The following is a 57,069-nucleotide window of genomic DNA, read 5'->3' on the forward strand; positions in this document are numbered from 1 at the left end:
GAGCGCGGCTCCTTCACCACGGTCGGCAACCCCCTCAAACTCTCCGACTCACCCACCCGCATCACCACCCCACCCCTCCTCGGCCAACACAACGAGGACATCTACGTCCACGAACTCGGCCTCTCCGCGGCCGAGTTGCCGCAGCTCAAGGAGCAGGGCGTCATCTGACCGACTCGACCGGAGTGAGGTAGCCCCACATGTCGACTTCCGTACCCCGAACCGCGACGGTCACCGACCGCCTCGTGGAAGCCAACCGCGCCTACGCCGCCGGATTCACCGACCCCGGCATGGGCGCCCGGCCCGTCCTGCGGGTGGCCGTCGTGGCCTGCATGGACGCCCGCCTCGATCTGCACGCCGCACTCGGCCTGCAACTCGGCGACTGCCACACCATCCGCAACGCCGGAGGCGTCGTCACCGACGACACGATCCGCTCCCTGACGATCAGTCAGCGCGCCCTCGGCACCCGCAGCGTGGCGCTCATCCACCACACCGGCTGCGGTCTTCAGACCCTGACCGAGGACTTCCGGCACGAACTGGAACTGGAGGTCGGCCAGCGCCCCGCCTGGGCGGTGGAGGCCTTCCGCGACGTCGACCAGGACGTACGGCAGTCCATCCAGCGGGTGCGCACCTCGCCGTTCCTGCCGCACACCGACGACGTGCGCGGCTTCGTCTTCGACGTCACGACGGGGCTGTTGCGGGAGATCGCTCCGAACTCCTGAGCCGCCCGCCCCGGTTGGGGGGCGGTCGGCCGGGGTCAGTCGCCCCGGCCGGCCACGGCGGTGATCTGCCGGCAGTAGAAGTCGGTGGTGTTGCGGGTGTGCCGGCGCATCAGTTCCTCGGCGCGGTCGGGGGCGCCCTCGCCGATGGCCTCGATGATCCTCGCGTGTTCGTTCCAGGCGTCCTTGCCGCGGGGCTTGGCGATGGGCATGTAGTACCAGCGCACCCGGCGGTCGACCTGCGGGATGAGCTCGGCGAGGACCGCGTTGCGGGACAGCAGCGTGATGTGGCCGTGCAGGGCGGCGTTCGCCTCCACGATGGCCCGGGCGTCCCCGCTGGCGAGGGCGCTCAGACCGGTCTGCTGGAGCTCCCACAGGCGGGCGACGTCCCGGGGAGTGGCGTGCTGGGCGGCGCCGCGCGCGGAGTGCGTCTCCAGGAGGGCCCGGACGCTGAGCAGCTGGGCGCACTCGTCGGTGGTGGGGGAGTGCACGAACGCCCCCTGGGAGGGGCGCAGGTCGACCCAGCCGGCGGTCTGGAGCCGCTGGAGCGCCTCACGGATCGGCTGCCGGCTCACCCCGAGGCTCTCGGCCAGCTCGGCCTCGACGAGGTGCTGGCCGGGGGTGAGCGAGCCGTTGATGATCAGTTCGGTGAGGGCCTCGTAGACCGCCTGGCGCAGCGGGGTGGGCCTGCTGATCGGGCCGTGAGCGGTCACGGTGGGTGTGTCGGGCATGGGCCCCGTCTCCCTCGTTCGGCTGGTGGGTCGAGCCGTCCGGCGATCGCCTGGCCTTGCGCGGTCACCTTCACATGCAGAATACTGTATGCAATCATCGTTCGACAGTGGACGAACAGCCACGCCCGAGGGGGTCGCCCCGTGTCGTACCGCACCGCTCTCTCCGAAATCCTGACCGGCGTCGTCGGACCCGTCGCCGAAGCGGCGGCCGTCCAGGGCCGGTTCCCCCGCGGCGCCGTGACGGCCCTCGGTGACGCGGGACTCCTCGGACTCACCGTCTCCACCGAATTCGGCGGCGGCGGACGGGGGTTGCCCGAAGCCGTCGACGTCGTCGCGCGGACCGCGCGCGTCTGCCCCGCCACCGCGGCCGTGCTCCAGTCCCACTACGCGGCCGTCGCCGTGATCGAGGCGCACGGCGGCCCCTGGCTGCGCGCGGAGATCGCCGCCGGACGCCATCTCGCCGCCCTCGCCCTCGCGGAGACCGAGGAGGAGGCGGCACTGGACGGACCCGGGGCGGAGACCCAGCTCCTCGTGCCGCGCTCCGCGGCCACCCGTTCCGGTGACGTGGTGGCGCTGCGGGGCCGCAAGCAGCGGGTGGTCGCGGCGGGCGAGGCCGACCTCTACGTCTGGTCCTCCCGGCCCCTCGCCGCCGCCGACGGGCTGACCCTGTGGGCGGTCCCGGCGCACGCCCCGGACCTGTTCGTCCCCGCCCGGCCCGGCGCCGCCGGACCCCGCGGCAGCGGGACATCCACGGTGTTCGCCGACCCGGTGCTGGTGCCCGCGGAGGCGATGCTCGGCACCGACGGCGGCGGGCTCGACACCGTGCTGCGCACGGTCCTGCCGTGGCTGCTCGAACTGCGCGCCGCCGCCGGGACCCGCCGTCCACCGGCCCTCGATCCGGCCCTCGGCCTCACGGGCACCCGCAGTCCCGCCGGCTCCCTCGCCGCGTCCTGAACCGTGCCCGGTCCGACGTCAGTCCTGGTGCGCCCTGGCCGCGATCTGCCTGCGGTAGAAGTCGGCCGTGCGCTCGGTGTGCTTGCGCATGACCTCGCCCGCCAGCTCCGCGTCGCCCTTGGCGATGGCCCTGATGAGCTGGGTGTGCTCGTTCCACGCCTCCTTGCCGCGGGGCTTGGCGATGGGCGTGTAGTACCAGCGGACCTTCTGGCCGACCTGGGCGATCAGTTCGGCCAGCACGGCGTTGTCGGCGACGGCGGTGATGAAGTCGTGCAGCGCGGTGTTGGCGGCGACCAGCCGCTCGACGTCGCCGTCGGCGAGAGCGGCGATGCCCTCCAGCTGGAGCTCGTCGAGGCGTGTGATGTCCTCGGGCTTCGCGTTCTGCGCGGCGAGCTGGGCCGAGTAGGTCTCCAGAACGGCCCGGACGCCGAGGAGTTGGGCGGCCTCCTCCTCGGTGGGGGAGTGGACGAAGGCGCCCTGGGCGGGCCGCAGATCGACCCAGCCGGCGGTCTGGAGCCGCTGGAGGGCCTCGCGCACCGGCTGGCGGCTGACGCCGAGGTGTTCGGCGAGCTCGGCCTCGACGAGATGCTGGCCGGGCTTGAGGGAGCCGTTGATGATCAGCTCGGTCAGGGCGTCGTACACGGCCTGACGCAGCGGTGCCGGGCGGGTGACGCGCCGGGACGCTGCGGCCGTGAGTGCCTCGCGCATGGTTGTCCCGTTCTGCCGCCGGTGTCGCCGGGCGGCGGCTCTGCCAAGTGGAGGCCGTCCGGAGGGTTGCCGACGGCCGCGTCAGCATACAGGTTTTGGTATGCAACATGGCGGGGAGCGCGACCGGGACGACCCGGGTCGGCGCGCGCGGCGCCATCGTCAGAATGCTCGCCCTCCACTGCGGCAGGGTTGTGTATACAGAAGTCTGTATGGAGTATTGTCCGAGTCTCCTGCATCCCTCGCCGGGGGACCCGCGTGACGGAAGGCGAAGCGATCATGACGACCAGCGGGAGCGATGTGACGGTCGAGAGCGTGGTCCGGAGGGTGGTGGCCCGTCACCGGGAGGAGCGCGGCGCCCTGCTTCCCGTACTGCACGCCCTCCAGGCCGAGTTGGGGCATGTACCGCAGGAGGCCGTGCCGGTCCTCGCCGAGGAGCTCAACCTCTCCCGGGCGGACGTGCACGGAGTGGTGACCTTCTACCACGACTTCCGCCGCGAGCCCGCCGGCCGTACCACCGTGCGCATCTGCCGCGCCGAGGCCTGCCAGGCCCTGGGCGCGGACCGGCTGGTGAGCTACGCACGCGAGGCCGGACTGCCCCTGGGGGAGACCTCGGCGGACGGCTCGGTCACCGTCGAGCAGGTCTTCTGCCTCGGCAACTGCGCGCTGGGGCCCGCCGTCGAGGTGAACGGACGGCTCCACGGGCGAGTCGGCCCCGCCCGGCTGGGCTCCCTTCTCAACGGGACGGTCTCCTCATGAACAACGCATCCCACTCCACGGCCACCGTCTACGTCCCCCGCGACTCGGCGGCCCGGTCCGTCGGCGCCGACGAGGTCGCGCACGCCCTCCAACGTGCCGCGGACCGCGGCGACTTCGCCATCGACGTCGTACGCAACGGCTCGCGCGGCATGCTGTGGCTGGAGCCTCTGGTCGAGGTCGTGACATCACAAGGACGCGTCGGCTACGGCCCGGTGGCCCCCGAGGACATCGACGGACTGCTGGCCGCGGGCATGCTCGACGGCGCGGACCATCCGCTGCGCCTCGGCGTCGTCGACGAACTGCCCTGGCTGGCGAGCCAGAACCGCGTCACCTTCGCCCGGGTCGGCGTGACCGACCCGCTGTCCGCCGAGGACTACGAGGCGCACGGCGGCCTCGCCGGACTGCGCGCCGCCCTGGAGCTCGCGCCCGCGGACGTGGTCGCCGAGGTCACCGCGTCCGGACTGCGCGGCCGCGGCGGCGCCGGATTCCCGGCCGGCATCAAGTGGAAGACCGTCCTCGACTGCACGGACGAGCTGAAGTTCGTCTGCTGCAACGCGGACGAGGGCGACAGCGGGACCTTCGCCGACCGCATGGTCATGGAGGGCGACCCGTTCATGCTCATCGAGGGCATGACCATCGCCGCGCACGCGGTCGGAGCGAGCGAGGGCTACATCTACATCCGCTCGGAGTACCCGGACGCGGTGGCCACGATGCGCCGGGCCATCGGGATCGCCCGCGAGCACGGCTGGCTCGGCAGGAACGTCCTCGGCTCCGCCCTCCACTTCGACCTGCACGTCCGCGTCGGCGCCGGCGCGTACATCTGCGGCGAGGAGACCTCCATGCTGGAGAGCCTGGAGGGCAAGCGCGGCATGGTCCGCGCGAAACCGCCGATCCCCGCGATCGAGGGCCTGTTCGGCAAGCCGACCGTGGTGAACAACGTCCTCACCCTGGCCACCGTGCCCGTCGTCCTGGCCGAGGGCGCGAAGGCGTACGAGCAGCTCGGCGTCGAACGCTCCCGCGGCACCCAGGTGTTCCAGCTCGGCGGCAACATCGCCCGCGGCGGCATCGTGGAGACCGCCTTCGGCATCACCCTGCGCGAGCTCATCGAGGGGTACGGCGGCGGCACGCACTCCGGGCGCCCGGTGCGCACCGCACAGGTCGGCGGCCCCCTCGGCGCGTACCTGCCGGAGTCGATGTTCGACCTCCCCATGGACTACGAGGCGTTCGCGGCCGCCGGAGCGATGGTCGGCCACGGCGGCGTGGTCGTGTTCGACGACAGCGTGGACATGGCCGCCCAGGCCCGCTTCGCGATGGAGTTCTGCGCCGAGGAGTCCTGCGGCAAGTGCACCCCGTGCCGGGTCGGCGCGGTGCGCGGAGTCGAGGTGATCGACAAGATCGTCGCCGGCACCCACCGGGACGAGAACCTCGCCCTGCTGGAGGACCTCTGCGACCTGATGACCGAGGGCTCGCTGTGCGCGATGGGCGGGCTGACCCCGCTGCCCGTGCGCAGCGCCCTGACCCACTTCCCCGACGACTTCCTCGGCGGCCGTCGACTCCTGGACATCCAGCCCGTACAGGCGACTGGCCCCAAGACGGAGGGCACGGCATGACACTCCTCAAGGAACCCGACTTCGGCACCCCGGAACGGCCGGGCCCGGCCACGGTGTCCGTGGAGGTGGACGGTCTGCCGGTGACCGTCCCCGAGGGCACCTCGGTGATGCGCGCGGCGGCCCAAGCAGGCGTCGACATACCCAAGTTGTGCGCCACCGACAGCCTGGAGGCGTTCGGCTCCTGCCGGTTGTGCGTGGTCGAGATCGACGGCCGCCGCGGCACACCCGCGTCCTGCACCACCCCCTGCGCCGACGGCATGAAGGTCAGCACCCAGACCCCGAAGGTGGAGAAGCTCCGCCAGGGCGTCATGGAGCTCTACATCTCCGACCACCCGTTGGACTGCCTGACCTGCCCGGCCAACGGCGACTGCGAACTCCAGGACATGGCAGGGGTGGTGGGCCTGAGGCAGGTCCGCTACGGCTACGAGGGCGAGAACCACCTCGACGCCGAGAAGGACACCTCCAACCCCTACTTCGACTTCGACCCGTCCAAGTGCATCGCCTGCTCCCGCTGCGTCCGCGCCTGCGGGGAGGTCCAGGGCACCTTCGCCCTCACCATCGAAGGGCGCGGCTTCGACTCCAAGGTCGCGGCGGGCGCGGGCGAGTCCTTCATGGACTCCGAGTGCGTCTCCTGCGGGGCCTGCGTCCAGGCCTGCCCCACGTCCACGCTCCAGGAGCGCTCGGTCGTCGAACTGGGCATGCCCACCAGGTCCGTGGTGACCACCTGCGCCTACTGCGGGGTCGGCTGCTCCTTCAAGGCCGAACTGCGCGGCGACGAACTCGTGCGCATGGTCCCGTACAAGGACGGCGGCGCCAACGAGGGCCACTCCTGCGTCAAGGGCCGCTTCGCCTTCGGCTACGCCACCCACCCCGACCGGCAGCTCAGGCCGATGGTCCGCGACCGGATCACCGACCCCTGGCGCGAGGTCGACTGGGACGAGGCGATCGGCACGGTCGCCCGCCGGATGCGCGAGATCCAGGAGCGGCACGGGGCCGGCGCGATCGGCGCCATCACCTCCTCGCGCTGCACCAACGAAGAGGTCTACGTCGTCCAGAAGATGGTCCGCGCGGCCTTCGGCAACAACAACGTCGACACCTGCGCCCGCGTCTGCCACTCCCCGACGGGATACGGTCTCAAGCAGACCTTCGGCGAGTCCGCCGGCACCCAGGACTTCCGCTCGGTCGCCGAGGCCGACGTCATCATGGTGATCGGCGCCAACCCCACCGACGGGCACCCGGTGTTCGCCTCACGGATGAAGCGACGGCTGCGCGAGGGCGCCAAGTTGATCGTGGTCGACCCGCGTCGCATCGACCTCGTGCGCTCGCCGCACATCGAGGCCCAGCACCACCTCCAGCTGCGGCCCAGCACCAACGTCGCCGTCGTCAACGCCATGGCCCACGTGGTCGTCACCGAGGGACTCGTCGACCGGTCCTTCGTGGACCAGCGGTGCGAAGGCTTCGACGAGTGGGCCGAGTTCATCGCCCGCCCGGAGAACAGCCCGGAGGCCGTCGAGGAGATCACCGGCGTCCCCGCCGCCGAACTCCGCGCCGCAGCAAGGCTGTACGCCGAGGCACCCAACGGCGCCATCTACTACGGCCTCGGGGTCACCGAGCACAGCCAGGGCTCCACCATGGTCATGGGAATGGCCAACCTCGCGATGGCGTGCGGCAACATCGGCCGCGACGGCGTCGGCGTGAACCCGCTGCGCGGCCAGAACAACGTGCAGGGCTCCTGCGACATGGGCTCCTTCCCGCACGAACTCCCCGGCTACCGGCACGTCTCCGACGACGCCGTCCGGACCGTCTTCGAGAACCTGTGGGGCGGAACGCTCCTGGCCGAACCGGGACTCCGCATCCCCAACATGTTCGACGCGGCCATCGACGGCACCTTCCGCGGACTGTTCGTGCACGGCGAGGACATCGCCCAGTCCGACCCCAACCTGAAGCACGTCACCGCCGCCCTCGAAGCGATGGAACTCGTCGTCGTGCAGGACCTGTTCCTCAACGAGACGGCCAAGTTCGCGCACGTCTTCCTGCCCGGCGCGTCCTTCCTGGAGAAGGACGGCACCTTCACCAACGCCGAACGCCGCATCAACCGGGTGCGCGCGGTGATGAAACCGAAGACCGGCAAGCACGAGTGGCAGATCGTCAGCGAGATCGCCACCGCCATGGGCTACGCGATGTCGTACGACCACCCCGGCCAGATCATGGACGAGATCGCCTCCGTCACCCCGACGTTCACCGGCGTCTCCTTCGAGCTCCTCGACAAGCTCGGCAGCGTCCAGTGGCCGTGCAACGAGTCGGCGCCCGAGGGCACGCCCGTCATGCACGTGGACGAATTCGTGCGCGGCAAGGGCAAGTTCGTCGTCACCTCCTACGTGCCGACCAACGAACGCAGCACCAGGCGCTTCCCGCTGGTCCTCACCACCGGCCGCATCCTCAGCCAGTACAACGTCGGCGCGCAGACCCGCCGCACCGGCAACGTCGCCTGGCACCCCGAGGACGTCCTGGAGCTGCACCCGCACGACGCCGAGGTCCGCGGCATCAACCACGGAGACATGGTCACCCTGGCCAGCCGCGTCGGACAGACCACCCTGCGCGCCGAGATCTCCGACCGGATGCCGACGGGGGTCGTGTACACCACGTTCCACCATCCCGTCACCGGAGCCAACGTGGTGACCACCGAGAACTCCGACTGGGCGACCAACTGCCCGGAGTACAAGGTGACCGCCGTCCAGGTGGCCCTGGCCCGCCCCGACCGGTCGAGCGACACCGCGGCCGCCGGGAACGACCTCGTGACGGTGGTGGACTGAGATGGCGGCGACCGTGCCGGCCGAGTGCCGGATGGCCAACGACATCGCGAGGAACCTCGGACACCTGCCGGGGGAGGAGGCCGCGGAGGCGATCGCGGGGCACATCGGCAGGTTCTGGGACCCGCGCATGCGCACACGCCTCCACGAGCACGTGGACGCCGGAGCGGACTGCCTCGACCCCCTGGTGGTGGCCGCGGTGGAACTCCTGCGCTGAGCTGTGCGGTCTCCTCCCTGTACATCACTGCGAACTGCATACAGTATGGAGTCAGTGATCCCAGGGCAGGGAGGAGCCGCTCATGCTGTTCCGGCAGCTCGAGTACTTCGTTGCGGTGGCGAGGGAACGGCACTTCGCCCGGGCGGCGGAGTCCTGCTACGTCTCCCAGCCGGCCCTCTCGGCGGCGATCGCCAAACTGGAACGCGAGCTGAACGTCACGCTGATCAACCGCGGCCACAACTACCAGGGCCTCACGCCCGAGGGCGAGCGGCTCGTGGTGTGGGCCAAGCGGATCCTCGCCGAACAGGACGCCTTCAAGGCGGAGGTGGCCGCCGTGCAGTCGGGCATCACCGGCACCCTCCGCCTCGGCACCGACCCCACCGCGTCCACGACCCTCGCCCTGCCCGTGGCCGCCTTCTGCGCGGCGCACCCGCTGGCCAAGGTCCAGGTCCGGTCGAGGCTGTCCACCAAGGAACTCCACCGCCAGCTCCGCGACTACGAACTCGACGTGGCCATCGCCCACTTCGACCCGGACGACCAGGAGGGGCTCCAGGTCGTCCCCCTCTACCAGGAGAGGTACATGCTGCTGGTCTCCGACGAGCAGCTCGTCGCCCAGTCCGCCACGGTGTCCTGGGCGGACGCGGCCCAGCTGCCGCTCGCCCTCCTGACACCGGACATGCGGATCCGGCAGATCGTCGACACCGTGTTCGCGGAGAAGGGGTACGTCGTCACCCCGCAGGTCGAGACGGACTCCATCGCCTCCCTCTACGCGCACGTGGGCGGCGGTGGCTGGGCGAGCATCGTCCCGCACACCTGGCTGCGCGCCATGCCGGTGGTCGGCCGCACCCGCGCGCTCCCCCTGGTCGACCCCGAGGCCGGCGCCCAGGTCTCGGTCGCCATCCACGCGGCGACCCCCGGCTCGGTGGCGGCCCGCGCCTTCGTCAACGCGGCGACCGGCCTGTCCCTGGACGACTTCTTCGCCCGCCCCCTGCCCCCGGACCACCGAGTGCGCTGAGCGGACCCACGTCGGCGGTCGGACCGGCACCTGGCCCCTGCGCCCGCGAACGCCAAGCCGCCGCTCTGCCCGCCGACGTCGGTGCAGACGCGTTCCGGCCTCGTACATCTGCCGGTTCGCCCGACGGCCTGGCCGGGTCGCGCTGGCAGGAGCGCCGCTGGGCCGCGCAGGGTGGCCTGGGCGGGTAACGGTCCGGGGCCCGTGGCTACTCCGGGTTGGGCACGAGCAAATGGGTAAGGGGCTGGGGCCCGTGGCCGCTCCAAGCCGGGTGCAAGCAAGTGCCGAGCCCGTCGGGCTGTCCCGGTTGTGTCGGCGCGGGCGGAATCCGGCCTCGTACGCCTGCCGGTCCGGGCGACCGCCTGGCCGGGACCTGCACGCGCGGGTGCCGGTGCGCAGAGCCGGAGCCGCTCGGTGCGGCCACCGCGGCCGCTCGCCGATCTCCTCCGCCCGAGACGATGGTCCGCCGATCCCGACGGCAACAGCGGCACGCCTGTGCAACCGGGCCCTCGCTTCCGTGCTTCCGGCCGCCCGCCCGCCCAGCCCGCGGCGCAGGCCCGTCCGCGCGCGCGGCACATCAGTACCGGTGGCCCGGCTCCCATGCACCGCGCAGACCATCCGCCCCCGTCAGGGCGCGTACCGTGCCTGGACCGCCTTCCGGTCCAGGCCGCCCTTCGCCGTGTACGGCAGGGCGGCGACCAGTTCGACGCGGTCCGGTACCTCGAAGGCGGCCAGATGGTCGTGGCAGTAGCGGAGGATCTCCTCGCGGTCGACGGTGTCGCCCTCGCGGAGCACCACGGCGGCACCGACCCGCTGCCCGTACACGGCGTCGGGGACCGCGAACACGGCCGCCTCCGCGACCCCCGGGCAGCCGGCGAGGATGTCCTCGACATGCTCGGGTGAGATCTTCTCCCCGCCCCGGTTGATGAGGTTCTTGATCCGTCCGGTCAGCGACAGGTACCCGTCCTCGTCCAGCGTGCCCAGGTCACCGGTGTGCAGCCACCCGTCGACGAAGGTCCGGGCCGACTCGTCGCCGTCGCCCAGGTAGCCCCGGGCGACGGTGGGCCCCTGCACCCACACCTCGCCCTCCACCCCCGCCGGGCAGGTGCGCCCGCCGCGGTCCACGACCCGCACCGCGACCCCGGTGGGCCGGCCCACCGATCCCTGCCGGAGCGCTCCCCGCTGCGGCAGCGGTTCGCTGGTGGCCTGGTGCGAGGACTCGGTCATCCCGTACGCCGACAACAGCGGCGCGCCGAAGGTCCGCTCCAGCGCCCGCTGTGTCGCGGTGTTGAGGGGCGCGCTGCAACTGCGGACGAACTTCAGCCGCGGCGCCCGCGGACCCGGGTACTCCCGCTCCGCGCGGTCCAGAAGGATCTCGTGGATGGCCGGCACCGCCGTGAACCACGTGGCGTCCACGGCCCGCATGTCGTCCCAGAAGGTGCCCGCCGAGAACCGTCCCCGCTCCGGCAGCAGCACACACCCCCCGCTCGCCAGGGAGGACAGCAGCGCCGCGAACAGTCCGTGCCCGTGGAAGAGCGGCATCACCGCGACCGTGGCGTCACCGGGCCCCAACTCGTAGGTGGCGCAGATGTTCCGGACGGAGGCGGCCACGTTGGCATGGCTCAGCGGAACCATCTTCGCCCGGTCGGTGGTGCCGGCGGTGAACAGCACGAGGGCGTCCCGGTCCGACAACTCGGCCGAGGCGGCGGTCATTCGGGGTGCCCCGCACGCGCCGGGTTCGAGCGACACCACGGCCGCCCCCGCACGCGAGACGTCCACGCGCAGCGGCCAGGCGGGCACCGGGAGCGCGCCGGCACCGGAGGCCGAGGCGTCGAGGAGGACCGCCCGCGCTCCCAACGCCGTAAGACGGCACGCGAGTTGGGTCGGGGGCAGTGCGGGGTCCAGCGGGGCCGTGACCAGTCCGGCGCGCGCCGCACCGAGCAGTGCGACGACGAACTCCGCGGAGTTGGCACAGATGAGACCGACCGCGTCACCACGCCCCAGCCCCGCCTCGCGGAGCCGGGCGGCCACGTCGTCGGCGAGGGCCGCGAGGTCCCGGTACGACAGCGGCACCCGCTCACCGGTCACCACCAGGGCCCGGCTGTACGGCCGTTCACGTACCTGCCGGTCGAGGAGGCCGGCGAGGTCCGAGACCTCCGGGGGCCGGTACCGGTTCGCGTCACGCACGGATGCCGCGGCCGGAACGGCCATGACCCCACCCCCTCGCACAGATCCGACGAAACGTCCTCTGCGAGCGTGCGGTGGCACCCGGTGGACGTCCAATACCCGCTGGCGAACGGCCGATAGCAAGCGTCTATCAAGTCAGTTGCCGGGCCCCTGACCAGCCCTCGATAGACGCCGTTTATCGGCTGGTCGCCGATGGGTCTTGGACGCGGGCGAGCGCGCTGCGGATGGTGAGAGAAGTAGCCGCTCCGGCAGGACCTGCCCAAGGAGGACCTCGGACCATGACCGCTCCCTCGACCCTGGAGACCGCGGCAGCAGCCGACGTTCCGACCGAGCTCACCGACGGGTACCACCTGGTCGTCGACGCGCTCAGGATGAACGACGTCGACACCATCTACGGGGTGGTCGGCATCCCGATCACCGACCTGGCCCGGCTCGCCCAGGCGCAGGGCATCCGCTACATCGGCTTCCGCCACGAGAGCAACGCCGGGCACGCGGCCGCCATCGCCGGCTACCTCAACAAGAAGCCCGGCGTGGCCCTCACGGTCTCGGCCCCCGGCTTCCTCAACGGCCTGGTCGCGCTGGCGAACGCGACCACCAACTGCTTCCCCATGGTCCAGATCTCCGGCTCCAGCGAGCGCCACCTCGTCGACCTGAGGCAGGGCGACTACGAGGAGATGGACCAACTCGCCGCCGCGCAGCCCTTCGTGAAGGCCGCCTACCGGGTCAGCCGGGTGGAGGACATCGGCCGCGGCATCGCCCGCGCCCTGCGCACCGCGATCTCCGGGCGCCCCGGCGGTGTCTATCTCGACATCCCCGCCGCGGTGCTCGGTGCCATCATGCCCAAGGCGGAGGGCGACAAGACGCTGAGCCGGCTGGTCGACCCCGCACCGCGCCAGCTCCCGGCGCCGGAGGCCGTGGACCGGGCGATCGAGCTGCTGGCCTCCGCCGAGCGCCCGCTGATCGTGCTCGGCAAGGGCGCCGCGTACGCCCAGGCCGACGACAAGGTACGGCAGTTCGTCGAGTCCACCGGCATCCCCTACGTACCGATGTCGATGGCGAAGGGCCTGCTCCCCGACAACCACCCGCAGTCGGCCGCCACCGCCCGGTCCCTGGCGCTGAAGAAGGCCGACGTCGTGATGCTGATCGGCGCCCGCCTCAACTGGCTGCTGGGCCACGGCCAGACGGGCTGGAACCCCGACGCGAAGTTCGTCCAGATCGACATCGACCCCAAGGAGATGGACAGCAACCAGCCCATCTCCGCCCCCCTCGTCGGTGACATCGAGTCGGTGCTCGACGCGCTCGCCGAGCGCACCAAGCCGGGCCAGATCACGGCCCCCACGGCCTGGCGCGAGGAACTCGGGGCGCGCTCGGCGCAGAACGTCGCCAAGATGGCCGAGCGGCTGAAGGCCGACCCGCACCCCATGCAGTTCATGGGCGCCCTGAAGGCCGTACGGGACGTCGTGCACCAGCACCCGGAGACGTACCTCGTCAACGAGGGCGCCAACGCCCTGGACATCGCGCGCAACGTCATCGACATGCACGTCCCGCGCCACCGCCTCGACAGCGGCACCTGGGGCGTGATGGGCATCGGCATGGGCTACGCCATCGCCGCCGCCGTGGAGAGCGGCGCCCCGGTCGTGGCTGTCGAGGGCGACAGCGCCTTCGGGTTCAGCGGCATCGAGATCGAGACGATCTGCCGCTACAAGCTGCCCGTCGTCACCGTGATCATGAACAACGGCGGTGTCTACCGCGGCGACGACACCAACCCCTACGACGACGCCCCCTCGCCCACGACCCTGATGTCGGCCGCCCGCCACGACCTGCTCATCGAGGCGTTCGGCGGCAAGGGCTACCGGGCCACCACGCCCGCCGAGGTCACCGCCGCCCTCACGGAGGCCCTCGCCTCCGGCGGCCCGGCGCTCATCGACTGCGTGATCGACCCGTCGGCCGGCACCGAGAGCGGCCACATCTCGCACCTGAACCCCAAGGGCATCACCGTCGGCAACATCACGCCGGCGAAGAAGTGACCGCCCGCAACCCCGAGCCCCCGCACCCTCCAGCCCCGCACCCCGAGTTCCCCCCTCACGTCCCGAACTCCCGCTGCGTACGCGCACGTTCACGAAAAGGAAGCACACATGAGTGAAAAGCCGCTCGCCGGAATCAAGGTGATCGACTTCACCGGGGTCCAGGCCGGTCCCGCCTGCACGCAGATGCTCGCCTGGTTCGGCGCCGACGTCCTGAAGGTGGAGCGCCCCAACGGCGGTGACGTGACGCGCCGTCAGCTCAGGGACATCGAGGACCTGGACGCGCTCTACTTCACGATGCTCAACAGCAACAAGCGCTCCCTCGCCATCAACACCAAGACCGCCGAGGGCAAGGAGGTCCTGGAGAAGCTCATCCAGGACGCCGACGTCCTGGTGGAGAACTTCGCGCCGGGCGCCCTGGACCGCATGGGCTTCACCTGGGAGCGCATCCAGGAGCTCAACCCGCGCCTCATCTTCGGCTCGGTCAAGGGGTTCAACGACCAGTCGTCCTGGAACGACCTCAAGGTCTACGAGAACGTCGCCCAGTGCGCGGGCGGCGCCGCCTCCACCACCGGCTTCTGGGACGGCCCGCCCACCATCTCCGGTGCCGCCATCGGCGACACCAACACCGGGATGCACCTGGCGATCGGCATCCTCACCGCGATCATCGACCGGGGGAAGACCGGCCGGGGCCAGAAGGTCTCCGTCTCCATGCAGGACGCCGTGCTCAACCTGTGCCGGGTCAAGCTGCGCGACCAGCAGCGGCTGGAGCGGGTCGGCCACCTGGAGGAGTACCCGCAGTACCCGAACGGGGAGTTCACCGATGTCGTACCGCGCGGCGGCAACGCGGGCGGCGGCGGCCAGCCCGGCTGGGTCCTCAAGTGCAAGGGCTGGGAGACCGACCCGAACGCGTACATCTACTTCACCGTCCAGGAGCAGAACTGGAAGCGCACCGCCGAGGTGATCGGCCACCCCGAGTGGGCCGAGGACCCGGAGTACGCCACCGCGCGCGCCCGCCAGTCGCACATCTTCGAGATCTTCGAGGAGATCGAGAAGTGGCTCGCGGACAAGACCAAGTACGAGGCGGTGGACATCCTGCGGGAGTGGGAGGTGCCCTGCGCCCCCGTGATGAGCATGAAGGAGATCGCCTACGACGAGGACCTGCGCAAGAGCGGCACGGTCGTCGAGGTCGAGCAGAAGGGCCGCGGCACGTACCTGACCGTCGGCAGCCCGGTGAAGTTCTCCTCCTTCAAGCCGGAGATCGTCGGCGCCCCGCTGCTGGGTGAGCACAGCTCCGAGGTCCTGGTGGAGCTGGGCTACGACGAGGAGACCATCGGCCGGCTCAAGGAGAGCGGCGTCATCGTCTGACGCCGAGCCGACGTGGAAGCGGCCGTGACCCGGAGGTCACGGCCGCTTTCGCACGGTCCGGCGGGGTTCAGACCGTCGTCGTCTCGGCCCGGCGCCGCATCAGCTCACGTTCCCGCTCGCGCCGCGCGGTGACGTCCCGGATGACCGCGCCGCAGAAGGGGCTGCCGTCCGGGCCGGACAGCAGCACCACGCTGAACTCGATGGACAGCTTGCGGCCGTCGGCCGCCAGCGCGGGCACGTTCAGCAGGTCGGCGTCGCCGTACTTGCTGGACCCCCGCTCCATGGCCGCGTCGAAGCCTTCCTGGTGCCGCTTGCGGTGCCTCTCGGGAATGATGACGTCCAGGCTCCGCCCCGCCACGTCGGCCGCCGAGAACCCGAAGATGCGCTCGGCCCCCCGGTTCCAGTAGCGGATCAGCCCGTCCCTGTCGATGATCACTATGCCGTCGGGTGCCTGGTCCGACATGCCCAGCACCACCGCGGAATCCAGATCTTCCATGTCGCCTCCGAGCAGGGGCCGTTTGGTGGTCAACAGTATACAGAATACTGTCGTCATGACCTCTCTCTGGAGGGATATGCAGGTGAAGGGCACTCCGAAAGCTTGGTATTGTTGTCCATGTCGCCGCGGGGAACACCCCCGCCAAGGCGGCAGACACCTGGTCCGGGTGGCGGAATGGCAGACGCGCTAGCTTGAGGTGCTAGTGCCCTTTATCGGGCGTGGGGGTTCAAGTCCCCCCTCGGACACAGCACGCAACACAGAATGGTGCCGACCGGCTTCCGGTCGGCACCATTCGCGTTCGGCGCGGGCGAGCCGAGGCCGTCGCTTCAGTGGTCTACCGTCCGGTCGCCCGGCGCCCTCCTCGCATCGAATGGCGCGGTGTCCGGTCTATTCAACCCTCCGCCGCCTCCTTACCTTGGCTTCTGCGGGGCAACAGAACACCGGCGCAGGGGGGGGGCGGCAGTGGAGGCTGAGCTTGCGGCACTGGCGACGTCCGGGGCCACGACGCTGATCGGGCTCATGGTGTCGGACACCTGGACGCAGGCGCGGGACCGACTGGTGCGGATCTTCGCGCGGGGTGGTGACGAGGAGTCGGCCGAGGAGGAGCTGCGGGTGTCCCGGCAGGAGTTGACGGCGGCCCGGGACGCGGCGGACGGCGACGTCATGGCCGACATCGAGGCCGGGTGGCGCGTCAGGCTGCGACGGGTACTGGAGGCCGATCCGGGCGCCGCCGACGAGCTGCGGTCGTTGCTGGCGGAGCTCGACCCGCCTGCGGACGAGGAAGTGTCGCGGGCGGTTCGCAACAGCATCAGCGGGGGCGTGCAGCACGGGCCGGTCCTGCAAGGGCAGAGCTTCTCCGGCCTGACCTTCAACACCTCCTGCGGTGAACCGAGTTGTCGCAGGTCAGGCCGACATGACGGTCACGTGTCCTAATGCCGAATGTGTTCGCATTTCGCAAATGCGTCCTCGTCTCCTCGTGGATCTAGTAGCTTTCGGCCTGCCGGAGTGATCACTCGCGGCAGATATGTCCGATCGATCTTCGAGGAGCACGTTGAAAGCGCGTTTGTTGCGGATGTACCTCGCCGCACTGCCAGTCCTGGGAGCGACCTACGTGACCGTGGTGGTCTTCCGCTGGATGTGGTGACACGGCCGAGGGCCGTCACCGGCCGAACGGCCGGCTGATCCAGGTCCGCGAGGCGGAGAGTGCCGGCTCCTGGGAGGGGGCTCAGGAGCCGGTCGACTCGGGCGTCGCCAGAAGCCGGAGCAGTTTCTCCACTTCCCCGTCGGCGCCGAGGCGTCGGTACAGGGCGATGGCCTGCTCGCCGTACCGGTGGGCCTCCTGGGCGCCGCGGGGACGCAGCAGGGCGGTGCGCGCGAGCCCCGCGAGCGCCTGGGCCGAACCCAGAGGGAATTCGGCTCTCCGGGCCACCTCAAGAGCCTCCTCATAGCCTTTGAGCGCGATGTCGAGCCGCCCCGCTTCACGTTGGACGTCGGCCGCCCCGATCTTCGCGCGCAGTGTCTCGTACGGGTTGTCGATGCCAGTGGCGATCTGTTCCGCCATGGCGAAGTGCAGCAGTGCCTCGCCCCGGCGTCCGGACTGTGCGTGGGCGGCTCCCATACTGATCAGCACATCCGCTTCGCCCAGCGCGTCGCCGATGCTCCGGTGGCCGGCGAGTGCTCTGCGGTAGAAGGCGAGGGCGCGGTCGGTCCGGCCCGTGGCCTGATGCACGGTGCCCAGATTGGTGTCCAGGATCGCCAGTTCGGGCCGGCCGCCGTGTTCCCGCATCAGCACCAGGGACTTCTCGTAGCAGTCGCGGGCCTCCTCATGATGCCCCTGGAGATAGTGCAGCTCGCCCCGGTTGTTCAGAGCCTGGGCCAGACCGTACGGATCGGGCAGCGCCTCGTAGATGCGCGCCATGAGCTGGACCCGGTGCAGAGCGTCGTCGTACCGCCCCGCGTAGTACAGCGCGATTCCCTGCACGTTGAGGCAGTCGGCCTCTCCGGACCGGTCTCCGGTCTCGCCGTACAGGGCGAGTGACTCCTCGAGGACGGACATGGCCGCGGCACTGTGGCCGGCCGCGAGGTGGGCGCGGCCCGACTGCAGGAGCGCGTCGGCGCGGCCGTTGGCGTCGTGCAGTTCCCGGTAGATCGACAGGGCCTCGGTCGCGCACTGCAGCGCCTGAACGTGGTCGCGTTGCGCCAGCAGATCCGCACGGTCCGTCAGGACACGGGCGAGCGCGCTGCGGTCTGCGCGGGCGCGGACGGCGGGCAGCGCCGCCTCGAAGAGCTCGGCCGCGATGTCCCAGGCCCCCCACCGCTTGAGGGATCTCGCCAGAACGCTGGGGAACAGAGCCGCGTACTCCGGATGGTGCAGTGCGGCCGTACGCGCGATCGCCAGGAGGTTGGCACGTTCCACCGAGAGCCAGACCGAGGCGTCGTCCGCGTCCTCGAACTTGTGTGGGGCGAGGGGTTCCTGCTCCACGCTCAGCGGAACGGGCCGACGGTGGGGGTGGACCAGGCGGTCGGCCTGCCGGGCGCCGGCGAGGTGGCTGGAGACGAGACGGCCGACCGCTGCGTGCCGCTCCGCTGCCGGATCCGTGCGGGCGCCCATCTGGAGGGCGAAGGCCCGGGTCAGATCGTGCAGGCGGTAGCGTCCGTGCACCGGCTCTTCGAGGAGACTGGAGTCCAGCAGGTCCTCGACGCATCGCTGGAGCGGTCCGCCCTCGTCCTCGAAGTCCGGCCCGGCCAGTGCCGCTGCCGCGTCGAGGGTGATGTCCGGGCCGGGGTGCAGGGCGAGGCGGCGGAACAACCGCTGTGCGGGAGCGCCGAGTTCGGCGTACGAGAACCTGAAGACCGCCTCGATCAGGGAGTCGAACTCCTCCAGCGGATTGGCCGCGTGGGTCAGCCGGTCGAGGAGGTCCTGGAGCGCCCAGGAGTCACGGTGGCGAAAACGGCTCGCCAGGAGGTGCACGGCCAGGGGGTGGCACGCGCACGCCTCCACGACCTCGGCCAGGGCCTTGGGCTCGGCGGACGCTCTCGTGGAGCCGACGATCCGGGTGAAGAGAGCCGCCGCTTCCGTCCGGGACAGGGCGTCCACGAACAGGGACGTGGCGCTGTCGAGCCCGGCCAGCCGGCTCCGGGTCGTCACGATGACACGACAGGTGGGCGCCCCGGGCAGCAGAGCAGTGACCTGCGCGGCGTCCCTGGCATTGTCGAGTACGACGAGCGCACGGCGCCGCGCGGTCCACTCCCGCCACCTGGCCGCTCTCTCGTCCGACGTGGCGGGCAGCTCACCGGACCAGCCGGCCGAGTGCAGCAGGATCGCCAGGGCCTCCGCCGGGTCGAGGGGCTGCCGGCTGCCGAAGCCCCGCAGGTCCACGAAGAACAGACCGTCCGGGTAGGAGGCCCTCATTCGGTGGGCCGCGTGTACGGCGAGTGTCGTCTTTCCGATTCCGGGCATTCCGTGCACGACGGTGACGGGCAGGGCGTCCGGTTTGTCGCTCTCCGCCGCGGAGGCGGCCAGCAGGATGCGCAGCTCACCGGCCCTGCCGGTGAAGTCGCGGGTGTCCCGCGGCAGGCAGTCGCGCGGTTCCGGCGCGATCGCCGCGGCATTCGGACCGGTCTCCGCGCCCAGGAGCGTGTGGTCCTGTTCGAGCATACGGAGATGGAGTTCCTGGAGTTCCGAGCCGGGTTCGATGCCCTGGGTCTCGTGCAGCCTTCCACGGGTGTCCCGGTAGACGGCGAGAGCCTCGTCGTGACGTCCGGAGCGGTACAGGGCCAGCATCAGTGAGCCGATCACCTTCTGGGCGAAGGGGTTGTGCGACGCCAACTCCTGGAGCTCGCCGATGAGGTCGGCGTGGCGCCCCAGCTCCATCTCCAGGCCGATGCGTTCCTCCCGGACCCGGCGATGCTCCTCGATCAGCCGGGCCCGTACGGACAGCGCCCAGGAGTTGTCGCCGAACTCGGTCAAGGGATCGCCCCGCCACAGTGCTTCGGCGGTGCGCAGCAGCCCGATCGCGAGCTCGCGTTCCCCCCGTGCCCCAGCGGCCGCGGCATCGGTCCGCAGGCGCTGGAAACGCAGCAGGTCGATGTCCTCGGGATCGACGCGCAGTTGGTACAGCCGGCGGGAGGGCCGCTCGACCCGCGCCAGGTCGTCGCCCACCGCCCCGCGTAATCGTCTTCGCAGCCGCGAGAGGTAACTGTGCAGGGTGTCCTGGGCGGTGAGCGGCGGATCACCGTTCCAGACGCGGTCCATCAACGCGTCCACGGAGACCGGCTCGCCCCGAGAATGCACGAGGACGGCCAGCACGCAGCGCTCTTTCAGCGATCCGAGTTCGTGCTGTTGCCGCCCGTGCCACAGCTCAAGCGGTCCCAGAGCAAGAAGTTCCACGATCACCCCCGGTGGGTGTAACCCTTCTTGCAACTTCGGCAGTGCTCGCACATTTGTCCAGCAGCCCGGCCGCTGTTCTGTGGAATCCGGGGGTGAACACAGAGGCGCACCGGAGCGTGAGGGGGGCGCACGTAGCGGGCGATCCCCGGTTGCACAGGCGTGCAGGAATCCTGCAAGCCCGCCGTCCGGACCCCCGGGCACGCTTCTGTCATCGGCCGAGCGTTTCCATGGCCGCGAAGGCATGAAGGAGAACCGGGGGAGTTCAACGATGAGCGTGACAGTGCCCGAGCCGCACTGGCGTCATGTGCCGGTGCGTCTCGACGTCGAGCGCTGGGCCACCCGTGCGCCCCGCAGGCGTGTCCTGGTGGTGGTGCACACGGTGATCGCGGGTCAGCGCCTGCTCGACGCGATACGCCTGCTGGAAGGCGACGTCCGCGTGCAGGTCTTCTTCACCCAGGCACCGGACGTGTTCAGCAACGGAGTGGCGGAGTTCCTGGGGCGGTTGAGGGGCCTGGTGCTGCCGTGGAGCCAGGCGGTGCAGACGGTCTTCGACCTCGCTCTGGCCGCCGGCCACGGCAGCCTCCACGAACTCCAGACGCCCGTGATCGTGCTTCCGCACGGTGCTGGACACAACAAGATCGCGTCGGCCGCCCGCAGCGGCCGCCCGGTGGCCCGGCGCGGTGTCTACGGTCTCAGCAGGCAGCGACTGGTACGGGACGGCGCGGTGGTGCCCGAGGTGGTCGTACTGGCCCATCAGGAAGAGCTGACCAGGCTCGGCCGTGAATGCCCTGAGGCCGTGCCGGTGGCCGAAGTGGTGGGCGACCCCTGTTTCGATCGCATCGCCGTCAGTCTTCCCCTGCGGGCCCTGTACCGCGATGCACTGGGCGTGCGAGCCGGGCAGCGGCTGGTGCTCATCTGCTCCACCTGGGGGCCCGATTCGCTCCTGGGGCAGGGGTGGGAGCTCCTGGAGAGGCTGGTGGGCGAACTGCCCCGGGACGAGTTCCGGGTCGCCGCCCTCCTGCATCCGCACGTCTGGAACGCGCACGGCGACTGGCAGGTCCGTTCCTGGCTCGCCGGGCTTGCCCGCGCGGGGCTGACCCTGGTCAGCCCGCACAGTGACTGGACCGGGGCCTTGGTGGCCGCTGACTACATCGTGGGCGATCACGGCTCGGTCTCCCTCTACGGTGCGATGACCGGCGTACCCATCTTCATGGCGGGTCGGCCCGACCCCGACGTGGATCCGGGTTCACCGCTCGCCGAACTCATGTCCTTCGCGCCCCGACTGCGCGCGGACCGCCCGCTGCGGCCACAGCTCAAGCGGAGCTCCGCGTCCTGGCGTTCGCACCGGAGCGAGCGGGTGGCCGCCCGCATCTCCTCGGAGCCCGGCCGGTTCGAACGCAGGATGCGCGCGCTGCTGTACCGCAAACTGCGATTACGGGCCCCCACGGCACGGGCCACGCCACAGCCGGCCCGCCTCCCGCTCACGGTGCCCTACGACGAACCGGGCAGCGTGGCGGCGCCATGACGAGGCTTGTCGCGGTCACGTTCCGGACGGCGCTGTCCCCGGGAACGAGGTCGTACGGTCCGGTGGACCGGATCCGCAGCGTGCTCCTGAATCCCGACACCGGCGCCCCGACCGTGGACGAGCACGTCAGGGTTCGGCTCCCCGCACCGAAGCGTTGGTCTCTGCTGGGCGACGTGCTGATCAGGCACGACACAGGAGTGCGCGGGGTTGCCGAGACGGCTGCCGCGCATCCGGGCGCTCTCGTGGTGGCGGGGCACCTGGGTCCCCGCTGCTGGATCCGGTTCGGTCCGGACGGAACCGTGATCGGGTTCGAGGCCCGCGGGCCGGAGCAACCGGCGGACATGTGGGGGACCTTGGCCTCGCTGGCTCATTCCTGGCTGGTGGCCGGGCTGTCCGCCGGAGGATTCGGCTCGTCGTTCCGCGGGTGCGCTCCATCGTTCCGCGGGTGCGGCTCGTTGCTCTGTGCTTGCGGCTCCGACTCGCCGTTCTCCAGCCGCCGCAGCCGCTCCCGCGCGGACTCCGCCTCCGCGGTTCGTGACCGGCCCACGGAGGTGTAGAGCTCCAGTGCCTCCCGGTAGTGCTCGCGGGCCAGGTGCGCGTGCCCACGTCGTTCCGCGACCTCGGCCAGGCCCGCCGCGGCGCGGGCCGTCTCGTAGTTCGCGGTCAGGCCGCGCAGCGCCGCCAACGCGGCGGAGAGATGCTCCTCGGCCTGATCGAACTGGTTCAGGGCGAGATGCGTACGACCCAGCAGGGTGTCCGCGCGCGCCGCGTTGTACGTGTCGCCCGCCTCCTGAAGCGCCGTGCGGGCGGCACGGGCGTGGCGGGCGGCCTCCTGCGCAGGTCCGGTGACGAGAGCGACGTCGCCGAGGTTCAGCCGGGCCAGTGCCGCGGCCCGCCTGTCACCGCACGCCGGCAGCTCCGCCGCTGCCCGCCGGAAGAGGCCGGCGGCTTCGTCGAGGCGGCCGAGGCGCTGCAGAGCGAGCCCGCGGTAGTTGAGTGTGCGGGCCTGACCGAGTCGGTCGCCGGCCGCCAGGAAGAGCCGGGCCGTGTGTTCGAACATCTCCAGGGCCCGGCCGTGGTTCCCGGAACCGAGCTGCCCCACGCCACCGGAGGTGAGCATCCGGCACGCGGCGGCGGTGTTCCCCGACTCCTCGGCCGCCGCGAGCCCTTCCTCGTGCGCGGCGAGCCAGTCGTCGTAGAACTTGCGGCGCAAAAACAGGGGCCACAGTGCGTCGGCGAGCTGCCAGCCGACGCTCGGGAAGCCGGCGGGGCGGGACTGGCGGATCACGGCCATCAGATTGGGCAGCTCCCGTTCCAGCCAGTCGAGGGCGACCTCGGGTTCGCGGCCGGTCTCCGCCGCGACCACCGGCCCGGGGCCGTAGTCGCGGGCCATGGTGCGGTGCTGTGGATCGATGACCTCCTCGGCCCGGGTGGCACTCGCCAGATAGTGGTCGGCGATACGGCGGAGGGCCCTCGCGCGCTCCTCCCCGGGTTCGTCCTCCCGCGCCTTCGTGGCGGCGTGCAGGCGGACGAGGTCGTGGAACCGGTGGCGCTCCTCCCCGGCGTCCAGGAGCAGGCTCGCGTCGTGCAGGGTGTCCAGCAGTTCCGCCGCATCGCCCTCGGCGGCGAGCACCGCCGCCGCCACCGGACTCGCGAAGTCCGGACCGGGATGCAGCCCGAGGAGCCGGTAGAGCCGGGCGGCAGGAGGGGGCAGCGTCCGGTACGACAGGTCGAGCGCGGCACGCACATTGTGGTCGCCGTCGATCGCCAGCACCTCCAGCCGGTCGCGCTCCTCGGCGAGCGCGCGGACCATCGTCGTGATACGCCGTTCCGGCCGTGCCGCGAGCCGGGCCCCGGCGACCCGCACGGCCAGCGGCAGCCCGGCGCACAACTCGACCAGGGTGCGCGCGTCGTCGGGCTGCGCGGCCACCCTGCCGTCGGAGAGAGTGTCCGCCAGCAGCTCGACCGCCGCCTCGGGGTCGAGTGGTTCCACGTGGACGGGATAGCAGCCGTCGACGGTCAGGCCCGGCAACCGGCTGCGGCTGGTCACCGCCGTCACGTTTCTGCCGGCCGGCAGCAGGGGCCGCACCTGGGCCGCGGTCGAGGCGTCGTCGAGCAGCACGACGAGGCGCCGCTCGGCGGTCAGGGATCTGTACAGGGCCATCCGCTCGGCGAGTGTCCCCGGCACCTGCTGCGGGGGGATCCCCAGAGCCCGCAGGAACCGCCCGAGCACCTCTTCCGGGAGCGCCGGGCCGTCAGGGGCCTGCGCGCCCAGGTCCGCGTAGAGCTGTCCGGCCGGGAAGTCGGGCCGCAGGGTGTGCAGCCATTTCAGTGCGAGGGTGGTCTTCCCGACCCCGCCCAGGCCGCTCACCGCTGCCAGCGCTGGGCGTTGCTCCCGCACGGCGCGGGCCCGGTGCCGCTCCAGTGCCTCGAATTCCCGCGAACGGTCGATCACATGCATGGACGGTGGAAGCTGCCAGGGCGGCTGAGTCACGTCACGCGGTTCCGAACCGATGCGAATACCGCCGTACACCGCACCTGCCTGGATGGCCGGGCCGTGCACCGTTCCGCTCAACTCGTTGTCCGACCTGAGCTCGTGGCTTCGCACGTGTGCCCCCCACCGCGTGTGAGTACCAGCTCCCAGAGCAGATCCTTTCCGCACGTGCGATCGATATCCTTGGGTCGGCGCGCAAATTCGGTTGACCGTGCCGCGTCCGGATGGGCCCAATACCCCTTATGGCCGACATCCAGGGCACGTACGACGATCTCTTCTCCGCGGTCCCCGACAAACTGGCGGCGCTGCTGGACGAAGGGGACGCGGGGGGCTCGGTGGCCGTCCTCGTGGACGGTGAACCGGTCGTGGACGTCTGGGGCGGTTTCACCCACGCCGGCCGGACGGCCCCGTGGCAACGGGACACGATCACCAACGTCTTCTCCACCACCAAGACGATGACGGCGCTGTGCGCGCTGATCCTCGCCGACCGCGGCGCTCTCGACCTGGACGCCCCCGTGGCCCGGTACTGGCCGGAGTTCGCCGCCGCCGGCAAGGAGAAGGTGCTCGTGCGGCACCTGCTGTCGCACACCGCCGGCCTGCCCCACTGGGAGGGCCCGGTCGAGGAGCTCTACGACTGGTCGGCCGCCACCTCCCGGCTCGCCGCTCAGCCGCTCCTGTGGGAGCCCGGCACCGCGGCCGGCTACCACTCGCTCACCCAGGGCTTCCTGGTCGGCGAGGTGCTGCGCCGGATCACCGGCCGCACGGTCGGCGAGTTCCTCGCCCAGGAGGTCACCGGCCCCCTCGGCGCCGACTTCCACATCGGGCTCCCCGCCGACCAGGACCACCGGGTCGCCCGCACGCTCCCGCCTCCCGGCCGCGACGAGGACTACACCGCGGGCGCCGCGAACAGCGACGCCCCGCGCACCACGGCGACCGCCTTCCGCCTCCGGGACGGCAACAGCACGGCCTGGCGGCGCGCCCAGATCCCCGCCGCCGGCGGGTTCGGCAACGCCCGTTCGGTGGCCCTCGTCCAGTCCGCGCTCGCCTGCGGCGGAACCGTCCGGGGCGTACGGCTGCTGTCGGCGTCGGGCGCCGAACGCGCCCGGGAGGAGCAGTTCAGCGGCGAGGACCGCGTCATCGGCATGACACAGCGGTACGGCCTCGGCTACGGCCTGTTCGGCACCTCCTTCGGCTGGGGCGGCTGGGGCGGCTCCCTCGTCATGATCGACCCCGACGCCCGCATGGTGGTGGCCTACGCGACCAACCAGATGCGCGAACCCGCCGAGGACACGCGGGGGTTGGACCTCGTCATGGCCGCCTACGACGGCCTCCAGGGCCTCTAGCGCCGACGCTCGCCGGAAGGGGCGGGGCACGGAAGAAAATCCCGTGCCCCGCCCCTTCCGGTGTCCCTACACTCACCACGCAGCCCGTGAAGGGGACGACGAGTGAGGGGAGTACGGCCGTGTGCGTGCGCAGCGCTGTCGCCGTTCCCCGGACGTCGTACGACGTGATCCTCGTGTCCCCGGTCCTCCGGTGCCCGCTGCGCGGCCGGCACCGGACGCCCGCGACGACCGCCTGACCGAGGCCGGACACCCCTGCCACGCAGACGCACCGACGTGCCGTCATGCCGTCGTACGGGACATCGCGCAGCCCTGTCACCACACCACCCGAAAGGCCATGGGCCGTGCGCACCACCCACCACCCCGACCCGCTCGCCGTCGTCCGCAACCTCGGCATCCTCGCCCACGTCGACGCCGGCAAGACCACCGTCACCGAGCGGATCCTGTTCGCCACCGGCACCACGCACAAGCGCGGCGAGGTCCATGACGGCACCACCGTCACCGACTTCGACCCGCAGGAGCGGGACCGCGGGATCACCATCTTCGCCGTGGCCGTGAGCTGCGCGTGGGACGGACACCGCCTCAACCTGATCGACACCCCCGGGCACGTCGACTTCGCCGACGAGGTGGAGCGCTCGCTCCGGGTACTCGACGGCGCGGTCGCGGTGTTCGACGCGGTCGCGGGTGTGGAGCCGCAGAGCGAGTCGGTGTGGCGGCAGGCGGACCGGCACGGTGTGCCGAGGATCGCGTTCGTCAACAAGATGGACCGCGCGGGCGCCGACCTGGACGCGGCCGTCGAGTCGATCCGGCGGCGGCTGCATCCGGCACCGCTGGTCGTGCAGTTGCCCATCGGCAGCGAGGACGGCTTCACCGGTGTCGTCGACCTGGTCCGGATGCGGGCACTGACCTGGCCGGACGGCGGCACGGTCAGGGAAGGACCCGTGCCGGACTCCCTGCGCGAGGAGGCGCTCGGCCGCCGCCGCACGCTGGAGGAGGCCGTCGCGGAACGGCATCCGGCCGCCCTGGAGGAGTTCTGCGACCGGGAGACCCTGTCCGCCGGCACCCTCACCGCCGCCCTGCGGGACCTCACCCGCAGCGGCGACGGCGTGGTCGTCCTGTGCGGCTCGGCCTACCGCGACCGCGGGGTCGAACCGCTGCTGGACGCCGTCGTGGCGTACCTGCCGTCACCGCTCGACGTGCCCGCCGTACGCGGCGAGAACGGCGAGGAGCGGCCCTGCGACCCGGCGGCGCCCCTCGCGGCGCTGGCGTTCAAGGTGCACGCCACCCCGACGGGACGGCTGACGTACGTCCGGGTGTACGCGGGAACGATCGAGAAGGGAGCCACCGTGTGGGACGCGGGCGCGCGCCGCACCGAGCGGGTCGGGCGGATCCTGCGTGTGCAGGCCGACCGGCACGCCCCGCTGGAGCGGGCGGTCGCCGGTGACATCGTCGCCGTCGTCGGGCTGCGGTCGGCCCGGGCGGGCTCGACCCTGTGCGCGCCGGAGGCCCCACTGGTGCTCGAACCGCCGAGCGTGGCCGACCCCGTCGTGTCCGTGGCGGTCGAGCCGCAACGGGCCGTCGACGCCGACCGGTTGGCGTCCGCGCTGGCCCGGCTGGCCGAGGAGGACCCCTCGCTCGTCGTCCGCACGGACCCCGAGACCGGCCAGACCCTGCTGTCCGGCATGGGCGAACTGCATCTGGAGGTCGCGGTGGAGAAGGTGCGGCGCGAGCACGGCCTCGCTCTGAACACCGGTCGGCCGAGGGTCAGTTACCGGGAGACGGTCGGGCGGGGCGTGTCGGGTGTGGTCTTCCGGCACGTCAAACAGGACGGTGGGGCAGGGCAGTTCGCCCATGTCGTGCTCGACGTCGAACCCTCGCAGGAGGACTTCGAGTTCCGTTCCGCGGTGGTGGGCGGGCGTGTCCCGCAGGAGTACGTCCGTGCCGTCGAGGCCGGCTGCCGGGACGCCCTGGCCGAAGGACCGCTCGGCGGGCACCCGGTGACGGGCCTGCGCGTCACCCTCACCGACGGGGCGACGCATGTGAAGGACTCCTCGGACACGGCCTTCCGCACCGCGGGCCGGGCCGGACTCCGTCAGGCGCTGCGCGCCTGCGCGATGGTCCTCCTGGAACCGGTCGCCGAGGTCACGGTCACCGTGCCCGAGGACGCCGTGGGCGCCGTGCTCGGCGACCTGGCCGCCCGTCGCGGCAGGGTCTCCGGCTCGGCCGTGCGCGGCGGTTCGAGGGCGGTCACGGCGACCGTGCCGCTGGCCGAACTCTTCGGCTACGCCACGAGGCTGCGCAGCCGGACCCAGGGCCGCGGCACCTTCACGGCCCGTCCGACGGGGTACGCGCCGGCGCCGGCGGTGACGTCGCCGCGGTGACGTGACGTCGGGGACGTGACGTCCGGGACGGAAGTCCCGGACAGGAGGGGGAAGGACCGGGCGGTGGCACCGCCCGGTCCTTCCGCCACGCGCACCGGACTCCGCTCAGCAGTCCCTGAACTCCGGCGACTGGTTCAGCACCTGCGAGCGCACCGACGTGAAGCGGGCGTACGTCTCGCCGTCGGCCGCCTCCGGGCGGAAGGCGGCCACGCGGTGGCAGTTCTGGAAGGCCAGGGCGACGCCGAAGTGGCGTTCCAGGCTGCCGCGGATGGCGTCGCTGGCGAGGGCGCGCAGAAGTTGGCCGCGCTCCTTCTCCGACGGGGGAGGGGTCTGGTTGTCGGTGAACTCGGCCTGGCTGGAGCGGAGTTCACCCGCCAAGGAGGCGATCAGGTCGTAGGCGTAGGGGAGGGAGGTGCGGACCGTGTCCACGAAGTCCTCCTCGCGGATGTCGCCCTGTTCGGCTTCGGCGAGGAGCTTCGGCGATACGTCGAGAGACATGTGCTGCGGTTCCTGTCTGTCGGTGGGAGGAGGGGGTCAGCCGAGGGAGGCGGGACCCGGGACGAAGTCCGGGTCCACCTGGGAGGCCAGATCGAGACCGGTCGCCTCGTTCGCCCAGGAGCGGGCGTTGCGCAGGTGGAACTCGACCGCGTGGCGGTGGAGCGTCGGCCAGTCGCGGGGGTGGGCGTCGACCGTCTCGCGCAGGATCGACAGGGCGTGCCGGTTGTGGGGCTCCAGCGAGTCCGGGCCGCCCTCGGCGCGCCCCTGTTCGGCCGCGCGCACCCAGGGCGAGTGGACCAGGTGGGTCACCAGGTCGTCGCCCACGTGCTCCTTGAGGAAGAGCAGGTCGTCCTCGCCGGTCACCTTGTTGCCGATCACGGCGATCCGGATCCCGAACTCCCGTGCGTGGTCCCGGTACTGGCGGTACACCGAGACGCCCTTGCGGGTGGGTTCGGCCACCAGGAAGGTCACGTCGAAGCGGGTGAACAGTCCCGAGGCGAACGCGTCGGCGCCGGCGGTCATGTCGACGACGACGTACTCGCCGGGGCCGTCGACCAGGTGGTTGAGGTACAGCTCCACCGCGCCCAGCTTGGAGTGGTAGCAGGCGACGCCGAGGTCGCTCTCCTCGAACGCGCCCGTCACCATGAGCGGGACGTCACCGACCCGCCGGACGTGTCTGGTGTGCAGTTCGTCGTCACCCAGCAGCCGCAGCAGACGTGAACCCCGGCCCGGCGGCGTGGTCTTGATCATCGCCTCGGCGGAGGCGATGCGCGGGTTGTCGCCGCGCAGGAAGTCCTTGATGTCGGCCACGTGCGCGCCCAGCGGAGGGGCGCCCAGGTCGTCGCCGTCGTGGCCCAGAGCCTCGGCGAGGTGCTGGTTGATGTCGCCGTCCACGGCCAGCACCGGTGCGCCGGAGAGGGCCAGATGGCGGGAGAAGAGCGCCGACAGGGTGGTCTTGCCGCTGCCGCCCTTGCCGACGAAGGCGATGCGCACTACCGCCCCAGCTTTTTGAAAATGGATGTCATGTCGGTAGGTTCTATGGCGCGCGTTCGATCACTGTCAAATCGCCCCGTGATCAAGACCGGAGTCCTTAATGCATATGATGTGCAGGTGCGTGACTACAGCATCAGGGCCGCGAGCCCGGACGACCTCGAAGGTGCGCGAGCCGTGATGCTCGACACCGTCTACCGCGACCTCGGAACCGGGTACGTGCCCCGCTGGCACGCCGACATCATCGACCCGGCCGCCGCCTACCTCGTCCCGCCCCGCCACACCCTCCTCGTCGCCCTCGACCCGGACGACCGGACCGTCGTCGCCACCGGCGCCCTCGACTCCCGCGGCCCCGCCCACCCGCCGAACCCGCGCGAGCTGGCCGAGCGCTACCCCAGCGGCGAGACCGCACAGCTGCGCCGGGTCTACGTCCGCCCCGAGCACCGCAGGCGCGGCCTCGCCCGCCGCCTGGTCGACGAGCTGCTGGCGTTCGCGGCCGCCGACGGCGGCTACCGCTCCGTGTATCTGCACACCGACCCGGCGGTCCCGGGCGCCGAACCGTTCTGGCGCTCGATCGGCAAGGTCGTGCACGACGAGCGCGAGACCACGGGCGGCACGAGCAACGTCGTCCACTTCGAGATACCGATGGGCCGGTGACCGCGATGCGCCGCCGTCACGCACTCGGCTCCCTCCTGCTCGCCCCCCTGCTCACCGCCTGCTTCGCCTCCCAGGGCGGCGACTCCGACAGCGCCACGGGCGACGGCCCCCGGCTCCGTGTCGCCCTCGCCTTCCCGCCCGCCGAGAACCTCTCCCCGTACGGCGACGACGCCACCCTCCTCAGCCGCCTCGGTGTCAGCGAGGGCCTGACCGCCCTCGACGCCAACGGCACCGCCACGCCCGCGCTCGCCGAGTCCTGGCGCCGCGAGAACGACCGCACCTGGCTGTTCACCCTGCGCGAGGCCACCTTCCAGGACGGTTCCGAGGTCACCCCGGCCGCCGTCGCCGCCGCCCTCACCCACGCCGGCGAGGCGAAGCCCGCCCCGGCCGCCCTCTCCGGCGTCACGCTGACGGCACAGGCGGCCGGCGACGCCGTACGCATCACCACGAGGACCGCCGACCCCGTCCTGCCGCTGCGGCTGTCCAGCCCGAGCCTCGCCGTGTTCGCCGCGAAGGCCTACGGCGAGGACGGCCGCGTCGATCCCGTCGGCACCGGCGCCGGCCCCTTCGAGCTGACCGAGGTCACCGGCTCCGCCTCCGCCGCCCTCGACCGCTTCGACGACTACTGGGGCGGCCGCGCCCAGGCCCCCGGGATCGACGCCCGCTTCGTCGCCGACGGCACCGCCCGCGCCAACGCCCTGCGCACCGGCCAGGTCGACATCGCCGAGGCGGTCCCCGTCGCCCAGGCCGCCGCCCTCGACGAGGCCACCGTCGAGGAGACCGCCACCACCCGCACCACGAGCCTGCACCTCAACACCCGCTCCGGCCCCTTCAGGGACCCGAAGCTGCGCGCCGCCGCCCGCGCGGCCGTCGACAGCTCCGCCGTCGTCAAGGGCGTCTTCGAGGGCCACGCCGATCCCGGCACCGGCCTCTACGGACCGGCCGTCACCTGGGCCGAGGGCAAGCGCGTACGGTCCGCCGGACGCGCGGCCGCCGCGGACCCGCACGGCACCGCCGTCACCCTCGCCACCTACGACAACCGGCCCGAACTCCCGGAGACCGCCCAGGTACTCCAACAGCAGCTCCAGAAAGCCGGGTTCAGGGTCACGCTGGTGGTGCGTGAGTACGCGCGGCTCGAAAGCGACGTGCTCGCCGGGAAGTTCGACGGGTTCGTCGGCGCCCGCAACAGCCTCGTCGACACCGGCGACCCCGTCGGCGTCCTCGCGAGCGACTACACCTGCGACGGCGAATACAACCTGTCCCGGCTGTGCGACAGGAACGTCGACCGGGCGGTCGCCGAGGCCGACGCCGTGGCCGACACCGGTGCGCGGCAGGACGCGGCGATGCGCGCCGAGGCGGCGGTCCTCGGCACCGACGCCGTGGTGCCGCTGGCCCACCAGAGGATCATCACCGGCGTCGCCACCGGCGTCCGGGGTGTGCTGCTCGACCCGTACGAACGGACGCTGGTCGGACCCGGAACGCGACGCTGACCCATGGCGCACCGCGTGGCCACCCTGCTGTGGCGTGTCCTGCTCGCGGCGGCCCTGGTGTGCGGGATCGGCCTGCTGCCGTGGCTGTCGCGCACCGACCCCGCGCTCACCGTGCTCAAGGCGCGCTCCGCGGACCGCGCCCCGACACCGCGGGTCCTGGCCGACATCCGGGACCGGCTGGGCCTGGACGAAGGCCCCGTGCACCTGCTCGGCCAGTGGCTCGGCGGGCTGCCCCGCGGGGACGCCGGCCGGTCGTGGCTGAACGGCACACAGGTCGCCCCCACCGTCGCCCAGGCACTCGGGGTGTCCCTGCTGCTGGTGACGGTGGCGCTCGCGGTCGCCGCCGCCACCGCCGCCCTGGTGTGCGCCCGCACCCTGTGGCTCGGCGCGCACGGCCGCCTCGACGGGCGGCGGACCCGGGGCGGCGCCTCGGCGATGCTCGCCGCACTGCCCGAGTTCCTCACCGCCTCCCTGCTCGCCACCGTCGTCGGCGTACAGCTCGGCTGGCTGCCCGCCCTCGGCTGGTACGGGCCACGGTGGACGGTCCTGCCCGCCCTCGCCCTCGGTCTGCCCGCCGGCGCCGTGCTCGGACGCCTCCTCGACGACCTGCTGCCCGGCGCCTTCGCCGAACCCTGGGCGGCGGCCGCGGCGGCCCGCGGACTGCCGGGCCGCACCGTCGCCGCCAAGGCGGTCCGCCGCTGCCTGCCCGCACTGCTGCCCAACCTGGGCCTGTTCGTCGTCGGCCTCACGGCCGGATCCGTCGCCGTCGAGCAGATCTACGACATCCCGGGCCTCGGCCGCACCACCCTCCAGGCCGCCCTCGCCCAGGACCTGCCCGTGCTCCAGGCCGGTACCCTCGCCCTCCTGCTCCTCGCGGCCGTCGCCACCGGCCTCGCGGCACTCACCGTCCGCCTCCTGGCCGGCCCTGCCCTGCGCGACGGCGCCCTTGACTCGCTGCACCGCCCCCGACGGCCCGCCCGCGGCACCCTGCCGCTCCTGTACGGCGGTCTCCTGGCCGCCGTCGTCGTGCTCGGCCTGCCCCGCGACCCGCTCGCCCTCGACACCGGGGCCCGGCTCCAACCCCCTTCCTGGACCCACCCGTTCGGCACCGACGCGCTCGGCCGGGACCTGCTCGCCCGGGTCGGGCACGGAGCCCTCGACACCCTGCTGACCGCCCTCGCCATCAGCGTCACCGCGCTGGCGGCCGGCGTCCTGCTCGGGCTGCTGCCCCGGCTGTCCGGGCCGCTCGTCGACACCGTCAACGCCGTACCGCCGGTGCTCGCCGCGCTGCTCGTGACCGCCGTCGCCGGGAGCGGTGCCGCCACGCCCGCGATCGCCGTCGCCACCGTCTCCTGGGCGGCGCTCGCCGCGCACACCTCCTCGCTGCTCCGGCAGGAACGCGCCACCCCGCACCTCGCGGCCACCCGGGCCCTGGGCGCCAGCCGCCGGTACCTGCTGCGGCACGAGCTGCTGCCCGCGATCCTGCCGCCCGTCACCCGGCACGCCCTGCTGCGGCTGCCCGGTGTCGCGCTCGCCCTCGCCTCCCTCGGCTTCCTCGGCCTCGGCACCCAGCCGCCCGCCCCGGAGTGGGGCCTGCTCCTGGCCGAGAACCAGCCCTACGCCGAACGCGCCCCCTGGGCCGTCCTCGCCCCCGCCGCCGCACTCGCCCTGCTGGGCGCGCTCGCGGTGAGCGCGGCGGACGGCGTGCGGTGGCCGCGCCGGCGCGCACGTCCTCGTACCACCACCACGTCGGCGTCCGCCCGGGAGGCGGCGGAGGTGGAGGCCCGGTGACGTCGACGCCGGTCGGTGCGCCGCGGACCGCGGCCCGGCTCTCGCCGCTGCTGCGGCTGCTGATCCTCACCCAACTCGCCTTCAACATCGGCTTCTTCGCGGTGCTGCCCTTCCTGTCCGAACACCTCGGGCAGGCCGTCGGGATGGCGGGATGGCTCGTCGGGTTGGTACTCGGGCTGAGGACCTTCAGCCAGCAGGGGCTGTTCGTGGTGGGCGGGGCGCTCGCCGACCGGTACGGGATCCGGCCGGTCGTCCTCGCCGGCTGCGCGCTGCGGATCGCCGGGTTCGCGTGGCTGGGGTACGCCGAACGGACCGGCGCGGTCATCGGGGCCGTCCTGCTCATCGGGTTCGCGGCCGCGCTGTTCTCGCCGGCGGTGGAGTCGGAGGTCGCGCGGCAGGCCGTCGTCCACGAGGAGGCGGGCGGTCAACGCACCCGGGTGCTGGCGTTGTTCACCGTCGCGGGGCAGGCGGGCGCGTTCGTCGGGCCGTTGCTCGGCGCGCTGCTGCTGGCGGTGGACTTCCGCACGGTGTGCCTGGCGGGCGCCGGGATCTTCGTGCTCGTCCTCGCCGGGCACGCGTGGATGCTGCCCCAGCACATCCCCGGCCGCCAACGGGTCCGTCTGCGCGGCGGGTTGGGAACTCTGGTCCGCAACCGCCGCTTCCTCGCACTGTGCTGTGCGTACGGCGCCTACCTGCTCGCCTACAACCAGCTGTACCTCGCCCTCCCCGACGAGGTGGAGCGCGTGACCGGCTCGCAGGCGGCGCTGGCCTGGCTGTTCGCCCTGTCCTCGCTGCTGGTGGTGACCGCCCAGCTCCCCGTCACCCGCTGGGCCGGCACCCGGCTGTCGCTGCGCCGGTCGATGGCGGCCGGACTCCTGCTGATCGGCGCCGGGTTCGCGGTCGTCGCGGTGTCCCGGCCCGCCGACTGGACCGGTACGGCGGGACTGCTGCCCTCGGCCGGCTTCGTCGTCCTGCTCACCCTCGGGCAGATGCTCGTCGCGCCGGTGGCCCGGGCGTGGGTCCCCGACCTCGCGGAACCGGGGCGTCTCGGTCTCTACACCGGGGCGCTCTCCTCGGTCTCCGGCCTGATCGTCCTGATCGGCAGCTCCGTCACGGGCTCACTCCTGGACGCGGGGCTGCCGGACGCGGTGCCGTGGCTGGTGCTGGCGGTGGTGCCGGTGGCGGCGGTGGGGCTGCTGCCCCTGCCGAAGGACGCGGGGTCGCGGCGATAGGGTCCACCCCATGGAGACTCAGGACATCCGGGTGGAGATCGCCCGGGAGGCGGACCAGGAACTCGTCGACGCCTTCGCGCGGATGCTGCCGCAGTTGTCCTCGACGGCCGAGGCCCTCGACCTCGCCGCGCTCGGCCGCATCCTGGCCTGCGACGCCAACACGATGCTGCTCGCCAGGTCCGCGTCCGGGTCGGTCGTGGGCACCCTCACCCTCGTGATGTTCCCGGCGCCCGCGGGACTGCGGGCCCGCATCGAGGACGTGATCGTCGACCACGAGGCACGCGGCCAGGGCATTGCCGGACTGCTGATCAGGGAGGCCATCCGGCTCGCCCGGGAAGCCGGGGCCCGCACCGTCGATCTGACCTCCCGCCCCGACCGGGCGGCCGCCAACCGGCTGTACGAGCGCCAGGGCTTCCGCCAGCGGGAGTCGACGGTCTACCGGGTACCCCTGAAGGGCTGACCGACGGCTTGCGGGCGAGTGCCAGGTCGAGCTCCGGAGGACCTCGGCGGGTCCGGTGAGGTGCGGGGCGTCCCGATGTGATCCGGAGCCCCGGCCGCGTCCCGCTCGACCGGTAGGCGGGCGTCGGTTTCCTCTCGGGCGCCGGGGTCTCGTGGTGCATCCGTGGGACTGCCCCCCCGGATGCCCAGCCCCGGCCGCGTCCCTCTCGCCCGGGTGTGCGCGTCGGCCGGGATGCATCGGTTGTCCTTCGGGCGGCATGGCCTCGTGGCGCAGTCGGCGCACTGTCCTCCGATGCCTCGCCCCGGGTGCGTGCGGGCCGGAGTGCGGTGGTTGCCGTCGCTCGCGCGGCAGCGGCCGTCAGGACGCCACGACCTGCGGTGCCGGCGCCGGGACCAGGTCCAGGAGTTCCTCCACCGCCGCCTGGTCCGCGCGGTGGGTGCGCCACAGCCACAGGACGTCCCGGCCGAAGGACCAGACCAGCGTGGACAGGGCCAGCGCCACCACACCGAAGGTCGCCGCGAACGGCAGGTACCCGGACGCGGCCACCAGCAGCAGGATGCCCTGGAGCGCGGCCACCGTCTTGCGGGCCATGCTCGGCGGCAGCGGGGCGTTGAGCCAGTTCCAGACGCGGGCCGCGGCCACGAAGCCGTAGCGCATGGCGCCGATGAGCAGGACCCAGGGGCCCTGGGACATCGACACGTACACGCTGAGCACCAGGATCAGGAACGCGTCGACCTCCATGTCGAACCGCGCGCCCAGCGGGGTCGACGTGCCCGTCGCGCGGGCCACCTTGCCGTCGACGCCGTCGAGGATCAGGGCCACGGCCGTGAGGCCGACGAAGAGGGTGACCGGCGGGGAGTCCTGGAAGGAGTCGGCGACCAGGGCCGTGACCCCGCCCACCAGGGTGGCCCGGCCGAGCGTCACCCGGTTGGCCGGACCGAAGGACCGCGGCCGGGTGCGGTGCAGCGCCCTGGAGAGCACGGCCCAGGTGGCGACGGCGAAGGCGAGGCCGGTCAGCCAGCCCGCCGGCCCCATGCCGATCGCCGTGCCGAGCAGGGCCAGCAACAGGATCTGCACGCCCGCTCCGACAGCGGTCTCCTGCTGGACCAGCCTTGCTTCGTAAGTGTTGTTCAGGGCCACCGCACATTCCTCCGGCCAGATGACAGAGTCGATCAAGGCCGCGTACTGTGCGCGGCCTGTGCACATCTCGGTACGTGAACGAGGTACGTGCACGGGTTGCCGATCGTTCAGGAGGTTCTCGATGAAGCCCGCCGCACGCGCGTTCTGGCTCCGTTCCCCGGGTGCGGGCGAGATACGGGAGGCCCCCCTTCCGGCCCCCGGCGAGGACGAGGTGCTGGTCCGCTCGCTGTACTCGGGAGTCAGCAGGGGCACGGAGACACTCGTGTTCCGCGGCCAGGTCCCCGAGAGCCAGCACGCGGCCATGCGGGCACCGTTCCAGGAGGGCGACTTCCCCGGTCCCGTGAAGTACGGCTACCTCAGCGTGGGGCTGGTCGAGGAGGGGCCCGCCGCGCTGAAGGGCAGGACCGTCTTCTGTCTGTACCCGCATCAGACGCGGTACGTGGTGCCCGCGAGCGCCGTGACGGTCGTACCGGACGACGTGCCCGCCCGGCGGGCCGTCCTCGCCGGCACCGTCGAGACCGCCGTGAACGCCCTCTGGGACGCGGCGCCCCTGGTGGGCGACCGGATCGCGGTGGTCGGCGGCGGCATGGTCGGCAGCTCGGTCGCCGCGCTCCTGGCCCGCTTCCCCGGCGTGCGGGTCCAGTTGGTGGACGCCGACCCGGCTCGCGCCGCGACCGCCGAAGCCCTCGGCGTCGGTTTCGCGGCCCCGGCGGACGCCCTCGGCGGCTGCGACCTGGTCGTCCACGCCAGCGCCACCGAACAGGGCCTCGCCCGCTCGCTGGAACTGCTCAGGCCCGAGGGCACCGTCCTCGAACTGAGCTGGTACGGCGACCGGAAGGTCGCCCTCCCGCTCGGCGAGGCCTTCCACTCCCGGCGCCTCGTCATCCGCAGCAGCCAGGTCGGCACCGTCTCCCCGGCCCGGGCGGACCGCAGCTACGGCGACCGGCTCGCCCTCGCGCTGGAGCTGCTGGCCGATCCGGCGCTCGACGCCCTCATCACGGGGGAAAGCGCGTTCGAAGAACTGCCGGAGGTGATGCCCGCGCTGGCCAGTGGGGAGATTCCGGCCCTCTGTCACCTCGTGAGCTATGGCAAGAGCGCCTGACCTGAGAAAAGAGTGAGATCCGGCTGAACACGGGGAAGCGGAGAGCCGTACTACACGGCATCCCCCGGCAGGGATCAGCCGGAGGACCAGACGCGCCGCACCTGGAGGGTCGTCCGTTGTTCAGCATCACCGTCCGCGATCACATCATGATCGCCCACAGCTTCCGCGGCGAGGTCTTCGGGCCCGCGCAGCGTCTGCACGGAGCGACGTTCCTGGTGGACGCCACCTTCCGGCGCCAAGAGCTGGACGACGACAACATCGTCGTCGACATCGGACTGGCCACCCAGGAACTCGGTGCCGTCGTCAGCGAGTTGAACTACCGCAACCTCGACAACGAACCCGACTTCGCCGGGATCAACACCTCCACGGAGTTCCTGGCGAAGGTCATCGCGGACCGGCTCGCCGAGCGCATCGAGAAGGGCGCGCTCGGCGAGGGCGCCAAGGGCCTCGCGGGCCTGACCGTCACCCTGCACGAGTCGCATGTGGCCTGGGCGAGCTACGAGCGTGCCCTGTGACCGACATGACCACCGGGCGGACGGCCACACTCGACTACGTGCCCGTGCAGCACACCGCCCTCAAGAAGGCCGAGATCATCCCGATGTCCCTGCGCTCCGTGCACTTCGTGATGCCGGGCGGCGTGGACGACCCGACCGCGCCGAGCGGCGGCAACGCCTACGACCGCCGGGTCTGCCTGGACCTGCCCGGCTTCGGCTGGCAGGTCGAGCGGCACGCGGTGGCCGGGAGCTGGCCCCGCCCCGGAGCGGCGGCCCGTACCGAACTGGCCCGCACCCTGCGGGACCTGCCCGACGACACCGTCGTCCTCCTCGACGGCCTGGTGGCCTGCGGGGTCCCGGAGATCGTCGTCCCCGAGGCGGAGCGGCTGCGGCTCGCCGTCCTCGTCCACCTGCCGCTCGGCGACGAGACCGGACTCGAACCCGCACTCGCCGTCGAACTGGACGCCAAGGAGCGCGAGGTGCTGCGGGCCGTGCCCGCCGTCGTCGCCACCAGCGACTGGGCCGTACGGCGGCTCGTCTCCCACCACGGCCTCGCCCCCGAGCGCGTCCATGTCGCCACCCCGGGCGCCGACATCGCCCCGCTCGCCTCCGGCACCGACGGCGTCTCCCGGCTGCTGTGCGTGGCCGCGGTGACCCCCCGCAAGGGACAGCACCGGCTGATCGAGGCCCTGGCCGGCGCCCAGGACCTGCCGTGGAGCTGCGTGTGCGTCGGCGGGATCACCCAGGATCCCGAGTACGTCGCGCATCTGCGGATGCTCATCAAGAAGTACGGCCTCCAGGACCGCCTGCACCTCGCCGGACCGCAGGCCGGGGCCGAGCTCGACGCCAGCTACCACGCCGCCGACCTGATGGTCCTCACCTCCTACGCCGAGACCTACGGCATGGCGGTCACCGAGGCCCTCGCCCGCGGCATCCCGGTGCTGGCCACCGACGTCGGCGGAGTGGCCGAGGCGGTCGGCCGCGCCCCCGACGGCGGGGTGCCCGGCATCCTCGTGCCGCCGGAGGACCCCGCCGCCCTCGCCGCCGAACTGCGCGGCTGGTTCGGCGAGGCGGACGTACGACGCAGGCTCAAGGCGGCTGCCCGGGGACGGCGTGCCGCCCTGGACGGCTGGGCGACCACCGCCCGCAGCCTGGCCGGAGTGCTCGGCCGGCTCCCGAGCGAGCCCAGGAGGGCGGCATGAGGAAGACGGCGACCGAGCAGAGCGGCAGGATCCCGGCCCAGCCGGGCCCACGGGAGGCGGCGACGATGCAGGCGGCCGGGGTCCCCTTGGACGCGGATGCGGTGATCCCCGGTGCCGGTCCCAGCACCCGTTCCGGTGAGCGTCCGACCGTACGCCTGCGGGACGCGGGGCCCGACGACGCTCCCCGGTACGCCCCCGAGTGGCTGGAGCTGAGGGAGGGGCCCGACGCGGCCGCCCGGGCGACGGACCTGCTCGACCCGCTGCGCATCCGGCTGGCCAACCTGCCCGGCAAGGCCGGGCTGGTCATCCACGACCTGGGCTGCGGCACCGGCTCGATGGGCCGCTGGCTGGCGCCCCGTCTGGACGGCCCCCAGCACTGGATCCTGCACGACCGGGACCCCTACCTCCTGCACTTCGCGGCCGTCGCCTCCCCGCGCTCCGCGGCCGACGGCAGCCGGGTCACCGTGGAGACGCGCCGCGGCGACGTCGGCCTGCTCACCCCGGACGTCCTCGCCGGCGCCTCCCTGGTGACGGCCTCCGCGCTCCTGGACGTGCTCACCCGCGAGGAGATCGACACCCTCGCCGCGGCCTGCACGGGCGCCGGCTGCCCGGCCCTGCTCACCCTGTCCGTGGCGGGCCGGGTCGAACTCGACCCGGCCGACCCGCTGGACGAGGAGATCGCCGACGCGTTCAACGCCCACCAGCGGCGCGGCGCACTGCTCGGCCCGGACGCCGTCACCGTCGCCTGCGAGGCGTTCTCCGAACGGGGCGCGACGGTACGGCTGCACCCGAGCGCCTGGCGCCTGGGGCCCGCGGAGTCCGCGCTCACCGCGCAGTGGCTGCGCGGCTGGGTCGGCGCGGCCGTCGAGGAACGCCCCGAACTGAAGGAGCGCGCCGAGCCCTACCTCCGGGACCGTCTGGAGGCGTGCCGCGCCGGTGAGTTGAAGGCCATCGTCCACCACAGCGACCTGCTGGCGCTGTCCCGCCCGACGGGCGGAGCGTCATGAGCGTGGAGACGGTGCGGTCGGAGACCGCCCGCACCGAGGCAGGTCTGCCGGTACGGCGACCCGCGGAACCGGCCGGTCCCGCCCCCCTCTCCCACCGGGCCCGCACCCTGCGCGCCGAGGTGGTCCGGACCCGGGACGACGTGCTCACGGCACGGACCGAGGCGCTGGTGGCCCGGGCCGACATCCTCGAAGCGGCCGGTGTGCCCGCCGCGGACCTCACCGAGGCCGCCGTCTCCCGGGACCGGATCGGCGTGATCGTGGCCGAGGCCCGGCCCCGCCGGCGCACCCCTCTGCGCGCGGCGCTGAACTCCCGCGCGCTGCGCACCCACTTCGGCACCGTCGCCGGCGTCACCATCCTCGCCCTCCTGCTGTGGCGCCTCGGCACCGGCGTCTTCCTGGACGGGCTGCGCCGGATCGACGCCCCCGTCCTGCTGGCGGCCCTCGCGATCGGCGTACTGACCACCGTGTTCAGCGCCTGGCGCTGGCAGTTGGTGGCCCGCGGCCTGCGCATCCGGCTGCCGCTCGGCGAGGCCGTGGCGGACTACTACCGGGCCCTGTTCCTGAACGCGGCCCTGCCGGGCGGTGTGCTCGGCGACGTGCACCGCGCGGTGCGGCACGGGCAGAGCGCGGGCGACATGGGCCGCGGAGTGCGGGCCGTCGTCCTCGAACGGGTCGCCGGTCAGATCGCGTTGGCGGTCGTCGGCGGTGCCGTGCTGCTCACCATGGACTCCCCGGTGCTGGCCGAGGCCCGCCACCTCGCCCCCCTGGTGGGCCTCGCCGCCCTCGGCGCGCTCGCCGTCGTCGTGGCCCTGCGGATGAACCGGACCCGCTCCCACCGCCCCGGGCGGGCCCTGGGCGCGACCCTCGGCGAGGCCCGCGAGGCACTGCTGTCCCGCCGCAACTGGCCCGGCGTCGCCCTCTCCTCGGCGGTCGTCCTCGCCGGACACCTCGGGATGTTCGTGCTCGCCGCCCGCATCGCGGGCTCCGAGGCCTCCGTCGCCGTACTGCTGCCGCTGGCCGTGCTCGCCCTGCTCGCCATGGGACTGCCCCTGAACATCGGCGGGTTCGGCCCCCGAGAGGGCGTCACCGCCTGGGCGTTCGCCGCCATGGGCCTCGGCGCGGGAGCCGGCCTCGCGACGGCGATCGTGTACGGCGTCCTCAGCTTCGTGGCGAGCCTGCCGGGCGCGGCCGTCCTGGTCGTCCGCTGGTACCAGGGTCTGCGGCGCCCGGCGACGACTCACCCGGCGTCGGATTCCGTCAGCATCGAGAAATACGTCCCGAAGGATGCCGCGAGGCTCTCCAACAAGGCTTTCCCCTTTTCCGCCGTGCCCAGTGAAGGGCGCCCGATGACACCGGAATCGGTGTAACCGGACATGCCGAGGGTGAGGAGATGACGACGGTCGTCCGCGACGAAATCGGAGGTCTCGTAACCGGGGCGCAGACATTCCGGGTGCGCGTGCAGAAGAATGGAGGTCTCGATTTCTCCCGCGTGCATGTCGGTGAGCAGCGAGGTGAGCACTCCCGCCTCCGTGCGGGCGGTCTCCCAGTCCTCCGCGGCCGGGAACAGCGCCATCCGCTCCCCGCGGGCGGAGGCCTCCTGCACGACGTTGCCCAGCACGTAGTTGCCCCCGTGCCCGTTGACCACGACCAGGGCCTCGACACCCGAGCGGCGCAGCGAGGCGGCTATGTCCCGGACCACCGAGTGGAGGGTGACGGCGGAGATGCTGACGGTCCCGGGCCAGGCCGCGTGCTCGTGCGAGCAGGAGATCGTCACCGGGGGGAGGAGGTGCACCGGGTACGCCGCGGCGATCTGCCGCGCGACGGCACAGGCGACGAGGGTGTCGGTGGCCAGGGGCAGGTACGGACCGTGCTGTTCGAAGCTCCCGACCGGAAGGACGGCGACCTGCGTTGAGAGGCCCGCCCCCCGCGTCCGTACGTCCTCCGTAGTGTCCGCCGGCAACAGACCGTACGCCGTCGACCGCATTCCCGAACCGCTCATCTTTTCACGGCCTTTCGTCTCTGCTTAGGAAACAGATCATGACAGACAAAGTTGGCGTCCTCGGCAAGAAGGCACCACAGCGCACCGGCGTGGAACGCGTGGTGAATGCCCCGCTGCCCACCGTGTACGGGAAATTCCAGGCGATCGGCTACCTCGATCACGACCGCGGTGACGAACAAGTCGCCCTGGTCCACGGCGACATAGGCGCGGACGACGTCCTCGTACGACTGCATTCCGAGTGCCTGACCGGTGACGCGTTCGGCTCCCAGCACTGCGAGTGCGGTGACCAGCTCGACGCCGCGATGCGGGCCGTCGTCAAGGCGGGCAGCGGCATCGTCGTCTACCTGCGGGGCCACGAGGGCCGGGGCATCGGCCTGCTCGCCAAGCTGCGCGCGATGGCGCTCCAGGCGGAGGGCCTGGACACCGTCGAAGCGAACCTCGCGCTCGGCCTGCCGGTGGACTCCCGCGACTACGGCGTCGCCGCCGGGATCTTCCACGACCTCGGCGTGCACTCGGTCCGCCTGATGTCCAACAACCCGCGCAAGCGCGAGGCCCTGGAACGGCACGGCATCGAGGTCTCGGAGACGGTGCCGCTGCTCATCACGCCGTGCGAGAGCAACATCACCTACCTGCGTACCAAGCGGGAGCGCATGGACCACCACCTGCCCCACCTGGACGCGGTGGCCCACCTGTCCTGATCTCCGGGCGGTTCCGGGAGGGCGGATCCGGACAGGAAGAGGGCATGACCGACGACGTCCTCTTCCTCTCCGGAGAGCAGGTCACCCGCCTGCTCGACGCGGCCGTGGTGCGCGCGGCGAAGGGGGAGTGCCGATGAGCCCGCGCACGGCCGACGTCGTCGTCATCGGCGGCGGCGTCATGGGCACGAGCATCGCCCGCCATCTGGCGAGCGCGGGCGTCCCCGACGTGGTCCTCGTCGAGCGGGACGAACTCGCCTCCGGCTCCACCTCGAAGGCGGCGGGCGGGGTGCGGGCGCAGTTCTCGGACGAGCTCAACATCCGCCTCGGGGCACGCAGCCTGGAGGCGTTCGGCCGCTTCGAGCGGGACACCGGGCAGCACATCGGGCTGCACCGGGTCGGGTACCTGTTCCTGCTGTCGACGCCCGAGGAGGTCGCCTCCTTCGAGGCGAGCGTCCGGCTCCAGAACTCCCTCGGCGTCCCGAGCCGCATGATCGACCCGGCCGAGGCGCGCAGGCTCTCCCCGCTCATCACCACCGACGGTCTCCTCGCCGCCGCTTTCTCGCCCGAGGACGGCCACTGCACCCCCGAATCCGTCGTCCACGGCTACGCGGCCGACGCCCGCCGCCACGGCGCCACCGTCCTGCGGCACACCGAGGTCACCGGCATCGAGGTGCGCGGCCAGGACATCACGGCCGTCGTCACGACCAGGGGCCGGATCGCCACCTCCACGGTGATCTGCGCGGCCGGCGCCTGGTCGCGGGCCGTCGGCGCGATGGCCGGCGTGGACCTGCCCGTCGAGCCGCTGCGCCGCCAGATCGCGGTCACCGAACCGGTCCCGGAACTGCCGCCCGACCTCCCCATGACCATCGACTTCACCACCAGCCTCTACTTCCACGGCGAAGGCCCCGGCCTCCTGCTCGGCATGTCCGACCCCGACGAGAGGCCCGGCTTCGACACCGCCACGCACGACCGCTGGATCCCCCGCCTGGCCGAGGCCATGCGGCACCGCGCCCCAGTCCTGCTCGACCTGCGCCGCACCGGCGGTTGGGCCGGCCTGTACGAGATCACCCCGGACCACAACGCCCTCATCGGCGAGGCCACTTCGGTCTCCCGCTTCCTGTACGCGACGGGCTTCTCCGGCCACGGGTTCCTCCAGGGACCGGCCGTCGGCGAGGTCGTCCGCGACCTGTACCTCGGCCGCGTACCCTTCGTGGACATCAGCCCGCTCAGCGCCGGCCGGTTCGCGGCCGACGCCCCGCGTCCGGAGGCCAACCGCGTATGACCGAGCTCCACCTGTGGCTGCGCCACGAGGTCCGTTCCACCGAGCGGCGCACGCCCGTCGTGCCGTCCGACGCCCGGCGCCTCGTCGACAGCGGCGTGACGGTGACCGTGGAGGAGTCACCGCAGCGGATCTTCCCGGTCGAGCAGTACGAGGCGGCCGGCTGCGGTGTGGCCCCCGCGGGTTCGTGGGCCTCCCGGGCACCGCGGGACGCCGTGGTCGTCGGCCTGAAGGAACTCCCCGACGAGCCCGCCGCCCTGACGCACCGGCACGTCTTCTTCGGGCACGCCTACAAGGAGCAGCCGGGCGCCCGTGACCTGCTGCGCCGGTTCGCCGCCGGGGGAGGGGCCCTCCTCGACCTGGAGTACCTGGTCGACGACCACGGCCGCAGGCTGGCCGCCTTCGGCTACTGGGCGGGTTACCTGGGGGCGGCCCTGGCCGTGCTCCAGCACCGGGGCAGGCTGTCCGCGCCCCTCACGCCCACCTCTCAGCAGGAACTGGAGCAGGCGCTGCGGCCCGTGGCCGGGGACGAGGAGTTCACGGCGCTGGTGATCGGGGCGCTGGGCCGCAGCGGGCGGGGTGCCCGCGTCGCGCTGCGGGCCGCCGGGATCGAGCCGACCTGCTGGGACCTGGACGAGACCCGCGACCTGGACCGCCCCGCCCTGCTCGCCCACGACGTGCTGGTGAACTGCGTCCTCGCCACCGGGCCGATCCCGCCGTTCGTCCGCGAGGCGGACCTGGAGGACCCGGACCGCCGGCTGCGCACCCTCTCCGACGTCACCTGCGACGTCGGCTCGCCCCTGAACGTCCTGCCGGTCTACGACCGCACCACCGAGTGGGCCGAGCCGGTCCGCCGGCTGCACAAGGAACCCCCGCTCGACCTGATCGCCATCGACAACCTGCCGTCCCTGCTCCCCGAGGAGTCGAGCGTCGGATTCTCGGGCTCCCTGCTGCCCCTGCTGCTGGAGTTCGGGGCCGCCGGCCCGTGGGGGCGCTGTCTGGACCGGTTCCACCAGGCGTGCCGCGAACTCGGCATCGACGAAGGGGAGTTCCACCGTGACTGACCGGGTACCCGCGACCGGCACCGTCCACTGGATCGGCGCCGGGCTCTCCACCGGCAGCGGTCTGGCCGCGCTGTGCGACACGGCCGACCGGGTGCTGCTGTGGCACCGCACCGAGGAACGGGCGGAGCAGGCCCTCGAAGGGCTGCGGCTGGGCGGACGGGCCGCGCCTCGTGCCTGGACGCTGTCCGCGCTCGCGGCCGAACTGGCGCCCGGGGACGTCGTCGTGTCCATGCTGCCCGCGCCCGAGCACGCCGGGATCCTCGCCGCCTGCGTGCGCGAGCGGGCCCACTTCGCCTGCTCCAGCTATGTGTCCGACGCCGTCCTCGCCCACGTGCCGGCGGCCCTGGACGCCGGGCTCGTCGTCCTCACCGAGGCGGGCCTCGACCCGGGCGTCGACCACCTCTTCGCGCACAGCCTCGTCACCCGGGCCCGCGCGGCGATCGGCGAGGGGACACCGGCGTCGTACGGCCTGACCTCCTACTGCGGCGGTGTGCCCGCCGTTCCCAACGACTTCAGGTACCGCTTCAGCTGGGCCCCTGCCGGAGTCCTCAACGCCCTGCGCTCCCCGGCCCGTCACATCGACCACGGCACCCCGGTCACCGCCGAGCGCCCCTGGGAGGCGACCCGGCGCCATGTCGTGGACGGCGAGACCTTCGAGGTCTACCCCAACCGCGACAGCGTCCCCTTCGTCGAGCAGTACGGGCTGCCGGCCGCCTGGACACCGCGGACCTTCGTGCGCGGGACCCTGCGTCTGGACGGCTGGCTGCGGGCCTGGGAGCCGGTCTTCGAGGAGCTGCGGACCGGCGACGACACCCGGATCGCCGCCCTCGCCCAGGAGTTGGCGGCCAAGTACCCGACGACGGACACCGACCGCGACCGGGTCGTCCTCGCCGTCTCCCTCGACGTGCGCGCCGAGGACGGCCGCACCTGGTCCGGCGGCTACCTCCTCGACCTGGTGGGCGACGAGGAGGACAGCGCCATGGCCCGCTGCGTCTCCCGGACCCTCGCCCTGGGCGTCGGCCACATCCTGGACGGCTCGCTCCCGGCAGGCCTGAGCCGGGCGGCGGAGACGGCGGCCCGGTCCGAGCAGTGGCTGGGCGAACTCGCCCGCGACGGCGTCCACTTCACGCTCCGGATCGATCGCTAGGCGACCGGGCCGTCCTAGTCCACGACCGCCTCGTGGACCAGCCGTTTGAGGTCGGGGAAGAGCTTCAGCGTCTTCGGCCGTACCTGGGTGTGGAACTGCACGGTCAGATCGCGGACCGGGTCGACCCAGAACGTCGTGGACGCCGCCCCGCTCCAGCCGAAGGTACCGGCGGTCGAGGGTGCCGGGGTGCGGGCCGGGTCGATCACCACCGAGACACCGAGGCCGAAACCGACGCCGTCGTTGCCGGGCTCGTCGTGGGCCGGTTTGGTGCCGAACGCGCGCAGGTCGGCGCCGCCCGGGAGGTGGTTGGACGTCATCAGGTCGACCGTCGCGGCCGACAGCAGGCGGGTGCCGTCCAGTTCGCCCCGGCGGCGCAGCAGCTCCGCGAACCGGTGGACGTCGTAGGCCGACGCCACCAGGCCGCCGCTGCCGGACAGCAGGCGAGGGCGGCCCCGCAGCGGCAGTCCGGGGACCGGCTCGATGGAGCCGTCGTCCTTCTCGCCGTACAACTCCGCCAGCCGGTCCGCCTGTTCGTCCGGCACCCAGAAGCCGGCGTCGGTCATCCCGAGCGGGCCGAAGACGCGCTCGGCGAAGAAGACGTCCAGGGCCTGGCCGGACGCGACCTCGATGACCCGGCCCAGGACGTTGGAGGCGACCGAGTAGTTCCACTGGGTGCCCGGCTCGAACTGGAGCGGCAGGCTCGCGTACACGTCGACGGTCTTCGCGAGGTCGGAGCCGGGCAGCACGGACGACTCCAGGCCGGCCTCCCGGTAGAGGGCGTCGACCGGGTGGGAGTGGTAGAAGGCGAAGGTCAGGCCCGCGGTGTGGGTCATCAGATGCCGGACGAGTACCGGGCCGTCCGCGGGGCGGGTCGTGACGCCGTCGCCGGAGCCGTCCACGTAGACGCGGGGCCGCGCGAACGCCGGCAGGTACTCGGCGACCGGGTCGTCCAGCGACAGCCTGCCCTCCTCGACCAGCATCAGGGCGGCCACCGAGGTGACCGGCTTGGTCATCGAGTAGATCCGCCACAGGGTGTCGGCCTCGACCGGCAGGCCGGCCGCGAGGTCACGGTGGCCGTGCGTGGTGAGGTGGGCGACGCGTCCGCCGCGGGCGACGGACACCAGGAAGCCGGGTATGCGGCCCTCGTCGACACAGTGGGCGAAGTGCCGGTCGAGGCGGTCGAGCGCCTTCTCGTCCAGTCCCACCTCACCGGGATCGACCTCTTGCCGAAGCTGTGCCATCGCTCTCCTCCGTCGCAGCGTCGAGGTGCGGACCGACCTACCCGGCCCGGACCGCCTCAGACATCATCGTCGCTCAGAAAACCGCGACGAGCTGCGGGTCTGCCGGGAATCCGGGGTCGCGGGAATGCCCGGCCCGGCCGGGCCCGTTGATCGAGTCATGACCGAGGACGCGACACAGGACGCACTGCTCCGGCTGCTCTCCGAGAGCCACGGCGGGGTGCTGACCACCCTCAAGCGCGACGGCCGCCCCCAGCTGTCGAACGTCACCCACGCCTACTACCCCGACGAGCGGGTCATCCGGGTCTCCCTGACCGACGACCGCGCCAAGACCCGTAATCTGCGCCGGGATCCCCGTGCCTCGTACCACGTGACGACGGCGGACCGGTGGGCGTACACCGTCGCCGAGGGCACGGCCGAGCTCACCCCCGTGGCCCAGGACCCGCACGACGACACGGTCGAGGAACTGGTCCGCCTGTACCGGGGCGTCCAGGGCGAACACCCCGACTGGGACGACTACCGGGCAGCGATGGTCCGCGACCGGCGACTGGTGCTGCGGCTGCGGGTGGAACGCGCGTACGGGATCCCCGCCGCCGCGAACCCCGCCTGACGGTCGCACCGGCCCGGATCCGCCGGTCCTACGCCCCAGGGCGCAGGACCGACGGCCGATGTGCCGGGGCCGGGGGCTGTCTACGGTGGCCGGTACGTCGAGGGAAGAGGTCTCCATGCCCGTCAACGGCCGCAGCCACCTGCGCATCGCCCGTCCCTCCCGGGACCTGGCCGCCGCCGAGCGGTTCTGGGCCGGGGGGCTCGGGCTGGACGTCCTGTGGCGTGCGGAGGGCGGATCCGAACCGGGTGAGCACGACCTGCTGATGCTCGGGTGGCCGGACGCCGGCTGGCACCTGGAGCTGGTGCACGAGCGGGACCGGCCCGTCGAACCCCGCCCCACCGAGGAGGACCTCCTGGTGGTCTACGTCGACGGGCCGGTGCCGGACGACCTGGTCGCCCGGCTGGAGGCGCACGGCGGGAAGCGGGTGCTCTCGCCGAACCCGTACTGGAACGAGTGGGGCGTCACCGTGCAGGACCCGGACGGCTACCGGCTGGTGCTGTGCACGCGGAGCTGGTCCAACCGGTAGGCGCGACGGGCGGGGTCAGGCCGTCACCTTCTGCGGACGGGGCACCTCCCGGGGCGTACGCGAGCCGAGGTCCTCCGTGGTGACCCGGTGGGTCTCGCGGGCCGTCAGGGCCGCGATCACCGGCGGCACGCACAGGGCCGCGGTGAACAGGGCCACCGACGACCAGTCGGTGCCGTCGGGGCCCGCGATCTGTGCCGCGAAGGTGACCGCGAAACCGGCCACCGCGAACCCGATCTGGGTGCCGATGGCCATGCCCGACAGCCGGACCCGGGTGGAGAACATCTCGCCGTAGAACGACGGCCAGACCCCGTTCGCGGCGCTGTAGACGACACCGAAGGCGACGATGCCGAGCAGCAGCGTCAGCAGGTAGTCGCCCGTGGAGATCGCCCACAGGTACAGGAACATCGTCACCGCGCTGCCCACCGCCCCGACCAGGAAGACGGGCCGGCGCCCGATGCGGTCCGAGAGCGTGGCCCACAGGGGGATCGCCGCGAGCGCGACGAGGTTGGCCAGCGCGCCCACCCACAGCATCGAGGAACGGCTCATCCCGACCGCGTCGCTCGTCGCGTACGCCAGCGCCCACACCGTGAAGATCGTGGAGACCGAGGCGATCAGCGCGCCCCCGATCACCCGCAGCACGTCCGCCCAGTGCTCCCGCAGCAGCACCGCCAGCGGCAGCTTCACGACCTCTCCGGAGGCGGCCTGCTGCTCGAACGCCGGTGTCTCGTCCAGTTTGCGGCGGATGACGAAGCCGACCACGGCGACCGCCACGCTCAGCCAGAACGGCACCCGCCAGCCCCAGGACAGCAGGTGCTCCTCGGGCAGCGCGGCGACCGGCAGGAAGACCAGGGTGGCGAGCAGTTGCCCGCCCTGGGTGCCGCTGAGCGTGAAGCTGGTGAAGAAGCCCCGCCGGTGCGCCGGCGCGTGCTCCAGGCTCATGGAGTTGGCGCTGGCCTGCTCACCGGCCGCGGAGACGCCCTGGAGGACCCGGCACAGCACCAGCAGGACCGGGGCGAGGGTGCCGACCTGGTGGCGGGTGGGCAGACAGCCGATGAGGAAGGTCGACAGGCCCATCAGGACCAGCGTGAACACCATGATCTTCTTGCGGCCGACCCGGTCGCCGACATGCCCGAGGAAGAGCGCGCCGACCGGCCGGGCCGCGTAGGCGACTCCGAACGTCGCCAGTGACAGCAGGGTCGCGGTGGCCGGGTCGGACTCGTCGAAGAACACCTTCGGGAAGATCAGGGCTGCGGCGCTGCCGTAGATGAAGAAGTCGTAGTACTCCAGGGCGCTGCCGATCCAGGCGGCGGTGGCGGCCTTTTTCGGTTGCCCGACGGCTTCGGCGGGGACGGACACGGGGTGCTCCTTCGGGGGGACTCCGGGAGCTATCCAGTTAATTAACCCACTGGATAGTTAGTAGCGGTTGCGGAGGATGGTGCGCCCGCATCTGCGGCCTGTCAAGGGATCGTGCCGAGCCCGGCTCAGTCCGCCGCACGCTCCGCGGTCAGGTACGCGATCACCATGTCCCCCAGCATGGTCCGGTAGTGCTCGCGCTGTTCCGGGGCGACGAGGTCGCGGCCGAAGAGGGCGCCGAAGGTGTGCCGGTTGGCGACCCTGAAGAAGCAGAACGAGCTGATCATCGCGTGCAGGTCGACCGCGTCCACGTCCGCGGTGAACAGGCCGGACTCCTGCCCCGAGGCCAGGATGCGGCGGATCACGTCGAGCGCGGGGGAGCCGATCCTGCCGAGCTTCTCGGAGCCGGCGATGTGCTCGGCCCCGTGGATGTTCTCGATGCTGACCAGGCGGATGAAGTCGGGGTGCTGCTCGTGGTGGTCGAAGGTCAGCTCCGCGAGGCGCCGGATCGCGGCGACCGGGTCCAGGTGCTCGACGTCCAGCTCCTGCTCCGCCTTGCGGATCACGCCGTACGCCCGCTCCAGGACGGCGGTGAACAACTGCTCCTTGCCGCCGAAGTAGTAGTAGATCATCCGCTTGGTGGTACGGGTGCGGGCGGCGATCTCGTCGACGCGGGCACCATCGTAGCCGGCCCGCGCGAACTCCTGGGTGGCCACGTCGAGGATCTCGGCCTGGGTGCGGGCGGCGTCACGGATCCGCCCGCCGGGTCGTGCCGGTTCGTCGACGCTGGTCATCGGGTTCCTTCGGGAGAGCGGCCGGTGCCGCAGATTCTAGAAGGCGCCGCCCCGCTCTTCCCGGGCGGCCGTCCGGCTGGTATAGCTAACGTACTGGTTCGTACATTAGTGCTCGGCTCGGGAGGTCGCGTGGCCAGGGACTCGTTTCTCGTCGGACTGATCGGCGCCGGTATCGGCCCCTCGCTGAGCCCGGCGCTGCACGAGCGCGAGGCGGACCGGCAGGGCCTGCGCTGTCTGTACCGGCTCATCGACATCGACGTGCTCGGTGTGCGCCCCGAGGCGGTCGGCGAACTGGTGCGGGCCGCTCGCGACCTCGGCTTCGACGGGCTGAACATCACCCACCCCTGCAAACAGCTGGTCATCGGGCACCTGGACGCGCTCAGCCCGCAGGCCGAGGCGCTGGGCGCGGTCAACACCGTCGTCTTCGCGAACGGCCGGGCGACCGGGCACAACACGGACGTCACCGGCTTCGCCGCGTCCTTCGCGCGCGGGCTGCCCGACGTGCCCCTGGAGCGGGTCGTGCAGCTGGGCGCCGGCGGTGCGGGGGCAGCCGTCGCACACGCCATGCTCACCCTGGGCGCCGGGCGGGTCACGGTCGTCGACGCGCTCGCCGACCGGGCCGCCGACCTCGCCGCCGCCCTGAACGGCCACTTCGGCGAGGGGCGCGCGGCCGCGGCCGGCCCGGACCGGCTGGCCCCGCTGCTGGCCGACGCCGACGGTCTCGTGCACGCGACCCCCACCGGCATGGCCGCCCATCCGGGACTGCCGCTGCCGGCCGGCCTGCTGCGCCCCGAGCTGTGGGTCGCCGAGGTCGTCTACCGCCCGCTGGAGACCGAACTGCTGCGCACCGCCCGCGCGTTGGGCTGCACCACGCTCGACGGGGGTGGGATGGCCGCCTTCCAGGCCGCGGACGCGTTCCGGCTGTTCACCGGGCGGGAGCCGGACGCGGCCCGGATGCTCGCGGACATGGCCGAACTGGCGGGCGCGGTCGGCGCCCCCAAGTAGGCCCGGATCACTGCCGGTTGATGGTCCGGGTCACACCGGCGAAGACCGTCGTCGCGAGAATCCAGCCCGCGATGACCAGGGCGTACGACAGCGACTGGTACCAGCCCCGCGGGGCGAAGGCGCCCTCCTGGCCGAAGGAGATCACCGGCAGCAGCAGGTCGAGGGTGTAGAAGACCGGGTCGAAGTGCGGGGCCTCGCCCGCCTTCAGGGGCGGCGGATGGTGCAGGCCGAACGCGACCGAGCCGACGGCCAGCAGGGAGACCAGCCACACTCCCGCGCGCAGCGGGTGGAAGCCGTAGCCGACGGCGGCGTCCTGGACGTGGCCCCACAGCCGTCCGTACCAGGGCAGCGTCGCGCGACGGCGGCGCTGCTTGGCGAGCTGGACCAGCCGGGCGGCGTGGTCGTCGCCGATCCGGCGGTACGCGGCCGTCAACTGCTCGTAGGCGTGTGGGACATAGCCCTCCCGGTCGCGCTCCAGCATGGGAAGGCGGCGCTCGGCGGGCTCCTGCGGGGTGAGCGAGGTGTAGACGAGCTTGTTGAACTGCACCTCCTGCGGCACCACTTCGGGCTCCAGGAACAGGTCGTCGATCTGCGCGCGGCGCAGACTGAGGGTGCCCTCGACGGGCGGCCCCTTGCGCAGCCACAGCTCCCCGATGGTGGAGCTGTTCGCCCTGAGGGCGGCGTCGCCCGGGTTCGACAGATGGGCGTACGAGAAGTCGAGCCGGCCCGCGATCCGGGCGCCCCGCAGGCCGATCCAGCCGAAGGTGTGCGACCGGCGCAGATGGAAGTCGCCCTCCACGACGAGGGTCTGCGCGTCGAGGACGATGTCGCCGGGGTGGCTGAGCCGGGCGTCGTTGAGGTTGACGGAGCCGGCGACGGTGGCGCCGTTGAGACGGACCTCGCCGTGGGCGCGCAGGCCCGGGGCCCACAGGTCGTCGCCGATGCTCATGTGGTTGAGCTGGAGCGCGGGCTCGCCGGCGCCGACCGCGGTGATCTCGGCGCGGTCCATGAACAGGGCCCCCGCGATCTGCGCTCCGCCGAGCCGCACCGGGCCGTTCACCCGGACGTCCGTCAGCCGGAGCACCGCCTCCACGTGCACGGTGGCGGCGGTCAGCCCCGGCAACACGGAACCGCTGAGGTTCAACTGGCGCAGCCGGCAGCCGTACAGCAGCGGTGTGTCGTCGAAGAAGCAGTGGCTGAGGCGTACGGCGTGCTCGACGGTGCCGTACTGCAACCCGAGCACACCGGTGATCCGGGCGCCCGCGACCTTGAGCGCGGGGATCTCACCGTCCTCCAGCGGCCCGTTGAGCATCAGCGCCCGCAACACGGAGGCCCGCACGGTGCGTTCGCCGCCCCATCCGGCGCCGCCGGCCACGTCCTCGTCCTCCGCCGTACGGAAGTCCACGGCCTCGCCCTTCGGGAAGGCGCGCCACACCCGCAGTTCGGCCGGGGTCAGGTTGTCGATCTCCATCAGCCGTGACTCTCCAACGCCCGCGTCACGGTGTCAACAGGCCCCGGGGACGACGACGGCCCGGGAGCCGGTGCTCCCGGGCCGTCCTCAACTGCCCTGCTAGGCCCTTGTGTTCCACTCCGCGATCACGGGTCGCCCGTGCTCGGTCGAGAGCCGGCTCACGGTTCCCGTGGCGAGCTGGAACAGCCGGCCCTCGGCGGGGGACAGCCCCAGCCGGCGAGCCGTGAGCACCCGCAGGAAGTGGCCGTGGCCGACGAGGACGATGTCACCGCTCCCGCCCTGGAGCGCCGCGTCCACCCTGGCCAGTACCCGGTCGGCGCGCTGCCCGACCTCCTGCGGCGTCTCGCCCCGGTGGCCGTCCGGGCCGTGCGGCGCGCCGTCGGTCCACAGGTCCCAGTCGGGTCTGGTGCGGTGGATCTCGATGGTGGTGATGCCCTCGTATCCGCCGTAGTCCCATTCGTGCAGCTCGGGCTCGATCTCGGCGCCGGTCAGACCCGCCAGTTCCGCCGTCCGTACCGCCCGCTCCAGCGGACTGGTGAACACGCGGGCGAACGAACGCCCGCTGAGCAGTGGACTCAGGGACTTGGCCTGCTCCTCACCGTGCTGGGTGAGGGGCAGGTTGGTCCGACTGGTGTGCTGGCCCGACAGGCTCCACTTGGTCTCGCCGTGCCGGACCAGCAGTATGTCGCCCACCGCCGGCTACTTCTTCGACTCGACGGCGTGCCCGCCGAACTGGTTGCGCAGCGCCGCGACCATCTTCATCTGCGGGGAGTCGTCCTGCCGGGACGCGAACCGGGCGAACAGCGACGCGGTGATCGTGGGCAGCGGCACCGCGTTGTCGACGGCCGCCTCCACGGTCCACCGGCCCTCGCCGGAGTCCTGTGCGAAGCCGCGCAGCTTGTCCAGGTGCTCGTCCTCGTCGAGGGCGTTGACCGCGAGATCGAGCAGCCAGGAGCGGATGACGGTGCCCTCCTGCCAGGAGCGGAACACCTCCCGCACGCTGTCCACCGACTCGACCTTCTCCAGGAGCTCCCAGCCCTCGGCGTACGCCTGCATCATGGCGTACTCGATGCCGTTGTGGACCATCTTCGAGAAGTGCCCGGCGCCGACCTTGCCGGCGTGGACGTAGCCGTACGGCCCCTCGGGCTTGAGCGCCTCGAAGATCGGCCGGAGCCGGTCCACGTGCTCCTTGTCGCCGCCGACCATGAGGGCGTAGCCGTTCTTCAGGCCCCACACCCCGCCGGAGACGCCCGCGTCGACGAAGCCGATGCCCTTGGCGCCGAGTTCCGCCGCGTGCTTCTCGTCGTCCGTCCAGCGGGAGTTGCCGCCGTCGACCACGGTGTCACCGGGGGAGAGGAGCTCGCCGAGCTCGTCCACCACGGACTGGGTGGCGGCGCCGGCCGGCACCATCACCCACACCGTGCGCGGCGCCTCGAGCTTGTCGACCAGCTCGGCGAGGCTCGCCACGTCGGAGACCTCGGGGTTGCGGTCGTAGCCGATGACGGTGTGGCCCGCGCGGCGGATCCGCTCGCGCATGTTGCCGCCCATCTTGCCCAGGCCGATGAGTCCCAACTGCATGTCAGAGCACTTCCTTCAGTTCACGGTAGGCGGCCACGAGGGCGGTGGTGGAGGCGTCGAGGCCGGGGACCTCGGCACCCTCGGTCAGGGCGGGCTCGACGCGCTTGGCGAGGACCTTGCCGAGCTCGACGCCCCACTGGTCGAAGGAGTCGATGTTCCAGACCGCGCCCTGGACGAACACCTTGTGCTCGTAGAGGGCGATCAACTGGCCGAGGACGGAGGGGGTGAGCTCCTTGGCCAGGATCGTGGTCGTGGGGTGGTTGCCCTGGAAGGTGCGGTGCGCCACCTGCTCCTCGGCCACGCCCTCCGCGCGCACCTCCTCGGCGGTCTTGCCGAAGGCGAGCGCCTGCCCCTGCGCGAACAGGTTGGCCATCAACAGGTCGTGCTGCGCCTTGAGTTCGTCGCTCAGTTCACCGACCGGACGGGCGAAGCCGATGAGGTCGGCCGGGATGAGCTTGGTGCCCTGGTGGATCAACTGGTAGTAGGCGTGCTGCCCGTTGGTGCCGGGCGTGCCCCACACCACCGGGCCGGTCTGCCACTGCACCGCGTTGCCGTCGCGGTCCACCGACTTGCCGTTGGACTCCATGTCGAGCTGCTGGAGGTAGGCGGTGAACTTCGACAGGTAGTGCGAGTAGGGCAGGACCGCGTGCGACTGGGCGTCGTGGAAGTTGCCGTACCAGATGCCCAGCAGGCCCAGCAGCAGCGGGGCGTTGGCCTCGGCGGGCGCGTTCTGGAAGTGCTCGTCGACGATCCGGAAGCCGTCGAGCATCTCCCGGAACCGGTCCGGGCCGATGGCGATCATCAGGGAGAGGCCGATCGCCGAGTCGTAGGAGTAGCGGCCGCCGACCCAGTCCCAGAACTCGAACATGTTGTCCGGGTCGATGCCGAAGTCGGTGACCTTCTCGGCGTTCGTCGACAGGGCCACGAAGTGCCTGGCGACGGCCTTGTCGTCGTGGAGGCCGTCCGGGCCCTCCAGCAGCCAGGTGCGGGCCGAGGTGGCGTTGGTGATCGTCTCGATGGTGGTGAACGTCTTGGACGCGACGATGAACAGCGTCTCGGCCGGGTCCAGGTCCCGCACCGCCTCGTGCAGGTCGGCGCCGTCCACGTTGGAGACGAAGCGGAAGGTCAACTCCCGTGCCGTGAAGGCCCGCAGGGCCTCGTAGGCCATCGCGGGTCCGAGGTCGGAGCCGCCGATGCCGATGTTGACGACGTTCTTGATGCGCCTGCCGGTGTGGCCGGTCCACTCGCCGGAGCGGACCCGGTTCGCGAAGTCGCTCATCTTGTCGAGCACGGCGTGCACGCGGGGCACGACGTTCTCGCCGTCGACCTCGATCACCGCGTCGGCGGGGGCGCGCAGCGCGGTGTGCAGCACGGCCCGGCCCTCGGTCGTGTTGATCTTCTCGCCCCGGAACATGGCGTCGCGCAGCCCGAACACGTCGGTGGCGGCGGCCAGTTCCTGGAGCAGGGCCAGGGTCTCGTCGGTGATCAGGTGCTTGGAGTAGTCGATGCGCAGATCGCCCACGCGCACCACGTACCGCTCGGCGCGCCCCGGGTCCTCGGCGAACAGCTCACGCAGATGCGCGTGCTGCTCGGCGCGGTGGTCCTCCAGGGCCGTCCACTCGGGGCGGTGCGTCAGAAGAGGGGAGTCAGACATGAGCAGGGGTCTCCTTGCCGGCCTCGCCCCGCAGGGCGACGGCGTACATCTCGTCGGCGTCGAGGCGGCGAAGCTCCTCGGCGATCAGTTCGGAGGTGGAGCGGACCTTCAGCGCGAGGGTGCGGGAGGGCTGGCCCGGCAGGGACAGCGTGGCCAGCGGGCCCTCGGGGCGGTCGATGACGATCTCGCCGTTGGCGGTGCCCAGCCGGACGGCCGTGACGACCGGGCCGGCGGTGACCACGCGGTCGATCCTCACCTTCAGCCGCGCCTCCAGCCAGCGCGCGAGCAGTTCGGCGGCCGGGTTGTCGGCCTCGGCCTCCACGGCCCCGGAGATGATCTCCGCGCGGGCCTGGTCGAGGGCCGCCGCCAGCATCGAGCGCCACGGCGTCAGCCGGGTCCAGGCGAGGTCCGTGTCGCCCGGCGCGTAGGAGCGGACCCGGGCGGCGAGGACGTCGAGGGGGTTCTCCACGGCGTACAGGTCGGTGATCCGGCGCTGGGCCAGCGCGCCCAGCGGGTCCTTCGCGGGGTTCTCCGGCGCCTCCACCGGCCACCACACGACGACCGGGGCGTCGGGCAGCAGCAGCGGCAGGACGACGGAGTCGGCGTGGTCGGAGACCTCGCCGTAGGTCCGCAGGACGACCGTCTCGCCGGTGCCGGCGTCGGCGCCCACCCGGACCTCGGCGTCGAGGTGCGAGTTGGTGCGGTCGCGCGGGGTGCGGGCGTGCCGCTTGATGACGACCAGGGTGCGCGAGGGGTGCTCGTGCGAGGCCTCCTCGGCCGCCTTGATCGCGTCGTAGGCGTTCTCCTCGTCCGTGACGATCACCATCGTCAGGACCATGCCCACCGCGGGCGTTCCGATGGCGCGGCGACC

The 57,069-nt window shown here is 72.3% G+C and carries 47 protein-coding genes, 1 tRNA gene and 2 pseudogenes (1 of these 50 only partly in view); 32 read left to right on the forward strand and 18 right to left on the reverse strand.

All coding sequences use genetic code 11. The features are described 5' to 3' along the window. Positions 1 to 168: pseudogene (locus ACIQJT_RS00005) on the forward strand (formyl-CoA transferase); the annotation flags it as partial. 29 nt (positions 169 to 197) lie between these two features. Next, complete coding sequence (locus ACIQJT_RS00010) at positions 198 to 719, forward strand: carbonic anhydrase (RefSeq protein WP_053850062.1); 522 nt, start codon at positions 198 to 200, stop codon at positions 717 to 719. Positions 720 to 754: 35 nt separating this feature from the next. Here the strand turns inward: ACIQJT_RS00010 and ACIQJT_RS00015 are convergent, their stop codons facing one another. After that, entirely contained in the window at positions 755 to 1,447 is a 693-nt protein-coding gene (locus tag ACIQJT_RS00015; protein WP_365453838.1) for a GntR family transcriptional regulator, read from the reverse strand. A gap of 141 nt (positions 1,448 to 1,588) precedes the next feature. Between ACIQJT_RS00015 and ACIQJT_RS00020 the strand changes: the two genes are divergently transcribed. After that, entirely contained in the window at positions 1,589 to 2,401 is an 813-nt protein-coding gene (locus ACIQJT_RS00020; RefSeq protein ID WP_402638474.1) for an acyl-CoA dehydrogenase family protein, read from the forward strand. Positions 2,402 to 2,419: 18 nt separating this feature from the next. Here ACIQJT_RS00020 and ACIQJT_RS00025 read toward each other — a convergent pair whose 3' ends face one another. Further along, the gene (locus ACIQJT_RS00025; protein ID WP_365453844.1) at positions 2,420 to 3,109 is read right to left on the reverse strand and encodes a GntR family transcriptional regulator; all 690 of its coding nucleotides are present in this window, start codon (positions 3,107 to 3,109) and stop codon (positions 2,420 to 2,422) included. Between the two features lie 276 nt (positions 3,110 to 3,385). Between ACIQJT_RS00025 and ACIQJT_RS00030 the strand changes: the two genes are divergently transcribed. The 5 genes from ACIQJT_RS00030 (at position 3,386) to ACIQJT_RS00050 (ending at position 9,517) form a co-directional block, all read left to right on the forward strand. Beyond that, positions 3,386 to 3,865 carry a formate dehydrogenase subunit gamma gene (locus ACIQJT_RS00030; protein WP_402638477.1) on the forward strand — a complete coding sequence of 160 codons (480 nt, stop codon included), beginning with the start codon at positions 3,386 to 3,388 and terminating at the stop codon, positions 3,863 to 3,865. Continuing rightward, positions 3,862 to 5,475: a formate dehydrogenase beta subunit gene (locus ACIQJT_RS00035; RefSeq protein ID WP_402638480.1), complete on the forward strand. Its 1,614-nt coding sequence runs from the start codon at positions 3,862 to 3,864 to the stop codon at positions 5,473 to 5,475. The genes ACIQJT_RS00030 and ACIQJT_RS00035 overlap by 4 nt, the downstream gene beginning before the upstream one ends. After that, positions 5,472 to 8,288, forward strand: a complete 2,817-nt coding sequence (fdhF, locus tag ACIQJT_RS00040) for a formate dehydrogenase subunit alpha (protein WP_402638482.1) — start codon at positions 5,472 to 5,474, stop codon at positions 8,286 to 8,288. Before ACIQJT_RS00035 ends, fdhF begins: the two co-directional genes overlap by 4 nt. A 1-nt stretch (position 8,289) precedes the next feature. Continuing rightward, on the forward strand, positions 8,290 to 8,502 hold the full coding sequence (locus ACIQJT_RS00045) for a formate dehydrogenase subunit delta (RefSeq protein ID WP_402638485.1): 213 nt from the start codon (positions 8,290 to 8,292) through the stop codon (positions 8,500 to 8,502). 82 nt (positions 8,503 to 8,584) lie between these two features. Continuing rightward, positions 8,585 to 9,517 (forward strand): LysR family transcriptional regulator, encoded by a 933-nt coding sequence (locus ACIQJT_RS00050; RefSeq protein ID WP_365453859.1) that lies wholly within the window; start codon positions 8,585 to 8,587, stop codon positions 9,515 to 9,517. A gap of 624 nt (positions 9,518 to 10,141) precedes the next feature. Here ACIQJT_RS00050 and ACIQJT_RS00055 read toward each other — a convergent pair. Further along, positions 10,142 to 11,725, reverse strand: a complete 1,584-nt coding sequence (locus ACIQJT_RS00055; protein ID WP_402638488.1) for a FadD7 family fatty acid--CoA ligase — start codon at positions 11,723 to 11,725, stop codon at positions 10,142 to 10,144. A 254-nt stretch (positions 11,726 to 11,979) separates the two neighbouring features. Here ACIQJT_RS00055 and oxc point away from each other — a divergent pair, with 254 nt between their 5' ends. Together oxc and frc are read left to right on the forward strand one after the other, a co-directional pair. After that, positions 11,980 to 13,728: an oxalyl-CoA decarboxylase gene (oxc, locus tag ACIQJT_RS00060; RefSeq protein WP_365453865.1), complete on the forward strand. Its 1,749-nt coding sequence runs from the start codon at positions 11,980 to 11,982 to the stop codon at positions 13,726 to 13,728. A 108-nt stretch (positions 13,729 to 13,836) separates the two neighbouring features. Further along, positions 13,837 to 15,093, forward strand: coding sequence for a formyl-CoA transferase (frc, locus tag ACIQJT_RS00065; protein ID WP_402638491.1), 1,257 nt, complete (start codon positions 13,837 to 13,839; stop codon positions 15,091 to 15,093). Positions 15,094 to 15,160: 67 nt separating this feature from the next. Here frc and ACIQJT_RS00070 read toward each other — a convergent pair whose 3' ends face one another. Further along, complete coding sequence (locus tag ACIQJT_RS00070) at positions 15,161 to 15,589, reverse strand: PAS domain S-box protein (RefSeq protein ID WP_402638493.1); 429 nt, start codon at positions 15,587 to 15,589, stop codon at positions 15,161 to 15,163. A gap of 160 nt (positions 15,590 to 15,749) precedes the next feature. Here ACIQJT_RS00070 and ACIQJT_RS00075 point away from each other — a divergent pair. Further along, positions 15,750 to 15,834: transfer RNA gene (locus ACIQJT_RS00075), tRNA-Leu, on the forward strand. Positions 15,835 to 16,051: 217 nt separating this feature from the next. Further along, positions 16,052 to 16,522, forward strand: a complete 471-nt coding sequence (locus tag ACIQJT_RS00080) for a hypothetical protein (RefSeq protein ID WP_402638495.1) — start codon at positions 16,052 to 16,054, stop codon at positions 16,520 to 16,522. A gap of 292 nt (positions 16,523 to 16,814) precedes the next feature. On the opposite strand, the gene ACIQJT_RS00085 is transcribed toward ACIQJT_RS00080, so the two are convergent. Beyond that, on the reverse strand, positions 16,815 to 19,979 hold the full coding sequence (locus tag ACIQJT_RS00085) for an AfsR/SARP family transcriptional regulator (RefSeq protein ID WP_402638497.1): 3,165 nt from the start codon (positions 19,977 to 19,979) through the stop codon (positions 16,815 to 16,817). Positions 19,980 to 20,247: 268 nt separating this feature from the next. On the opposite strand from ACIQJT_RS00085, the gene ACIQJT_RS00090 reads away from it, so the two are divergent. Then, positions 20,248 to 21,504, forward strand: a complete 1,257-nt coding sequence (locus tag ACIQJT_RS00090) for a hypothetical protein (RefSeq protein WP_402638499.1) — start codon at positions 20,248 to 20,250, stop codon at positions 21,502 to 21,504. 367 nt (positions 21,505 to 21,871) lie between these two features. Here the strand turns inward: ACIQJT_RS00090 and ACIQJT_RS00095 are convergent, their stop codons facing one another. Next, a complete protein-coding gene (locus ACIQJT_RS00095) occupies positions 21,872 to 24,112 on the reverse strand; it encodes an ATP-binding protein (RefSeq protein ID WP_402638501.1) in 2,241 nt (746 codons plus the stop codon). 128 nt (positions 24,113 to 24,240) lie between these two features. On the opposite strand from ACIQJT_RS00095, the gene ACIQJT_RS00100 reads away from it, so the two are divergent. Both ACIQJT_RS00100 and fusA read left to right on the forward strand, forming a co-directional pair. Further along, on the forward strand, positions 24,241 to 25,341 hold the full coding sequence (locus tag ACIQJT_RS00100) for a serine hydrolase domain-containing protein (protein ID WP_402638503.1): 1,101 nt from the start codon (positions 24,241 to 24,243) through the stop codon (positions 25,339 to 25,341). Positions 25,342 to 25,682: 341 nt separating this feature from the next. Beyond that, positions 25,683 to 27,719, forward strand: coding sequence for an elongation factor G (gene fusA / locus ACIQJT_RS00105; RefSeq protein ID WP_402638505.1), 2,037 nt, complete (start codon positions 25,683 to 25,685; stop codon positions 27,717 to 27,719). Positions 27,720 to 27,824: 105 nt separating this feature from the next. Here the strand turns inward: fusA and ACIQJT_RS00110 are convergent, their stop codons facing one another. Together ACIQJT_RS00110 and ACIQJT_RS00115 are read right to left on the reverse strand one after the other, a co-directional pair. Continuing rightward, entirely contained in the window at positions 27,825 to 28,217 is a 393-nt protein-coding gene (locus ACIQJT_RS00110; RefSeq protein ID WP_402638508.1) for an SCO5389 family protein, read from the reverse strand. Positions 28,218 to 28,253: 36 nt separating this feature from the next. After that, positions 28,254 to 29,210, reverse strand: coding sequence for an ATP-binding protein (locus ACIQJT_RS00115; RefSeq protein ID WP_402638510.1), 957 nt, complete (start codon positions 29,208 to 29,210; stop codon positions 28,254 to 28,256). Positions 29,211 to 29,327: 117 nt separating this feature from the next. Between ACIQJT_RS00115 and ACIQJT_RS00120 the strand changes: the two genes are divergently transcribed. The 5 genes from ACIQJT_RS00120 to ACIQJT_RS00140 are packed head-to-tail and all read left to right on the forward strand — an operon-like array spanning position 29,328 to position 34,837. Then, positions 29,328 to 29,864, forward strand: coding sequence for a GNAT family N-acetyltransferase (locus ACIQJT_RS00120; RefSeq protein ID WP_402638512.1), 537 nt, complete (start codon positions 29,328 to 29,330; stop codon positions 29,862 to 29,864). Positions 29,865 to 29,869: 5 nt separating this feature from the next. Next, complete coding sequence (locus tag ACIQJT_RS00125; protein ID WP_402640027.1) at positions 29,870 to 31,354, forward strand: ABC transporter substrate-binding protein; 1,485 nt, start codon at positions 29,870 to 29,872, stop codon at positions 31,352 to 31,354. Between the two features lie 3 nt (positions 31,355 to 31,357). Next, positions 31,358 to 33,145, forward strand: coding sequence for an ABC transporter permease subunit (locus ACIQJT_RS00130; protein WP_402638514.1), 1,788 nt, complete (start codon positions 31,358 to 31,360; stop codon positions 33,143 to 33,145). Beyond that, positions 33,142 to 34,377: an MDR family MFS transporter gene (locus tag ACIQJT_RS00135; RefSeq protein WP_402638516.1), complete on the forward strand. Its 1,236-nt coding sequence runs from the start codon at positions 33,142 to 33,144 to the stop codon at positions 34,375 to 34,377. Before ACIQJT_RS00130 ends, ACIQJT_RS00135 begins: the two co-directional genes overlap by 4 nt. A gap of 10 nt (positions 34,378 to 34,387) precedes the next feature. Further along, positions 34,388 to 34,837, forward strand: coding sequence for a GNAT family N-acetyltransferase (locus ACIQJT_RS00140; protein ID WP_365453892.1), 450 nt, complete (start codon positions 34,388 to 34,390; stop codon positions 34,835 to 34,837). Positions 34,838 to 35,194: 357 nt separating this feature from the next. On the opposite strand, the gene ACIQJT_RS00145 is transcribed toward ACIQJT_RS00140, so the two are convergent. Continuing rightward, entirely contained in the window at positions 35,195 to 35,977 is a 783-nt protein-coding gene (locus tag ACIQJT_RS00145) for a CDP-alcohol phosphatidyltransferase family protein (RefSeq protein ID WP_365453895.1), read from the reverse strand. Positions 35,978 to 36,098: 121 nt separating this feature from the next. Here ACIQJT_RS00145 and ACIQJT_RS00150 point away from each other — a divergent pair, with 121 nt between their 5' ends. The 5 genes and pseudogenes from ACIQJT_RS00150 to ACIQJT_RS00170 all read left to right on the forward strand — a co-directional run. Next, entirely contained in the window at positions 36,099 to 37,079 is a 981-nt protein-coding gene (locus tag ACIQJT_RS00150) for a zinc-binding alcohol dehydrogenase (protein ID WP_402638519.1), read from the forward strand. Positions 37,080 to 37,195: 116 nt separating this feature from the next. Continuing rightward, a complete protein-coding gene (locus ACIQJT_RS00155) occupies positions 37,196 to 37,594 on the forward strand; it encodes a 6-carboxytetrahydropterin synthase (protein WP_053847783.1) in 399 nt (132 codons plus the stop codon). After that, positions 37,591 to 38,775: a glycosyltransferase family 4 protein gene (locus tag ACIQJT_RS00160; RefSeq protein ID WP_402638522.1), complete on the forward strand. Its 1,185-nt coding sequence runs from the start codon at positions 37,591 to 37,593 to the stop codon at positions 38,773 to 38,775. Before ACIQJT_RS00155 ends, ACIQJT_RS00160 begins: the two co-directional genes overlap by 4 nt. Beyond that, positions 38,772 to 39,782 carry a class I SAM-dependent methyltransferase gene (locus tag ACIQJT_RS00165; RefSeq protein ID WP_402638524.1) on the forward strand — a complete coding sequence of 337 codons (1,011 nt, stop codon included), beginning with the start codon at positions 38,772 to 38,774 and terminating at the stop codon, positions 39,780 to 39,782. Before ACIQJT_RS00160 ends, ACIQJT_RS00165 begins: the two co-directional genes overlap by 4 nt. Beyond that, a pseudogene (locus tag ACIQJT_RS00170) lies at positions 39,779 to 40,906 on the forward strand (lysylphosphatidylglycerol synthase transmembrane domain-containing protein); the annotation flags it as partial. The gene ACIQJT_RS00165 and the pseudogene ACIQJT_RS00170, both read left to right, overlap by 4 nt. Before the next feature lie 113 nt (positions 40,907 to 41,019). Here the strand turns inward: ACIQJT_RS00170 and ACIQJT_RS00175 are convergent. Next, on the reverse strand, positions 41,020 to 41,781 hold the full coding sequence (locus tag ACIQJT_RS00175; protein ID WP_365453905.1) for a creatininase family protein: 762 nt from the start codon (positions 41,779 to 41,781) through the stop codon (positions 41,020 to 41,022). A 38-nt stretch (positions 41,782 to 41,819) separates the two neighbouring features. Here ACIQJT_RS00175 and ribA point away from each other — a divergent pair, with 38 nt between their 5' ends. The 4 genes from ribA to ACIQJT_RS00195 all read left to right on the forward strand — a co-directional run bounded on the left by ribA (position 41,820) and on the right by ACIQJT_RS00195 (position 45,969). Further along, a complete protein-coding gene (gene ribA, locus ACIQJT_RS00180) occupies positions 41,820 to 42,479 on the forward strand; it encodes a GTP cyclohydrolase II (protein WP_402638526.1) in 660 nt (219 codons plus the stop codon). 133 nt (positions 42,480 to 42,612) lie between these two features. Further along, on the forward strand, positions 42,613 to 43,761 hold the full coding sequence (locus ACIQJT_RS00185) for an NAD(P)/FAD-dependent oxidoreductase (RefSeq protein ID WP_402638529.1): 1,149 nt from the start codon (positions 42,613 to 42,615) through the stop codon (positions 43,759 to 43,761). Continuing rightward, positions 43,758 to 44,822 carry a saccharopine dehydrogenase gene (locus ACIQJT_RS00190; protein ID WP_365453914.1) on the forward strand — a complete coding sequence of 355 codons (1,065 nt, stop codon included), beginning with the start codon at positions 43,758 to 43,760 and terminating at the stop codon, positions 44,820 to 44,822. Before ACIQJT_RS00185 ends, ACIQJT_RS00190 begins: the two co-directional genes overlap by 4 nt. Beyond that, positions 44,815 to 45,969: a saccharopine dehydrogenase family protein gene (locus tag ACIQJT_RS00195; RefSeq protein ID WP_402638532.1), complete on the forward strand. Its 1,155-nt coding sequence runs from the start codon at positions 44,815 to 44,817 to the stop codon at positions 45,967 to 45,969. The genes ACIQJT_RS00190 and ACIQJT_RS00195 overlap by 8 nt, the downstream gene beginning before the upstream one ends. Positions 45,970 to 45,983: 14 nt before the next feature. Here the strand turns inward: ACIQJT_RS00195 and ACIQJT_RS00200 are convergent, their stop codons facing one another. Further along, the gene (locus ACIQJT_RS00200) at positions 45,984 to 47,210 is read right to left on the reverse strand and encodes a serine hydrolase domain-containing protein (protein ID WP_365453920.1); all 1,227 of its coding nucleotides are present in this window, start codon (positions 47,208 to 47,210) and stop codon (positions 45,984 to 45,986) included. 157 nt (positions 47,211 to 47,367) lie between these two features. Between ACIQJT_RS00200 and ACIQJT_RS00205 the strand changes: the two genes are divergently transcribed. Next, positions 47,368 to 47,817 (forward strand): PPOX class F420-dependent oxidoreductase, encoded by a 450-nt coding sequence (locus ACIQJT_RS00205; protein WP_402638534.1) that lies wholly within the window; start codon positions 47,368 to 47,370, stop codon positions 47,815 to 47,817. A gap of 115 nt (positions 47,818 to 47,932) precedes the next feature. Next, a complete protein-coding gene (locus tag ACIQJT_RS00210) occupies positions 47,933 to 48,343 on the forward strand; it encodes a VOC family protein (protein ID WP_365453926.1) in 411 nt (136 codons plus the stop codon). A gap of 15 nt (positions 48,344 to 48,358) precedes the next feature. On the opposite strand, the gene ACIQJT_RS00215 is transcribed toward ACIQJT_RS00210, so the two are convergent. Together ACIQJT_RS00215 and ACIQJT_RS00220 are read right to left on the reverse strand one after the other, a co-directional pair. Next, a complete protein-coding gene (locus tag ACIQJT_RS00215) occupies positions 48,359 to 49,699 on the reverse strand; it encodes an MFS transporter (RefSeq protein ID WP_402638538.1) in 1,341 nt (446 codons plus the stop codon). Positions 49,700 to 49,824: 125 nt separating this feature from the next. Beyond that, positions 49,825 to 50,490, reverse strand: coding sequence for a TetR/AcrR family transcriptional regulator (locus ACIQJT_RS00220; RefSeq protein ID WP_365453932.1), 666 nt, complete (start codon positions 50,488 to 50,490; stop codon positions 49,825 to 49,827). Positions 50,491 to 50,619: 129 nt separating this feature from the next. Here ACIQJT_RS00220 and ACIQJT_RS00225 point away from each other — a divergent pair, with 129 nt between their 5' ends. Beyond that, a complete protein-coding gene (locus ACIQJT_RS00225; RefSeq protein WP_402638541.1) occupies positions 50,620 to 51,495 on the forward strand; it encodes a shikimate dehydrogenase in 876 nt (291 codons plus the stop codon). Between the two features lie 7 nt (positions 51,496 to 51,502). Here the strand turns inward: ACIQJT_RS00225 and ACIQJT_RS00230 are convergent, their stop codons facing one another. The 5 genes from ACIQJT_RS00230 to opcA all read right to left on the reverse strand — a co-directional run. After that, a complete protein-coding gene (locus ACIQJT_RS00230) occupies positions 51,503 to 52,966 on the reverse strand; it encodes a membrane-associated oxidoreductase (protein ID WP_402638544.1) in 1,464 nt (487 codons plus the stop codon). A gap of 99 nt (positions 52,967 to 53,065) precedes the next feature. Further along, positions 53,066 to 53,659 carry a histidine phosphatase family protein gene (locus tag ACIQJT_RS00235; protein ID WP_365453941.1) on the reverse strand — a complete coding sequence of 198 codons (594 nt, stop codon included), beginning with the start codon at positions 53,657 to 53,659 and terminating at the stop codon, positions 53,066 to 53,068. Positions 53,660 to 53,665: 6 nt separating this feature from the next. Next, a complete protein-coding gene (gnd, locus tag ACIQJT_RS00240) occupies positions 53,666 to 54,544 on the reverse strand; it encodes a phosphogluconate dehydrogenase (NAD(+)-dependent, decarboxylating) (protein ID WP_402638548.1) in 879 nt (292 codons plus the stop codon). Between the two features lies 1 nt (position 54,545). Next, complete coding sequence (gene pgi / locus ACIQJT_RS00245; RefSeq protein ID WP_402638550.1) at positions 54,546 to 56,198, reverse strand: glucose-6-phosphate isomerase; 1,653 nt, start codon at positions 56,196 to 56,198, stop codon at positions 54,546 to 54,548. Further along, a protein-coding gene (gene opcA, locus ACIQJT_RS00250; protein WP_365453950.1) for a glucose-6-phosphate dehydrogenase assembly protein OpcA crosses the window boundary here: on the reverse strand, positions 56,191 to 57,069 show its 3' portion. The gene runs 57 nt beyond the window's last position; only the last 879 of its 936 coding nucleotides appear in the window; the start codon falls outside the window, past its right edge; the stop codon is at positions 56,191 to 56,193. The genes pgi and opcA overlap by 8 nt, the downstream gene beginning before the upstream one ends.

The organism is Streptomyces sp. NPDC091972, from assembly GCF_044756385.1.
Taxonomy (GTDB): Bacteria; Actinomycetota; Actinomycetes; order Streptomycetales; family Streptomycetaceae; genus Streptomyces.

Bases quoted from the DNA above. Each gene is read 5' to 3' on its own strand.
- ACIQJT_RS00010 (WP_053850062.1), top strand. From the start codon at position 198: ATGTCGACTTCCGTACCCCGAACCGCGACGGTCACCGACCGCCTCGTG.
- ACIQJT_RS00015 (WP_365453838.1), bottom strand. From the start codon at position 1,447: ATGCCCGACACACCCACCGTGACCGCTCACGGCCCGATCAGCAGGCCC.
- ACIQJT_RS00025 (WP_365453844.1), bottom strand. From the start codon at position 3,109: ATGCGCGAGGCACTCACGGCCGCAGCGTCCCGGCGCGTCACCCGCCCG.
- ACIQJT_RS00030 (WP_402638477.1), top strand. From the start codon at position 3,386: ATGACGACCAGCGGGAGCGATGTGACGGTCGAGAGCGTGGTCCGGAGG.
- ACIQJT_RS00035 (WP_402638480.1), top strand. From the start codon at position 3,862: ATGAACAACGCATCCCACTCCACGGCCACCGTCTACGTCCCCCGCGAC.
- fdhF (WP_402638482.1), top strand. From the start codon at position 5,472: ATGACACTCCTCAAGGAACCCGACTTCGGCACCCCGGAACGGCCGGGC.
- ACIQJT_RS00045 (WP_402638485.1), top strand. From the start codon at position 8,290: ATGGCGGCGACCGTGCCGGCCGAGTGCCGGATGGCCAACGACATCGCG.
- ACIQJT_RS00050 (WP_365453859.1), top strand. From the start codon at position 8,585: ATGCTGTTCCGGCAGCTCGAGTACTTCGTTGCGGTGGCGAGGGAACGG.
- ACIQJT_RS00055 (WP_402638488.1), bottom strand. From the start codon at position 11,725: ATGGCCGTTCCGGCCGCGGCATCCGTGCGTGACGCGAACCGGTACCGG.
- oxc (WP_365453865.1), top strand. From the start codon at position 11,980: ATGACCGCTCCCTCGACCCTGGAGACCGCGGCAGCAGCCGACGTTCCG.
- frc (WP_402638491.1), top strand. From the start codon at position 13,837: ATGAGTGAAAAGCCGCTCGCCGGAATCAAGGTGATCGACTTCACCGGG.
- ACIQJT_RS00070 (WP_402638493.1), bottom strand. From the start codon at position 15,589: ATGGAAGATCTGGATTCCGCGGTGGTGCTGGGCATGTCGGACCAGGCA.
- ACIQJT_RS00090 (WP_402638499.1), top strand. From the start codon at position 20,248: ATGAGCGTGACAGTGCCCGAGCCGCACTGGCGTCATGTGCCGGTGCGT.
- ACIQJT_RS00100 (WP_402638503.1), top strand. From the start codon at position 24,241: ATGGCCGACATCCAGGGCACGTACGACGATCTCTTCTCCGCGGTCCCC.
- ACIQJT_RS00110 (WP_402638508.1), bottom strand. From the start codon at position 28,217: ATGTCTCTCGACGTATCGCCGAAGCTCCTCGCCGAAGCCGAACAGGGC.
- ACIQJT_RS00125 (WP_402640027.1), top strand. From the start codon at position 29,870: ATGCGCCGCCGTCACGCACTCGGCTCCCTCCTGCTCGCCCCCCTGCTC.
- ACIQJT_RS00130 (WP_402638514.1), top strand. From the start codon at position 31,358: ATGGCGCACCGCGTGGCCACCCTGCTGTGGCGTGTCCTGCTCGCGGCG.
- ACIQJT_RS00140 (WP_365453892.1), top strand. From the start codon at position 34,388: ATGGAGACTCAGGACATCCGGGTGGAGATCGCCCGGGAGGCGGACCAG.
- ACIQJT_RS00150 (WP_402638519.1), top strand. From the start codon at position 36,099: ATGAAGCCCGCCGCACGCGCGTTCTGGCTCCGTTCCCCGGGTGCGGGC.
- ACIQJT_RS00165 (WP_402638524.1), top strand. From the start codon at position 38,772: ATGAGGAAGACGGCGACCGAGCAGAGCGGCAGGATCCCGGCCCAGCCG.
- ACIQJT_RS00175 (WP_365453905.1), bottom strand. From the start codon at position 41,781: ATGAGCGGTTCGGGAATGCGGTCGACGGCGTACGGTCTGTTGCCGGCG.
- ribA (WP_402638526.1), top strand. From the start codon at position 41,820: ATGACAGACAAAGTTGGCGTCCTCGGCAAGAAGGCACCACAGCGCACC.
- ACIQJT_RS00185 (WP_402638529.1), top strand. From the start codon at position 42,613: ATGAGCCCGCGCACGGCCGACGTCGTCGTCATCGGCGGCGGCGTCATG.
- ACIQJT_RS00190 (WP_365453914.1), top strand. From the start codon at position 43,758: ATGACCGAGCTCCACCTGTGGCTGCGCCACGAGGTCCGTTCCACCGAG.
- ACIQJT_RS00200 (WP_365453920.1), bottom strand. From the start codon at position 47,210: ATGGCACAGCTTCGGCAAGAGGTCGATCCCGGTGAGGTGGGACTGGAC.
- ACIQJT_RS00205 (WP_402638534.1), top strand. From the start codon at position 47,368: ATGACCGAGGACGCGACACAGGACGCACTGCTCCGGCTGCTCTCCGAG.
- ACIQJT_RS00210 (WP_365453926.1), top strand. From the start codon at position 47,933: ATGCCCGTCAACGGCCGCAGCCACCTGCGCATCGCCCGTCCCTCCCGG.
- ACIQJT_RS00220 (WP_365453932.1), bottom strand. From the start codon at position 50,490: ATGACCAGCGTCGACGAACCGGCACGACCCGGCGGGCGGATCCGTGAC.
- ACIQJT_RS00230 (WP_402638544.1), bottom strand. From the start codon at position 52,966: ATGGAGATCGACAACCTGACCCCGGCCGAACTGCGGGTGTGGCGCGCC.
- gnd (WP_402638548.1), bottom strand. From the start codon at position 54,544: ATGCAGTTGGGACTCATCGGCCTGGGCAAGATGGGCGGCAACATGCGC.
- pgi (WP_402638550.1), bottom strand. From the start codon at position 56,198: ATGTCTGACTCCCCTCTTCTGACGCACCGCCCCGAGTGGACGGCCCTG.